This is a genomic window from Aeromonas bestiarum (assembly GCF_000819745.1).
GTDB lineage: Bacteria > Pseudomonadota > Gammaproteobacteria > Enterobacterales > Aeromonadaceae > Aeromonas > Aeromonas bestiarum.
Genome location: NZ_CDDA01000008.1, coordinates 69223 through 125362, shown reverse-complemented (window position 1 = coordinate 125362; position 56140 = coordinate 69223). Strand labels below are relative to the sequence as shown.

Genomic DNA, 56140 nt, shown 5'->3' with positions numbered 1-56140 from the left:
AGGAAGGGCCAGACCAGGGTCTGGTCATGGGGCTTGGCTCTCGCCTTGTTGCGCAGCTTGCGCTCCTTGCGGCTCGGTCGTCGACTTTTCATTGCACTGCTCCTCTGATGCCCCCGATCGGGACAATCTGTTCATGAATAATTCATGCCAACCATGTTAATCATAGTCGCAAGCTGCAATACAACGAGGGACAGGCAGCCTGCCATGCGCCTCGCTGAGCTTGCCAAAGCAGAGCATGCCCCACCCACTGATGAGAGTGAAAAGAGTCAAAATGAAAAAGATGCTGACCCTGTTTGCCGTGATCCTGGCCATTGGCCTGGGGGCACCCATTGCCGAAGCCAAGAAGTTTGGCGGCGGTAAATCCTTTGGCAAGAGCTACAAGACGGCTCCGGCCCAACCGGCGGCCAAGCCCGTCGACACCAAGAACCCGGCGGTCGGGGCTCAGGCCGCACCGAAGAAGGGTGGCATGATGGGCGGTCTGCTCGGCGGCCTGCTGGCTGGTGGCCTGTTCGCCTACCTGCTGGGTAGCGGCGCCTTCGAAGGTCTGCAAGGCATGGACATGCTGCTGATCGCCGCCCTGGCGCTGGGCGCCGTCTTCCTGTTCCGTGCCATGCGCAGGAGCAAGGCGGCCTCGCCCCAGCCACAGGCAGCCTACGCCGGCTATCAGCCGCCGTCGGCCGCCCCCCAGCAGTTCGAGCAGAGCAACAGTGCGCCGCAAGCGACCGGCTTTGCCGACAGCGACGTGCCCTTCCGTCTGCCGCCAGGTTTTGACATGAACGGTTTCCTGTCAGGTGCCCGTGATCACTACCGCACCCTGCAAGAATCCTGGAATAAAAACGATCTGGAAAAGGTACGCGAGTACGTGAGCCCCGAGCTGTTCGAGCAGCTCAAAGCCGAACGTGCCGAGCTGACCGGTGAACAGCATACCGAAGTCATGTATGTGGATACCCAGCTGGTACGTGCCGACTACGGCAGTGACTGGGCCCAGGTCAGCGTGCGCTTCAGCGGCCGCTACATGGATCGCCAGGAGCAGGTCGAGGAGGACATCAAGGAGGTGTGGCACCTCGAACGCAACCTGGCCAAGGACAATGCGCCCTGGCACATAGTCGGTATCGAGCAGCTGTAAGCACTCCCTTGTCTGCGATGACAACAGAGGCGGCCCCGGGCCGCCTCTGTTATTTTTGAGTCCCCATCTCCCCTCTCCGCCTCCCTCCCCCTGAACCTCCCTGCCATTGACACCCCGTGGTGGCTATGAGAATGGTGGCTGATTGTGTAGTATGACCGACCTTTTTTTGTTCAATTTCCGTTCACCGAGGCGTGGTCCATGGCTCTCTCTTTTCTGCGTCACAGCAACCTGCCTCGTCTGCTGGCCAGCCTGCTGTGCTGCGCCTCCTTGATCCTCGTCTCCCTCACCACCCTCTACTGGCAGACCTGGTCTCTGACTCGCCAGCAGGCACAGACCGCCGCCGAGCGCGCCATGGTGCAGATCGACAGCGCACTGCGCCACTCGACCCAGGCGGCAAGGGCCGCCCTGCCACTGGCGAGCCGGCCCTGTGCCGAGGTTGCCCGCGAGCTGCGGGTGCTGGTCGCCACCTCCCCCTATGTGCGCTCGGTCAACCTCTCCCGCCACGGCCGCCTCTACTGCTCCTCCATCTTCGACGAGATAGACCTGAGCGATGAGCTGCAAGACGGCCAGCACGAGCGGTTCAAGCTCAGCGCCGTCACCCGGCTCGGGCGCAAGCCCTCGCTGCTGTTCTATCACCTGAGTGAAGGGGATCATTCGGTGATGGTCGCCATCAACCCCTACCACCTGAGCAAGCCGTTGCAGTGGCGGCTCGCTGGTGCCCATAGCTGGGTGCAGATCGGCGAACAGTGGCTCGACCTCCAGGGCAAGATCCACGACGGCCAGCCCCCAAGATTGCGGGGATTCAACTATCGGCTCAACTCGACCGCGTTCGACTACAACCTCAACCAGGGATTCCCCTTGCATGCCGTGCTGGCCCTGACCCTGCAAAAGCAGGGATCCCTCATCATACTGATCCTGACGCTGGGCGGCCTGGCCGGCCTCGCCACCTACCGCTGGTGGAGCCATATCTCGACCCCGACCCTGGAACTCAAGCGCGCCATCATCAAGCAGGAGTTCATCCCCTATCTGCAACCCATCGTCTTCAGCAAGAGTGGCCAGCTGCATGGCTGCGAGGTGCTGATGCGCTGGCAACACCACCGCCAGGGGCTGATCCGGCCGGATCTCTTCATCCCGCTGGCGGAGGAGAGCGGCCTCATCATACTCATGACCCAGACCCTGATGCAGCAGGTGCGCCTGCAGTTCGCCCCCCACGCGGCTCAGCTGCCAACCCGCTTTCACTTCGGCTTCAACATCTGCGCCCAGCACTGCCAGGATCTCAGCCTGATCGATGACTGCCGCGTCTTCCTCGCCGCCTTCGCCGGCAATCCGATAACCCTGGTGCTGGAGCTGACCGAGCGGGAGCTGATCCCCCCCAGCCAGCTGACCGACCGGCTGTTTGGCGAGCTGCGGCAGATGGGGGTCAAGATAGGGCTGGACGACTTTGGCACCGGCCACTCCAGCCTCACCTATCTGCAGCAGTTTCACGTGGATTATCTCAAGATCGATCAGAGCTTCGTCGCCATGATAGGCACCAATGCCCTCTCCCGTCATATTCTTGACAGCACCATCAGCCTGGCCACCCGGCTGGGGCTGGAGACCATAGCCGAAGGGGTCGAGACCCAGGAGCAGGCGGACTTCCTGACCGAGCGCAACGTCAACTACCTGCAGGGCTATCTCTATGGCCGCCCGCTCACCCCGGCGCAGTTTCTGCGACTGCTGCCCGCCGTCACCACAGAGCCGGCGGCCCGGCCCGGCAGTGCCTGATCCCTAGTACTGCCAGCCGCAGATACGGCGATGTGAAACTTGTCATTAGTCTGTAGTCATGGCGTTGCGCAATCTCGCAAACGTTTGTTCGCTTTATTAATGTGCAGTAGCTCAAAGGAATCAGCTCTCTTTATTTCCAATTATTGCTTTTTGCCTAGAATCGCCACACTCCTGTCATGCAGGAACGATATACAGGACAATAACAACAAGAGGATTATTACCGATGAAGAAGACGCTACTGGCCGTCACCGTCTCTATTACCCTGTTCGGGCTGACCGCCTGCAATTCAGAAAACAGCAGCAAGGAACATATTCCGCTGGATTTGACCATTGCCCACATCAATGATACCCACGCCCACCTGGACCCGACCGAAAATGCGCTGGCCATCCAGCCCAACGGCCAGGAGCTGTTCAAGTTCAACGCCAAGCTGGGCGGCTATCCCCGCCTGAAGTTCAAGCTGGACGAGCTGCGCAGCCAGGCTGCCAATGAAGGCCGCAACTTCATGGTGCTCAACGGTGGCGATGCCTTCCAGGGCACCCTCTACTTCACCCAGTTCAAGGGGGAAGAGGAGTCTCGTCTGCTCTCCGACATGGGCATAGATGCCATGGTGCTGGGCAACCATGAATTCGATCTGGGCAACCAGGCTATTAAAGATTTCGTCTCACGGGTGAATTTCCCTGTATTGGCTTCCAATATGGTGAAATCCAGTAGCGCCACCCTGAAAGACAGTGAAAATATTCATGAATATGTCATTAAGGAAGTAAATGGCGAGAGCGTGGGTATTTTCGGGCTGGTGCTGGAAAATATGCATGACATCTCTTCACCGGATACCGATACCCAATTCCTGCCGATGATTGAGACCGCCCAGAAAATGGTCGACACCCTCAAGTCAAAAGGCGCCAACAAGATCATCATGGTCACCCATATCGGGCTGCAAAATGACCAGGCCGTCGCCAAGGCGGTCAACGGTATCGACCTGATCGTCGGCGGTCACTCCCAGACCTTCCTCGGCGACATCAACGAGATCAACAGCGTCGGCTACACGGCCCACAACCAGAACCCGGCCGACGACAACACCTATGCCCAGCTGATCAACAATCCGGACGGCGGCAAGACCTGTATCGTGCAGGCCGGCGAATGGGCCAAGGGCTATGGCCTGGTCAACGTCTCCCTGAGCAAGGAAGGCCAGATCACCAAGTGCGAGGGTCGCAACACCCTGATGACGGGCGACGACTTCACCAAGGAAGTGGCCAAGAAGAAGGTGCCCCTGACCGGCAGCGAGCAGACCAACGTGGTCGACTTCATCACCAAGTCACCCGTCATCGAAATCGTGCCGGAGAACACCGCCATGCGCGATGTGATCGACACAGAGTACAAGCCGGCCGTGGCCGAGCTCGAGGCCAAGATCATCGCCGAGGTGCCGACCAAGCTGCCCCACGTGCGCGTGCCGCTCACCCCGGATGGCGCGGGTCTGATCGATCCCCTGGTGGCCGAATCCCTGTACTGGAAGCTCAACAAGCTCAACACCAAGGTCGACTTCACCATCCAGAACGCCGGTGGTGTGCGTGCCGACGTGAACGCGGGCCCGCTCTCGGTCGGTTACGTGATGGGCACCTTGCTGCCGTTTGGCAACAAGATCGCCGCCTTCAACCTCAAGGGCAAGGACGTGCGCGCCACCCTGGAGTACGCCGTTGACTACTCCATCGGCCTGGAGACCGGGATCGGTGCCTCCAGCGGTGCCTTCCCCTACGTCGGCCACCTGAGCTACAGCTATGACGGCAAACTGGCCAAGGGGTCCCGCATCACCAAGCTGGAGCTGCTGGATGCCAACGGCCAGTGGCTGCCGCTGGACGACGAGAAGGTGTACCGGGTCGGTGCCAACACCTATATCGCCTCCGGCAAGGATGGCTACAACGGCCTGCTCAAGCGCGAAGAGCTGCCCAACAAGGGTGACTATGTCGACTCTGGCGTCGGTGAGAACGAGATGTTCATGGAGTACGCCGAGTCCCAGGGCACCCTCAATCCGCTGCCCTATGCGACCGTGACCTACAACAAGCCCTGATCCGGCTCACAACCTGCTACAACGGCGCCTGAGGGCGCCGTTTTTATGGCATACTCCCCGACAATCGATGCCGAGGAGACCCTTTGATGGCGAAGTACGACAAGATATCCCCCGAGACCCAGCAGGATGCGCTGAAGATCGCCCGCGCCAACCAGAAGCCGGGACAGACCAAGGAGCAGACCCAGCTGATCGCCCAGGGGATCCAGAAAGGCATAGACGAGTACAAGAAACAGATGAAGGCACGGGCCCGGGAGGCCAGTCGCCAGAAAAAGTTGCAGAGCAAGGCGAAGCAGCAACCACACGCCGAACAGGTAGAGGAGAGCGAGATCGAACTTGTCGAGGTCTCCCGCCAGCATCCCTTGCCCTGGATCCTTTTGCTGCTGAGCTGGCTGGGCTTTGCCGCCGCCTGGTTCTGGTTGCGCTGATCCCCCGATGACAAGGCGTTGCCAGGGGTTGCTTCCAAAGCTTGAACCCGCGCCACGGCGCCTCGCCGGCCAGGGCTGATCCCATACCGCTGCGGATCGTCATCGCACCGGCCCTGTACAATCACTGAACCCCGACCCCATTTACCCACCGTCTGGAGAACACCCGCCATGAACCCGGCTCCGCTCTATCTGCTGGCACCTCTGGTGCTGTTTATCGTGACTCTGGTGCTCTATCGCATCTCGCCGCTGCGGGCCGTCGCCGCCGGCAGCGCCCGCTGGTTTATCCTGCCCGCCTTCACCCTGTTTATCCTGCTGATCATCATCAACGGGGCAGCTGATCCAAGCCTGCGCAACCCGGCCTTTCACTGGCTGATGCCGGGGCTCGGCTTTGCGCTCAGCCTGTTTCCGGCCCTGCCCAAGGCACTGGTGCCGCGTCTGGCGATCAAGGAGGGGGCCTTTGCCGCCCTCGGCCTGATGCTGATGAGCCTGGCCATGGTCTACTGACCGGCTGGCCGCTGGTGCGAACATGACTCAAGGGGCACTCTGTGACGAGCGCCCCTTGTACAAACAATGGCCTGCAGGCATCTTGGTGGGAGGATAGCCAGCAAGGAGGCCAAATGGACAATCCGCCCGATTTCATGGCGCAGTGGGATTACAAGGATCCCGCCGCCAGCGCCCTGCGCTTTCATGCTCTGTTGCCCGAGGCGCGTGCCGCCGCCGACCTGCAACTCGAACTGGAGCTGCTCACCCAGATAGCCCGCACCCATTCGCTGCAACGCCAGTTTGCCGAGGCGCACCAGCTGCTCGACGAAATAGAGCCCCGCCTCACCGATGCCACCCCGCGAGCCCGCCTTCGCGCCCTGCTGGAGCGCGGCCGCACCTTCAACTCCGCCGGCGACAAGGCCAAGGCCAGAACCCTGTTCGAGCAAGCCTGGCAGCAGGGGCTCAAGAGCAAGGAGCTCTATCTCGCCATCGATGCGGCCCACATGGTGGCCATAGCCGCACCGCTGGAGGAGCAGAGCCGCTGGCACCAGCTGGCGATGGAGTTGGCGGAGCGCAGTGCCGATAAAAAAGTGCGCGGCTGGCTGCCCAGTCTCTACAACAATCAGGGCTGGACCCTGTTCGAACTGGGCCGCCTGGAAGAGGCCCGCCAGTGTCAGCAAAAATGCCTGGCCTGGCACGAGCAGCACCACAACCCGGCCAAGGCCTTCATCGCCCGCTGGAGCCTGGCGCGGCTGACCCGGGCACAGGGCTTGCACGAACAGGCGCTGGCCGAACTGACGCAGTTGCAGGCGGAGATGGTGGAGGCCGGCGAGCCGGAGGATGGCTATCTGTTCGAGGAGTTGGGGGAAAATGCACTGGTACTGGCTGACCCGGCCGCGGCCGAATACTTCGCCCGCGCCTGGTTTCTGCTGTCACAGGATCGCTGGCTCAAGGCTAACGAGGCAGAGCGACTGGCCAGGCTCAAGCAGTTGGCCAAGCTCTAGCAAACAGCCTCTAGCAAAGCAGCAGGGCGGCCAGTTGGCCGCCCCGAACACTTCACTCCCAGAGTGACGAATACCATATCGGCACCCATCTCAGACCAGGCTCGCCTCTTCCCAGCTCTGTTTCTTGCGATAGATGGTGGAAGGGCTGATCTCCAGCAGGGCCGCCGCCTTGGGGATATTGCCGTCACAGCTGGCGATGGCCTGCTATATGGTCTCCTTCTCCACCGGCGGCCCAATCGGAGCATTGACCATGCCCCGCCACTCAGACCAGGCTCGCCTCTTCCCAGCTCTGTTTCTTGCGATAGATGGTGGAGGGACTGATCTCCAGCAGGGCCGCCGCCTTGGGGATATTGCCGTCACAGCTGGCGATGGCCTGCTCTATGGTCTCCTTCTCCACCAGCCAGAGCGGGCGGATCGGCGTATTGAGCAAAGGTGCGGCGCTGCCGCTGGCCGAACTGACCGGCGCCATGGCTGCCGTCAGGCCCCTGCGGCCGCTGAGCGGCGGCGGCAATATGTCCGGGCTCACCAGCTCGCGATCGTTGAGCACCACTATGTTGCGCACCACGTTTTGCAGCTCGCGCACGTTGCCGGGCCAGGGGTAATCGAGCAACACCCGCGCCGCCTCGGCATCGAAATCCTTGAAGCGCTTGTTCTCTTCCCTGGCGTAGCTCTGCAGCAGGTTGCGGGCCAGCAGCAGTATATCCTCGCCCCGCTCGCGCAGCGGTGGCAGGCTGAGGGGGATCACGTGCAGACGGTAGTAAAGATCCTCGCGAAAACGCCCCGCCTTCACCTCCACCAGGGGATCCCGGTTGGTGGCGCAGACGAAGCGCACGTCCACCGTCTCCAGCTTGCCGCTGCCGACCCGCTGCAGAGTGCCGGTCTGGATGAAGCGCAGCAGCTTGCTCTGCAGGTCGAGATCCATCTCGCAGATCTCGTCCAGAAACAGGGTGCCACCGTCCGCCAGACTGGCCGCACCCTTGCGATCCCCCTGGGCACCGGTAAAGGAGCCCTTCACGTGACCGAAGATCTCGCTCTCCATCAGATCGTGGGGAATGGCGGCGCAGTTGAGCGCGATGAAGGGCTGTTCGCTGCGGGGGCTGCACTGGTGAATGGCCTCGGCGCACACTTCCTTGCCGGTGCCGCTCTCCCCCGTGATGAACACGGTCGCCTTGCTCGGCGCCGCGCTCTCTATGATGCGATAGACGGCCTGCATCGGCATGGAGGCGCCGATGAAACCGGCAAACGAGCTGCGCTCGAAGTTCTCCCGGTACTGGGCCACCAGCGAACTCAGCTGCTGGTGCTTGAGGGCATTGCGGGCGGTGGCACACAGCCGCTTGCCGTCGAACGGCTTGGTCAGGAAATCGAAGGCGCCGAGGCGCATCGCCTCCACCGCCACATCCACCGAGCCGTGGGCGGTGATCACCACTACCGAGCAGGGCAGTTGCTGCTCGGTGATCTGCTGCAGAATGTCCATGCCGGACATGTCGGGCAGTTCGAGGTCGAGCAGCACCACGGGCGGCGGGCTGGTCAGCAACTGCGCCAACGCCTGCTGACCACAATCGGCCAGCACTACCTCATAGCCATCCTGGGCCAGATACTGTTCATAGACCACCGCCAGACTGCGGGTATCTTCCACCAACAGGACTCGAGGTTTGCTTTCAGCCACGGGAGCCATCCTTGCAATTGATTTTGTTGTCTATTTCGGGTCTTGTACGCCATGTTAGCACAGTTGGCGACTCTCTCTTTTATCCCGCCATTCGCCGGGAGATACAAGTAAAAACGGCTCCCTAAGGAGCCGTTTTTTCAACGATGAGCGCTTACTTCTTGGCGTTGTCGCCATCGGCAGCCGGCTTCTCGATCGCCAGCAGCTCAACATCGAACACCAGCACGGCATTGGCCGGGATGGAGCCTGCACCGTGCTCGCCATAGGCCAGCTTGGACGGCAGGAAGAACTTGAACTTGGAACCCACCGGCATCAGCTGCACGCCTTCGGTCCAGCCCGGGATCACCTGGTTGAGCGGGAAGGTAGCCGGCTCGCCGCGATCGACCGAGCTGTCGAACTTGGTGCCGTCGGTCAGGGTGCCAGTGTAGTGAACCTTGACGATGTCAGTGGCCTTCGGCTTGGCGCCGGTACCCATCTTCTCGACCTGGTATTGCAGGCCGGATTCGGTGCTCTTCACGCCTTCTTTCTTGGCGTTGGCAGCCAGGTACTCTTCACCCTTCTTCTGGTTATCCACGGCATCCTTGTCAGCCTTGGCCTTGGTCAACTCGTTGATCTTGGCATCGTACTGCTGCAGAACCTTCTGGATTTCCTCGTCAGTCATCTTGGCTTCTTTGCCCAGACCGTCGGTCACACCCTTGAGGATGACGCCGTTGTCCAGTTTGATGCCGAGTTCCTGCTGACGTTCCAGGGTATTGGCGATATAACGACCCATGGAGAGGCCAATTGCATAGCCGGATTGCTCTTCAAAGCTCTTGGCATCAGCCTTGGGGGCCTCTGCCGGCTTGCTGGCTTCTGCCTTGACCTCTGCGGTATTCGCAGCAGTCTTCTCGTCTTTTTGGCAAGCAGTCAGACTCACGGCAACTGCCGCAGCCAACAGGGACACCTTCAGAAAATTGTTCATCAGTTTCTCCAAAACTCTAAATACCGCTCTCGGTTCCTTCGTGAAATGAGAGGTTTATCGTGATAAGCGCCTTATACTAACGCCGTGATCGCAGGTAACGAAAGCATGAGACAGGAAAAATGATAAAAAGTGCCATTTATCTCATCGGTATTTGCCTGATACTGACAGGTTGCGAACAGAGCTCACTGCCGGACCGGCAAGTCACCCTCGCCAATCAGGGACTGCTGAGCGCCGATCTCGCCAGCGACGGCAAGCAGGCCATCGTCTCCAGCCTGAGCCAGGGCACAGTGGTGTGGGACCTGGAACAGGGCAAGGAGCGCTGGCGCTGGCGCCAGTCCGACAATCAGGACAACTTCGTCATCATCACCCGCTTCTCGGCAGACAACAGCCATGCCGTGACCGCCACCCTGGATACCTTCGCCATCTGGCGTCTGCAAGATGGTCAATCCCAAGGCTACTACTCGCTTCCTGAATCCAGGCTGAGGGACATAGCCCTGTCGGCCGATGGCCGTCAGGTGCTGATCGGCCGCGAAGATGGCAAGGCGGAGCTGGTCGATACCCGCACCGGCCGCAGGCTGCAGTTCCTCGGTCACACCGAGCAGGTCAATACGGTGGATCTCTCCGCCAATGGCCGCTACGCCCTCACCGGCGGCAACGACTACAGCGCCTACCTTTGGGATACCCGTTCCGGCCAGGTGGTGTGGCGATTCAACCACGCCGGCCGGGTGGTGATGGCGAGGCTGGATCCCCAGGGCCGTTTCGCCTTCACCGCCGACAGCCGCCAGGCCAGCATCTGGGATCTGAAAACCGGCAAGGAGGTGAGTCGGCTGCAATTTGATCACCGCTTCGAGGTCTACACCACGGCGCGCTTTGCCAACGACGGCAACTGGCTCATCACGGGCGCCCCCTCCCGTCAGCTCTCCCTGTGGCGGGTGAGCGATGGCAGCCTGCTGCAAAGCTGGCGCGTCTCGCCCCATCCCAGAGTGAAACCACCGAGCGCAGTGGTCTACGGCGTGGCTTTGCGCGACAATAGCCACCTTGTCAGCGCCAGCTCCAGTGGCCTGGCCGAAATCTGGACTATCAAGTAAGGACCCAAAGGCCCATGAGTCAGCAACTTAACGATCGCCTCGAAACCCTGGAAAGCCGCCTCGCCTTCGCCGAATACACGGTGGAGCAGCTCAACGACGAGGTCACCACCCAGGGCCGCGAGCTGGATCGACTCAAGCATCAGATCCAGCTGCTGGTGGACAAGCTGCAGAGCGTGCAGCCGAGCCAGATCGCCAGCATGGCCGAAGAGACGCCGCCCCCGCACTACTGAGCCGCAACGCGGCCTCGCCACCCGGCCATAAAAAAACCCGCGCCAGGCGCGGGTTTTTTTATCGGGCTATGCCCAGGGCACAGATCAGTGCTGGTGACCCTTGCCACCGCAGCCGCCGCCACCGCAGCAACCGCCATGACCCTGCTCGTCGCCGTGGTCATGACCGTGATCGTGGCCATGGCCACCGCCGCAGCAACCGCCGTGCTCATGGTCGTGACCGTGGTCGTGGTCATGACCATGATCGTGACCGCAACCACCGGCACCGTGAACGTGGCCGTGAGCCAGCTCTTCGGCCGTGGCGGCACGCACGTCCTTGATCTCGACCTTGAAGCCCAGGGTCACGCCAGCCAGCGGATGGTTGCCATCCACCTTGACGAACGCTTCGGACACTTCGATGACGGTCACCGGGCGGTGGCCATCGTCAGTCTCGGCCACAAAAGTATCCCCTTCAGACACTTCCATGCCGTCAAACAGCTCGCCAGGTACTTCTTGCACCAGGCTTTCGTCGTATTCGCCATAGGCCTGGGTCGGTGCCAGCGTGACGTCGAACGCCTCGCCCACGCTACGGCCTTCCAGCTCGGCTTCGAGGCCGGAGACCAGATAACGGGTACCGTGCAGATACACCAGAGGCTCTTTACCGACAGTGGTGTCGATGACTTCACCGTGTTCGTCGGTGACTGTGTATTCCAGCGTAACCACGCTCAGGGGAGCTACTTTCATGTCAGGGATCCTGCGGATAGAAAAAAACGGGCCCAGAATACCTCAAAAAGGCGGCCAAGCATATGGCAGGCCCGGCTCAGTCGTGATGAAAAAGTCATCAATGTGAAGCGGCATGGGCCTGATCCACACCTCACTCCCGGGTATTGCGGCTGGACCCTCATTCGGGACGAAACACACCTATCACCTGTTTGGTCTCCCGGGTCGCCTTGTCCACCTCGGCCTGGCTCATTCGGGACGAAACACGCCTATCACCTGTTCCGTCTCCCGGGTCACCTTGTCCACCTCGGCCTGGGTCTGCACCTGGGTATCACCGCAGTCGACACAGGTCACCTTCTCGACTCCATGCTCCATATACAGCATCATGGTGTCCATTTTGCCGCACGCCGGACAAACCGCACCGGCAATGAAGCGTTTTTTACGTCTGGTTTCCATTCTTGTTACCTCCAGGCAGCATCATATCAGGGTTTTTACATGCATCACGCCATCGAATGCCAGCATTTTTCCTCTCCGTACCTGCAAGTCGGCGGCCGCAAACGCACGCCGGTGGGCCAGTTGCTGCGGATAACCCGGGGCGCGGCACTGCTGCGACTCGGCCAGCATGAATTGCTGCTGACGGCAGGCAACAGCTTCTGGCTCTGCGCCGATGCCCTCGCCGCCTTCAGTCCGCTGGCGGGCTGCCACCATGATCTGCTGACCTGCTCCCTGCGGGTTGCCCAGCCAGCCCAGGCGGGCTGGTTGCAACCGACCCCGCTGCTGGATGCCCTGTTCGACAGCCTGGCCCAGTGGCAGCGCCCCCGCGACTGGCAAGGGGCCTATGGTCATCGCCTGCAGGTGATGCTCGACGAGTTGCAGGCCTGCCCCCTGTCGCAACACGCGGATCAGCTGCTGCAAGGCGCCTGGCGCGCATTGATCGGCCAGCAAGCAGGCAGTGACGCCGCCTGGCAGGCCTGCCTCTCCCAGCGCGGGATCACGGATCCTGGCCTCGCGGCCGATGCCCTGAGCGCCCAGTGGCAGTTGCTGCAGGCGGTGCGCCTGCTCAAGAGCGGCAGCAAGCGGGCACAGGTGGTGAGCAAGCTCGGCTACCGGGACGAAGAGGCCCTCGCCCAGGCCTGTCAACGCTGGCTTGGCGCCAGCCTGGATGAACAGCAGCCCGCCTGACCCGGCGGCCGAAAACCGGACTGGCCAGGCGAAAAAATGGGGGAAATGAGTCCAGTTTTGCGGCAAACGGCCGCTAATAACGAGAGGGTCATTTCTCCTATAATCCTTTATGCTAGGGGCCTGAATTGACTGATACCGTTTTGACTCACAGGACATCTGCCATGAAAAGCAAAGCCAACCAATCCCAGGGCATGTTGCTGTTTCATCTCTCGGCCAAACAATCCTTCGCCATCGGCACCCTCAAGGTGAAGGAGATAGTGCCTTACACCCAGCTCACGGCCATGCCGCACTCGCACCCGACCGTGCTGGGCGCCGCCAGCATGCGGGGCACCACCATTCCGGTGATCGACATGGCCATGGCGGTGGGCTATCGCCCGATCAGCAAGGAGGAGATGCCGAACTGCTTCATCATCATCACCGACTGCCGCCGTACACTGGTGGGCTTTCTGGTGCGCGGCATCGACAAGATCACCGAGTGCAACTGGCGCGACATCGAATCCCCGCCCGCCGCGCTCGGCCATAACGTGTTCGTGACCGGGGTGACCCGGGTCAACGACCAGCTGATCCAGCTGCTGGACGTGGAGCTGATACTGTCGCGGGTCTACCCGGACGATCCCAGCCACCTCTACCCTGTGCTGACCGACGTGCAGCGTGAGCGGATCAAGCCGATGCGGATCCTGCTGGTGGACGACTCCTCCGTCGCCCGCCGCCAGCTGATGGCAGCGCTGGACTACATCAATATCCCCTACGAGGTGTGCACCAACGGCAAGGATGCGCTGGCCCTGATGCAGGCTCGCGCCAGCCAGAAGACCCCCATAGATATCCTGGTGAGCGATATCGAGATGCCGGGACTCGACGGCTACGAGCTGGCCTTCGAGGTACAGAGCGACGCGACGCTGGCGGGGGCCTACATCATATTGCACACCTCGCTCTCCAGCGAGATCAGCGTGGAGCGGGCCCACCAGGTGGGCGCCCACGAGGCGCTGACCAAGTTTGAGGCCAACGAACTGATCCAGGCCATGCTGCGCGGTGCCGAGCACCACGACAGCCTGCTGGCCTGACAAGCCGGCGAGAAGCCCCCTTCTCGCCGCACTTTTTGACTGCCCTGATGCCTGTTTCGGACCCCATCATGCTCATAGAGAGTCACTTCCACGCCCCCTGGTGGGCGCGCAATCCCCATCTGCAAACCATATTGCCAAAGTGGCTGCGACGGGCACCGGCCCGCTTCGTGGCCGAGCGCTTCGAGCTGGCGGACGGGGATTTCGTCGATCTTGCCTGGAGCGGCGACATCAGCCAGAACGCGCGGCCACTGATGGTGCTGTTTCACGGGCTGGAGGGGAGCATCCACTCCCACTATGCCAAGGGGTTGTTCGCCCATCTGCAACGACAGGGGGACGAGGCCGTGCTGATGCATTTTCGTGGCTGCAGCGGCGAGCCGAACCGCCTGCTGCAGGCTTATCACTCCGGCGCCATCGAGGATGCACAGGCGCTGATCGCCGAACTGGGCCGGCGCTTTCCTGGCAAGCCACTGATCGCCATCGGTTATTCGCTGGGGGGCAACATGCTGGTCAATCTGCTGGCGCGGGCCTGCCCCCGTGAGCTGCAGGCGGCCGTGGTGATCTCCGCACCGCTGCGGCTGGACAGCTGCGCCGATCGGGTCAATCAGGGCTTCTCCCGGGTGTATCAGAGCTATCTGCTGCGCACCATGCGCGACAACCTGCAAAGCAAGATCCGGCACCAGGCCGAGGCTGGCAAACGCTGGCAGCCACAGCAGGTGCAACAGATTGCCACCCTGCGCGACTTCGACGAGCAGGTCACGGCGCCGCTGCACGGCTTTGCCAGCGCCGACCACTACTACCAGCGCTGCTCCGGCCTGGGGCTGCTGGCCCGCATCCCCATTCCCACCCTGGTGATCCATGCCGCCGACGATCCCTTCATGACAGAGGCCGTGATCCCGCGGCCGGAGCAGCTCTCACCCATGGTGCGTTACGAGTTGAGCCGACGGGGCGGCCATGTGGGCTTCCTGCACGGCACGCCCTGGCGCCCCCGCTTCTGGCTGGAGGAGCGTATCAGCCAGTGGGTGAAGGAGCAGACTCAGGGGGCGAGCAGGTAGCCGTTGCGCCCCGTCTCCTTGACCCGATAAAGCGCCTCGTCGGCCCGCACCAGCATGTCGGCGACCGACTCCTGCCCCTGCCACAGGGCTATGCCCTGACTCACAGTCACGCAGGGAGAGACCTCCGACAGGGCATGGGGAATGGCGCGCACGGCCAGGGCCGCGGCGATTCGCCCGGCAATCTGTCCGGCGATCCCGTCGTCGGCGCCGGGCAGCAGGATCACGAACTCCTCCCCGCCATAGCGAGCCACCACATCGGCCGGCTGCCGCACCGCCTCCCGCAGGCAATCGGCGACCGCGATCAGGCAGTTGTCCCCCTGCAGATGACCGTAGTGGTCGTTGAAACGTTTGAAGAAATCCACATCCAGCAGCAGGATGGCAAACTCGCCATGCCGCTGCTGCGCCTCGGCCAGGATCTGCTCGCTGACCTTGGCAAAGTGACGCCGGTTGGCCAAGCCGGTCAGGGGATCCTGCTTGGCCATGCCATCGAGCTGACGGGCCAGCGCCAGGTTCTCATGCTCGCGAGACACAGCCAGCACGAACCAGCCGTTCAGCATGCGGCGCCCCGTCTCCAGCATGATGATGAGACAGCCTACCGCCAGCCAGTGCACCGCAGGGAAAGGAACCTTGACGAACAAGGCCTCCAGCAACAAGAAAAGCAGGGGAGGCACACTGAAACAGTAAAACAGCCTCACCTCGCAATAGAGGGCCACCAGCGCCGTCATCAGCAGCAGGCTGATGAGATCGAAGGCCAGACTGAAACCTCCCCTCAGCTCGATCAGGGCGATGGCGTAGCCGAGCAGCGCCCAGGCTATCCCCCACAGCAGGGCGCCAGCCCGCAGACAGGGCGGCCAGACGGTCAGGGGTTGATGGGACAGCCAGCGCCAGAACAGCGGAAACAGCAGGCAGACCAGGGTCATCAGGATAACCTGCACCTCGTAACTCCAGGGCAGCACCCGGGCGATCACCAGATGGGCATCGCGATAGACATAGAAGCGGGCAAGCAGGAACAGGATCGCCAGCTGGTTGACGGCCCAGAACCAGTGCAACCCCTTGCTCAGGGCCAGGCGGCGTGACTCGCACAGGTGCTGATCTAAGTGGGTGGAGAGGCGGCGTTGTTCATCAGACAGCATGTGCACACCCGCTGACAGCCCCATAAATCCCTTGCGCTTGCTGGCAACAGATAGACAATATCCACTCTCTGGTAACTGAAGATGAACCCATGATTATCCCCTGGCAAGACTTGGACTCCGATACCCTCAACAGCCTGCTCGAGCACTTCGTACTGCGGGAAGGCACCGAGTACGGTGAGCATGATGTCAGTCTGGCTGACAAGGTCGACGATGTCAGACAACAGTTGCAACAAGGCCTGGCCGTGATCGTCTACAGCGAGCTGCACGAGAGCGTGAACATAGTGTCAAAGGCCACCCTCAGCAGCGCACCGGTGGACGATATACCGGAATAGCCCTGCCATTTCCATCCCAATCTGGGTCTTGCCAGCACGACCCGCAGGATGGCACCACGAACCCGACAGTTCCCGCCCAGGAGCCGCGCATTTTCCAGATATAAAAATGGCCCGCCGAATCATCGGAGGGCCATTTGGGGCAAAATATGTGCCTGGGCGGCGGAAGTTATTCAGCGATCTCGGTTCTATTTTGAATGAATAGAGAGCCGGCCTTGATCACACCAAATAAAAATAGATGTCGTTCACGCTGATATAAATGAGTGTTCATGCTTCCCGACTGGGCGGGAAAGTCCATAGCGGAAATATAATTAAGAAAAAGAGAATCTCATCACAATATTGCCGCAATATGACAAGACAATTCCCCCATATCAACACAAGGTTCATGTCCATCTATGGCTGGCCCGGCACCACCAGCCCCCATATTTTCAATCGATGGCAAGCAGAGTCCTGATGATAGGCAAATCACAGGTGTGCGATGTAATGGCGGGCGCTCATGTCGGCGCGCCCATCCCTTATTTCGTTACCGACTCGCCGCGACCAATGCCGTAGTAATGAAAACCATGCTCCTTCATGCGGCCCGGATCAAACAGGTTGCGACCATCCACGATCAGCGGCCATGTCAGCGCCTGCTTGATGGCGACGAAGTTGGGGGCCTTAAAGTGGTTCCACTCGGTGCAGATCACCAGGGCATCCGCACCGAACAGGGCGGCCTCCTTGGTGCCCATCAGCCGCAGCTTGTCACAGTTGCCATAGAGGTGCTGGGCCTCCTGCATGGCCTCGGGATCATAGGCCTGCACGGTCGCCCCGGCTTGCCAGAGCGCCTCCATCAGGGCCCGGCTCGGCGCCTCGCGCATGTCATCGGTATTGGGCTTGAACGCCAGCCCCCACAGGGCGATTGTCTTGCCGGACAGGGTCTCCCCTTCGGATCGGAAGAACTCTGACAGCAGCTGAAAAAGCCGCGATTTTTGCTGCTCATTGACCCGTTCCACCGCCCGGATCAGCGGCGTGTCGTATTGCAGCTCCTGGGCCGTTGCCAGCAAGGCTTTGACATCCTTGGGAAAACAGGAGCCACCATAGCCACAACCAGGGTAGATGAACTGATAGCCGATACGCTGATCCGAGCCTATGCCCTGGCGCACCATCTCGATGTCGGCGCCGACCCGCTCGGCCAATCCGGCCATCTCGTTGATGAAGCTGATTTTGGTAGCCAGCATGCAGTTGGCGGCGTACTTGGTCAGCTCGGCGCTGCGCACATCCATGAACAGAATGCGGTCATGGTTGCGGTTGAACGGCTCGTAAAGCTCGCGCATCAGCTGGCGGGAGGCCTCGTTGGCGGTGCCCACCACGATGCGATCCGGCCGCAGGCAATCCTGGATGGCGGAGCCCTCCTTCAGAAACTCGGGGTTGGAAACCACATCGAAGGCAAAGGAAACATCCCGCTGCTGCAAGATGGCATGCACCCTGTCCGTCACCTTGTCGGCTGTGCCCACCGGCACGGTCGACTTGTTGACTATGACGACTGGGGTATCGCGATGCAGGGCTATGGTTTCGGCCACCGTCAGCACATGACTGAGGTCGGCGGAACCATCTTCCCCCGGCGGCGTACCGACCGCCAGAAATTGCACCTCGCCGTGTTTGACGGCCTGCACGGCATTCGTGGTAAACACCAGGGCACCGCTCTTGATATTGCGCTGCAGCAGGGCTTCCAGCCCGGGTTCATAGATGGGCACCTGGCCATCCATCAGGGCTGCCACCTTCTGTTCATCGACATCGACACAGATAACCTGGTGGCCGACATCGGCCAGTACTGTGGCCTGGACCAAGCCCACGTAGCCACTTCCAAATACAGTAATATTCATATTGATACAACCAAAATGTCAGGGATGATGTAATTTGGAAAAACAAGAATCTGGGGGTTATAAATATTTACCACACTAATTAAGATGACAGCATGAGTTAATTGTTACCAGCTGTTTCTGGCCCATTGCAGGCCCGCTTTTATATACGATATGTTGAGCATCATTTTTAGGGCTGCCCCGCCTGCTGGGCACTGATTAATATTCATCGTTGGATCGCTTATGCAAGATTTTCTGCCATTTTCGAGGCCCGCCATCGGCGATGCCGAGATAAGTGCTGTCTGTGAGGTGCTGAAATCGGGCTGGATCACCACGGGCCAGAAGAATCACGAGCTGGAGCAGCAATTCTGTGACACATTCGGCTGCCAGCAGGCGGTCGCACTCTGCTCTGCCACCGCCGGCATGCACGTCACCCTGATGGCGCTGGGGATAGGCCCGGGGGATGAGGTGATCACCCCCTCCCAGACCTGGGTCTCCACCATCAACATCATCACCCTGCTCGGCGCCGAGCCCGTCTTCGTCGACGTGGACAGGGACACATTGATGACCAGCGCCGAACTGATAGCGCCGCTCATCACGTCCAAGACCCGGGCCATCATACCGGTCCACTACGCCGGTGCCCCCGTCGATCTGGACCCTATCCTCGACCTGGCACGCCAGCACGGCATCCCCGTCATCGAAGATGCGGCCCACGCGGTCGGCACCCGCTACCGGGAGCGCTGGATTGGCGCCACCGGCACCGCCATCTTCTCCTTCCATGCCATCAAGAACCTGACCTGCGCCGAAGGGGGCATGCTGGTGACCGATGACAAGGCGCTGGCGGACAAGGCACGCATGCTGAAGTTTCACGGGCTGGGGGTGGATGCCTTCGATCGCATGAGCCTGGGCCGCAAGCCGCAGGCGGAAGTGATCACCCCGGGCTTCAAGTACAACCTGGCCGACATCAACGCCGCCATCGCCCTGGTGCAGCTGGCGCGCCTGCCCGAGCTCAATGCCAGGCGGGCCGAGCTGGTGACCCGCTATCAGGAAAAACTGGCCGGCCTGCCGCTGATGCCGCTCGCCGTGCCCGCCTATTCCCATCTGCACGCCTGGCACCTGTTCATGGTGCGGGTCGACCCCGAGCGCTGTGGTCTGGATCGGGATCGGCTGATGCAGGCGCTGCAGGAGCGCGGCATAGGCACAGGGCTGCACTTTAGGGCCGCCCATACCCAGAAATACTACCGCGAGCGCTACCCGACGCTCAGCCTGCCTCATACCGAGTGGAACTCATCGCGCCTGTGCACCCTGCCACTCTTCCCGGACATGACGCTGGCCGACGTTGACCGTGTGGTCGCGGCACTCATCGACATATTGGAGTAACGACACGTGAACAACACAGACATCAAGCTGGTTTCGGTGATCATCCCCGTCTACAACGAGGAGGCCAGCCTGCCCGTGCTGCTGAGCCGGGTCACGGCCGCCTGCGAACTCCTGCCCCAGGATTACGAGGTGATCCTCATCGATGACGGCAGCCACGACGGCTCCACCGAGATCATCAGCGAGGCCGCAGCCAAAGACGGCAGCAAGCTGGTCGGGGTGCTGCTCAATCGCAACTATGGTCAACATGCCGCCATCATGGCCGGCTTCGAGACCGCCAAGGGGGATCTGGTGATCACCCTGGATGCGGATCTGCAGAACCCGCCGGAGGAGATCCCCCGTCTGGTGGAGGCCGCCATGCAGGGTTATGACGTGGTGGGCACAGTGCGTCGCAACCGCCAGGACTCCTGGTTCCGCAAGACCGCCTCCCGCCTCATCAACAAATCGGTGCAAAGAGCCACCGGCGTGCACATGAGCGACTACGGCTGCATGCTGCGGGCCTACCGCCGCCACATCATAGACGCCATGCTCTGCTGCCAGGAGCGCAGCACCTTCATCCCCATCCTGGCCAACAGCTTCGCCCGCCGCACCATAGAACTGGAAGTCGGTCATGCCGAGCGGGCCCACGGCGAATCCAAATACGGCCTGATGCACCTCATCAACCTGATGTATGACCTGGTCACCTGCATGACCACCACCCCCCTGCGGCTGCTCAGCATAGTCGGCAGCGTGGTGGCGGGCATAGGTTTCACCTTCTCCATCCTGCTGATCCTGATGCGCTTCGTGATGGGCGCAGACTGGGCCGCCGATGGCGTCTTCACCCTCTTTGCCATTCTCTTCACCTTCGTCGGCGTACAGCTGCTGGGCATGGGGCTGCTGGGGGAATACATAGGCCGCATGTACACAGACGTGCGCGCCCGTCCCCGCTACTTCATCCATCAGGTCGTGCGTACCGCCTCCACTCCTTCGCAACAGGAAGCTGAATAATGAAAGTTGTCGTCTTTGCTTATCACGATATCGGTTGTACCGGTATCGAGGCCCTGCTCGAGGCAGGCTACGAGATCCAGGCCGTCTTCACCCACGCCGACGATCCCGGCGAGAACCGCTTCTTCGGCTCGGTCGCCCAGCTCTGCGCCGAGCACGATCTGCCGGTCTACTCCCCCGAGGATGTCAACCATCCGCTCTGGGTCGAGCGCATCAAGGAGCTGGCGCCCCAGGCCCTCTTCTCCTTCTACTATCGCAACATGCTCAAGCAGGCGATCCTGGACATTCCGACCGTCGGTGCCTTCAACCTGCACGGCTCCCTGCTGCCCGCCTACCGCGGCCGCGCGCCCATCAACTGGTGTCTGGTCAACGGCGAGACCGAAACCGGCATCACGCTGCACCAGATGACGGCGCGGCCAGATGCCGGCGCCATCGTCGCCCAGCAGGCCGTCGAGATAAAAGACGCCGACACTGCGCTGACCCTGCACGGCAAGGTGCGCCTCGCCGCCAGGACCTTGCTGGAGGCCGAGCTGCCGAAACTGCGCGCCGGCGACATCTCGCTCACCCCGCAGGATGAGAGCAAGGCCAGCTACTATGGCCGCCGCACCCCGGCCGATGGCGAGCTGCACTGGGATAACCCGGCCCGGGCGCTCTACAACCTGGTGCGCGCCGTCACCCAGCCCTATCCGGGCGCCTTCAGCTTCGCCGGTGATCGCAAGCTGACGGTGTGGAAGGCAAATCATCTCGAGCAGACCAGCGACAAGCTGCCCGGCACTATCCTCAGCCAGGATCCGCTGCGCATCGCCTGCGGTGAAGGGGTGCTGGAAATCGTGGCCGGCCAGGCGGAAGGCGGCCTCTATGTGCGTGGCGCCCAGCTCGCCCGTGAGCTGGGTCTGGTGGCCGGCATGCGGCTCGGCCCCAAGGCCAGCAATGCCCTGCGCAAGGAGCGCCTGACCCGGGTGTTGATCCTCGGGGTCAACGGCTTCATCGGCAACCACCTGACCGAGCGCCTGCTCAAGGATGGCCGCTACGAGGTCTATGGGCTGGATATAGGCGCCAGCGCACTGGAGCGCTTCATCGGCCACCCCAACTTCCATTTCGTGGAAGGGGACATCAGCATCCACACCGAGTGGATCGAGTATCACATCAAGAAGTGCGACGTGATCCTGCCGCTGGTGGCCATCGCCACCCCCATCGAGTACACCCGCAACCCGCTGCGCGTGTTCGAGCTCGATTTTGAAGAGAACCTCAAGATCGTTCGCTACTGCGTGAAGTACAACAAGCGCATCATATTCCCCTCCACCTCCGAGGTGTACGGGATGTGCGACGATCACAGCTTCGATGAAGACGAATCCCGCCTCATCGTCGGCCCCATCAACAAGCAGCGATGGATCTACTCCGTCTCCAAGCAGCTGCTGGATCGGGTGATCTGGGCCTATGGCAAGAAAGAGGGGCTCAGCTTCACCCTGTTCCGTCCCTTCAACTGGATGGGCCCGCGCCTCGACAGCCTGGACTCCGCCCGCATCGGCAGCTCCCGCGCCATCACCCAGCTGATCCTGAACCTGGTGGACGGCACCCCGATCCAGCTGGTGGATGGCGGCGCCCAGAAGCGCTGCTTCACCGACATAGAGGACGGCATCGAGGCCCTGTTCCGCATCATAGAGAACAAGGGCAACCGCTGTGATGGCCAGATCATCAACATCGGCAGCCCGGACAATGAGGCCAGCATCCAGCAGATGGCCGAGGTGCTGCTCACCAAGTTCGAGGCACACCCGCTGCGCCACCACTTCCCGCCGTTTGCCGGCTTCAAGATGGTGGAGAGCAAGTCCTTCTACGGCGATGGCTATCAGGATGTCTCCCACCGTCGTCCGAGCATCAAGAATGCCCGCCGCCTGATCGACTGGGAACCGACCATCGAAATGGAAGAGACCATAGGCAAGACCCTGGACTTCTTCCTGCAAGGGGCGGTCACCACGGGAGTCGAGCATGATTGATGTGGGTCTGCGGATCGACGTTGATACCTTCAGGGGGACCCGTGACGGGGTTCCCCGCTTGCTGCAACTGCTCGACAAGCATCAGGTCAAGGCCAGCTTCTTCTTCTCGGTCGGCCCCGACAACATGGGGCGCCACCTGTGGCGCCTGCTCAAACCCCGCTTTTTGCTGAAGATGCTGCGCTCCAACGCAGCATCCCTCTATGGGCTGGACATACTGCTGGCCGGCACCGCCTGGCCCGGCAAGTCCATCGGCAAACAGCTGGGCTCCCTGATGCGCGACACCGACAGCGCCCGCCACGAGGTGGGGCTGCACGCCTGGGATCACCACGGCTGGCAGGCCAACACAGGGCGCTGGGGCGAGGCCGAACTGATCCGCCAGACCCGGCTCGGGGTGGATGCGCTCAACCAGATCCTGGGACGGGAGGTGGACTGCTCCGCCGCCGCCGGCTGGCGGGCAGACCCGCTCACCACCCAGGCCAAGGAACATTTCGGCTTTCGCTACAACAGCGACTGTCGCGGCAGCGGCCTGTTTCGGCCCCTGCTGCAGGACGGGCGGCTCGGTACGCCGCAGATCCCGGTCAATCTGCCCACCTTCGATGAAGTGGTCGGCCCCGAGGTGACGGCGTCGCAGTTCAACGCTTTCATCCTGGGCAGGCTCTGCACGCCGCCGCAGGTGGCGCCTCACGTCTACACCATTCACGCCGAGGTGGAAGGGATCGTGATGGCGGATCAGTTCGATGCCCTGCTGAGCGAAGCCAGGGAGCGCGGCATCCGCTTTGTTCCGCTGGGGGATCTGTTACCATCCGACTCCGGTCAGCTGGGCGCCGGGCGGCTGGTACGCGGCACCCTGCCAGGGCGAGAGGGCTGGCTTGGCTGCAAGGCAGACGCATAGACCAGACACAACAAGTCAGGCCACCAGAAAAAGTGGCAGGCTGAACCATGACGCAGCACATCGGGCCCCTGAGGGCGGCATGATGAACCATTGCGCTCACCACACAATGCTACAGAGGATGTCATGACGTTGACCAAGTGGGCCCTGCCCCTGTTCTTTCTCTTCTTTTACCTGCTGCCGCTCGACCAGCGGCCGCTATGGAGCCCCGACGAGAACCGCTACGCCGAGATAAGCCGGGAGATGGTGAGCACAGGAGACTGGGTCGTGCCCCACTTCCTGGGCTTGCGCTACTTCGAGAAGCCCATCGCCGGCTACTGGTTCAACAGCATCAGCCAGCAGCTGTTCGGTGACACCAACTTCGCCGTGCGCTTCGCCTCGGCCGCCGCCACCGGTCTGAGCGCCGTGCTGATCTTCTGGTTCGCGCTGCAGCTGTGGCAGTGCCGGCGCAAGGCCTTCCTCGCCAGCCTCATCTATCTGTCGCTGTTGATCGTCTACGGCATAGGCACCTACAGCGTGCTCGATGCCATGGTCACCCTCTGGCTCAACGCGGCCATGGTCAGCTTCTACATCATCCGCAAGGAGGGATCGCTGCGCAGCCGGATCGGCGGCTATCTGCTGTTCGGCCTAGCCTGCGGCATGGGCTTTCTCACCAAGGGCTTCATCGCCCTGGCGGTACCCGTCATCGTCATAGTGCCCTACGTCCTCTATCAGCGCCGTCTGCTCGAGCTGGTGCGCTTCGGGCCGCTGGCCATACTAAGCGCGGTCCTGCTGACCGCCCCCTGGGCCATCGCCGTGCACCTGCGCGAACCCGACTACTGGCACTACTTCTTCTGGATTGAACACATACAGCGCTTCGCGGCGGACAACGCCCAGCACAAGGCGCCGTTCTGGTACTACCTGCCCATGGGGCTGCTCGGCACCCTGCCCTGGCTCGCCCTGCTGCCCGGCGCCCTGCGCAAAGGCTGGCAGGATCGCAAGATAAGCCCCGAGACCCTCTATCTGCTGGCCTGGGTGGTGTTGCCGTTCCTCTTTTTCAGCCTCGCCAAGGGCAAGCTGATTACCTACATTCTGCCCTGCTTCGCCCCGCTGGCCATGCTGATGGCCGCCAGCGCCATGGACAAGCTCAAGGAGGGGAAAGTGCAGGCATTGCGGCTCAATGCCTGGCTGAACGGCCTGTTCGGCCTCGTCTGCCTGGCGGTGCTCGCCGTGCTGGCCTTCTCCCCCAGCCATGCCGTCTACGGCGAAGAGGATCATGGGACGCTGGCGGTGGCCATGGTCATCTTTGCAGGCTGGGCCCTGCTCGGTTTCGTCCAGTTGAAGGATGTCAGCCGCCGCTGGACCCTGAGCGCGCTCTGCCCCATGGTGCTGGCCATAGGCCTGCCCTGGGCACTGCCGCAATCCCTGATCGACTCCAAGCTGCCGGAGAGCTTCATCGAGGCCAACCAGGCCGTGCTGATGCAGTCCACCACCCTGCTGGCCAACGATGTGGGGCTGGCGTCCTCCCTCGCCTGGGAAACCCGGCGCAGCGAGATCACCCTGTTCGACAGCAAGGGAGAGGTGCATTACGGTCTGGGCTACCCGGATGCCAAGGGGCGCTACGTGGCGCGCGCCGACTTCCCTGCCTTGCTGGCAGAGGCGCGCAAAAAAGGTCAGGTGGCCCTGTTGATGAAGACGGATCGGGACGGCAACACGGGCCCCGTGCCCCCCGCTGACGAGACGATCGTGAGTCATCGGCTGACCCTGCTGATCTATCACGGGGCCCAGTGATGGACATACTGCTGCTCCTGCTGGTGTGCCTGCTGACCTGCGGCGGCCAGATGCTGCAAAAGCAGGCGGTCATCAGCTGGCAGCGTCAGCCCTGCAGCCACTGGCAGAAGCTGTTGTCACCCTGGCTGATCGCCAGCGTGGCGGCCCTCGGCAGCGGCATGCTGCTCTGGATCTACCTGCTGCAGCGGCTGCCGCTGAGCATGGCCTACCCCATGCTCAGCATCAATCTGGTGCTGGTGCTGATAGGCTCGCGGCTGTTCTTTCACGAGCAGATCACCTATCACAACTGGCTGGGGGCTGGCGCCATCATCATTGGCGCCCTCTTGCTGGGAGGCTTGCTATGAGTGGGGTTGGCAAAGCACCTGAGGTGACGGGGAAGCCCGCGCTCAAGGGGTATCTCTATGTGCTCGGCAGCATACTGCTGGTGACCCTGGCCCAGCTCGGCATGAAGTGGGGGGTGATCCAGTTGCCCGTCTGGCAGGCGGATCTCGCCGTCATGCTAGCCCACCCGCTGCCGCTGCTGGTCATCCTCGCCGGGGTGGGCTGCTATGCCCTGTCGCTGCTCTGCTGGCTGGCGGCGCTGCACTCCACCCCGCTCAACATCGCCTATCCCCTGCTCAGCACCAGCTATGCGCTGGTCTATCTGCTGGCGGTCAGCATACCGAGCTTTGCCGAATCGCTGGAGCCGGGCAAGGCGGTGGGGGTGATCTTCATCCTGCTGGGGGCCGTGCTGGTGGGAATAAAACCGGCGAGCAAGCAAGGCGCCAGCTAGCCCCGGCTATACGAAACGACGGCGCGCCTGCGCCATCTCAATAAGGGCTGCATCGTCAGCCCTTTTTTTGTGGCGCGACTCCCCCTGCGCTCCCCCTTCATCACTGAGTACCCGGTGACAAGTGTCACGCCAGGCTGCCTGTTGCAAGACAGTACCGACAAGCGGCGCACTTGACCGCACTCGGAACATGCCTTTATAACGGAACTCCCAAGGAAGAGAGAATTCTATGTCGGCCAAGCATCCCATCATTGCGGTTACCGGTTCGTCCGGCGCCGGCACCTCCACCTCCACCAACGCCTTTCGCTCCATGTTTCATCAGCTGGGGTACAAAGCGGCGGTGGTAGAAGGGGACAGTTTTCATCGCTACACCCGACCGGAAATGGACGTAGCGATCCGCAAGGCGCGCGAACAGGGGCGCCACATCAGCTATTTCGGCCCCGAGGCCAACGACTTCGGCCTGCTGGAGAGCTTCTTTCAGGAGTACGGCCAGAACGGCAGCGGCCAGTATCGGCGCTACCTGCACAGCTTCGACGAGGCGGTGCCCTTCAACCAGATGCCGGGCACCTTCACCCCTTGGCAAAACCTGTCAGCCGACACAGACCTGCTGTTCTATGAGGGGCTGCACGGCGGCGTGGTCACCGAGGATCACAACGTGGCCCGCCACGTGGACTTTCTCATCGGCGTGGTACCCATCGTCAACCTGGAGTGGATCCAGAAGCTCATTCGCGACACCTCGGAGCGCGGTCACTCACGCGAGGCGGTGACCGATTCGATCGTCCGCTCCATGGACGACTACATCAACTTCATCACACCGCAGTTTTCCCGCACCCACATCAACTTCCAGCGGGTGCCGACGGTGGATACCTCGAACCCCTTCAGTGCCAAGGTGATCCCGAGTCTGGACGAGAGTATGCTGGTGATACGGTTTCGTGGCATCAAGCAGGTGGACTTCCCCTACCTGCTGTCGATGATAGATGGCGCCTTCATGTCACGGATGAACACCATAGTGGTCCCGGGTGGCAAGATGGGCTTCGCGATGGAGCTGATCCTGCGCCCGCTGATCCAGCAACTGCTCGAAACCGGCAAGATCACCTGAGCCAAGGAGTTTATGATGCGGTTAGCGTTTCTCTCTGTGGTATTGGCCGCCCTGCTGGGCGGTTGCAGCAGCGGCCCCGCCGCCCCGACCGTCGAGTCGGGCACCATGGTGGTGCGACCGGCGGCCAGCTGGCCGTTCGGGGCGACGCCGCGCTACGCACTGGCCGAGCAGTTCCAGTATGCGGGTGACAGTGCTGAGGGCTGGCTGGAGCCGGTGCAGCAGGCGGTCAACCAGGAGCTGGGCAGCAAGGGCTGGCAAAGCGTGCCTCTCGCCGAGGCCGATGTCTGGGTCGCCATCGGCGTCGCGGGCAGCAAGGATCTGAGCGATGGCGAGATCTTCGCCCGCCTCGGCATGACGCCCGGGCTGCAGGCCAAGGCCGGCGATCGCAAGGGCACCCTGGCCATAGTGCTGCTCGACCGGCGCACCCAGCAGGCGGTGTGGAGCAGCGCCATCTCCCTCGCCAGCGACGTGGCCATCCCGGAGGCGTCACGCCGCCAGCTGAGCCAGCAACTGGCCAGCCAGATGCTGAACGCCCTGCCGACCCGCTGATACGACGCCCTTCCCCATAAAACAAAACGGCCTGCGCGAGCAGGCCGTTGCGATCACACCATGACGATCACTTGCGCTGACAGGTCAGCAGGGTCACCCCTTTTTGCGTGAGGAGAGCCTGCTTCTCCTGATTCCAGAAGGTGGTGACACCGTCGGAATACTTGGCACCGGATTCCGCTTCCACCCGGCCCAGCTTGTGATACACGCCGGCATAGGGGAACTGCACCATGTCGGCCTGGGCATCATAGGTCACGGCCAACAACTCTTCCCCGCACTGGTACTGGCTGTACTGGTACTGGGTCGGTTGCGGCATGCTGCAGGCCGCCAGCCCCAGCAGGGGAAGTAACACGATCATGTTTTTCATTGCACTTTCCTTATGTCATGGTGTTATTCAATCGGAAGAGTCACGGCTATCAGGCTTCAAGAATTTGATAACTATGGGTAATTTCTACCGCTTTTTCCAACATCAGGGAAACGGAACAGTACTTTTCCATCGACAGATCCACGGCGCGGGCCACCTGTTTCTCCGCCAGCCCCTTGCCGGTCACGACGAAGTTGAGGTGGATCTTCTCGAATACCCGCGGCACCGACTCCACTCGCTGCCCTTCCAGCTCCACATGGCAAGCGGCCACGGATTGACGCGCCTTCTCCAGGATGGAGACCACGTCGATCGAGCTGCAACCACCCACCGCCAGCAGGATCATCTCCATCGGGCTGGCACCTTCGCCGGGGTTGGCGCCGTCCAGGGTCACCTGATGACCGGACTCACTCTCGCCGACAAACTTCATGCCTTCCACCCAGCTGACCTTGGCTTTCATCTCACATTTCCTCTTAATGACGACAGATCTGACTGACATAGCATACCCCAGACGGAGCTATAGCGGCACATGTCAGCCATTTTCGCGAACTTGCAGGCGAACTAGATCAAAATCAACATCTGATGCCGCCATCTTCCCTAAAATGGGCGGGATAGCGCAGCAGGCAACAAGGGGATCTGGCAAAAGCCCTCAAAGCCTTGTCAGCACAGACAAAGGCTCTTATCCTACTGCGACTAATACAAGGAATGGCAAGGTTGGCAGCTTGCCCGGACGCACGAGTCCATAAAAAGACACTACAGAGGAATTCTCATGGTCATTGGCAAACCGCAAAGCGATCCCACCCTGGAATGGTTCTTGTCGCACTGCCACATTCATAAGTATCCCGCCAAGAGCACCCTGATCCATGCGGGTGAGAAAGCGGAAACCCTCTACTACATCGTCAAGGGCACTGTGGCCGTCTTGATCAAGGACGATGAAGGCAAGGAGATGATCCTCTCCTATCTGAACCAGGGCGACTTCCTGGGCGAGATGGGCATGTTCGAGGAGAGCGAGAATCCGGAGCGTTCCGCCTGGGTGCGCGCCAAGGGCTCCTGTGAAGTAGCCGAGATCTCCTACAAGAAGTTCCGTCAGCTGATCCAGGTCAATCCGGAAATCCTGATGCGTCTCTCCGGTCAGATGGCGACTCGACTGCAGCACACCAGTCAGAAAGTCGGCAACCTGGCCTTCCTGGACGTCACCGGCCGGATCGCCCAGACCCTGCTCAATCTGGCCAAACAGCCGGATGCCATGACCCACCCGGATGGCATGCAGATCAAGATCACCCGTCAGGAGATAGGCCAGATCGTTGGCTGCTCCCGCGAAACCGTAGGCCGGATCCTCAAGATGCTCGAAGAGCAGGAGCTGATCTCCGCCCACGGCAAGACCATAGTGGTGTTTGGCACCCGCTGACAGGGTTCCCTGACGGCTCAGCACAGGGCCGTTGGATAAAAAAGGCTGCCACGGCAGCCTTTTCTGATCGTCTCCCCTATAATCCTGCACGCCCTTCCCCGGCCTCAACCAAGCGAGTGTGTATGCATCTTCAATGTCCCCTTTGCCGCAGTCCCCTGCATCTTCACGAAGCATCCCGCGGGGTCTATTGCGACAACAAGCACCATTTCGATCCGGCTCCGGAAGGCTATCTGGATCTCATTCCCGGCAAGAAGAACCCCAAGGACAGTGACAGCCGCGCCCTGATGCGCGCCAAGCGCAACTTCCTGGAACAGGGTCACCAGGCGCCGCTGGTGGATGCCATGGCGGCCCTGCTCGCCCCGCTCGGCCCCCGCGAGCTGATCCACCTGGGTTGCGGCGAAGGCTACTACTGCCGCGCCCTGGCCGAGCGCCTGCCGGGCTGGCAATTTGCCGGCGTCGACATCGCCAAGAACACCATCTTCGCCGCCAACAAGGCGCAGCCGGAAGCTCAGTTCGTCATCGCCGATCCGGCCCGCGCCCCTATCCTGCCGGGTACTGCCCAGGTGCTGCTGGTCAACGACCTCAAGGTCAAGACAGAGCAGCTGGTCAGCTGGCTGGCACCGGGTGGTTACCTGCTCTACCTGCAACCGGGCCCGCGCCACCAGTGGCAGCTGAGGGTCAGCCTCAACCCTGTGAGCATGGAACACCCCCTCAGCTGGCCCACCCTCGGCGGCCTCACCCCCCTGGGTCAGGAGCGTTGCCAGTTCGCCATGACCATGGATCAGTCCCTGCGCAGCTTCATCCTGGAAACCAGCCGCCTCGGCTGGCGCGCCAGCGGGGAACAGCGCCACGCCTTTACCCAGCAGGGACCGGACGAGCTGGAACAGGATCTGCTGCTGAGCCTGTGGCAAAAGCCGCTCTGATGGCGCATCCTCCCATGAAAAAAGGCCCTGACGGGCCTTTTTTATTGAACGAATACAGACGTCACAGCTTGATCCAGGCATCCCCCCAGGCCGTGCCCTTGCCGGGCTCATAGGCCCAGGCAGCGCCCGCGCACCAGCCGGTGTAGGGGTGCGGCTTGCACTGGTAGTTGCCCCCCAGATTGCTCACCTTGTCCCCTGCCTTGTAGGCCGTACCTGCTTTGTAGGGCGGGTTGCCATCGGGCGGCGTGGTGCCGCCGCTACCCTTGATCAGGATCTCGTGGGTCGCACTGCGGCTGAGCCCCTTCTCGTCGGTCACCTTGAGCACGAAGCCGTAGCGGGTGTCGCTGACCGGGGTAGCCGGCAGGGTGGCACTCAGGGTGGACTGGCTCAGATCCGAGGCGCTGGCCCCGGCGGGCAGGGTCCAGGCGTAGCCGAGCGCCTTGCCTTCCGGATCGCTCGACCCCTGGCCGGAGAGCAGCACGGTCGCACCGCCCAGCGCCTCGCTCGGGCCACTGATATTGGCCACCGGCGGCAGGTTGGTGCCACCGCCGTTGTCCTCGATCACCACCTCGGGGAAGAAGTGCTGCACGCACTGGCTGTAGTCCCGCGCCTTGAAGGCGCTGAAGCGGGTCTGGTAGCCCACCAGCTTGCAGGCGTAGCTCTTGCCGCCATTGGGGTTGCCCGGCACATAGCTCCAGTCATTCTCCCAATAGATGGGCAGGGCGCCGGCACCCGCCTCGTCAAAGTACTTCATGTTCTTGCAACCGAGCACCTCGTCTGCCGGCACAGGCACCCCCAGATACTGGGCCTGGGCCTGGTAGTAGGTGATGCGGTTCTGGGACTGGGCGTGCTCGGCCGCGCCGCCGCACTCCACCCCGCCGTTGATGATCTGGGTGGTCACCCCGAAGCCAGGCACCAGGCCGTTCTGCCGGTCGTGGGCATTGGGCTGCCAGGTGTCGTCGATCACGTGCAGCATGGAGGGCTTGGGCGGCTGTGGATAGACGAAGAAGAAGACGGCGCTGGCGAGGTTGAGCCAGGTGTCCGCCACTTTCTCCGGGTTGTCCAGCAGGGTGCGCACTGTGCCGAACATGGCCTCTGAGAAGGGACCGTAGTTGTAGTTGTACGACAGCTGCTTGGCGCCACGGCCGAAGTAGCTCTTGAACTCGCCGTTCTCGAACTTGCCGCACGGCCACTGCTGGCCCTGCCACACATCCGGCCGACACTCGGCGTTGTAACCGCCGCGCATCTGCTCGGTCCAGCCCATCTCCCGCACCCACACCAGGCCCTGGCGCCACTCGGGCTCGGGTCGCCAGCTCTCGTGGCCGCCGGTTTCCTGGGCGAAGTGGGCGAACATGGTGGCCAGCGACTTGCGGCAGATGGCCTCGGCGTTGCGCCCGTCGCTGTAGTCGCCGCAGAAGGCCGGGAACTTGGCCACCGCCTGCAGGAAGCCGCGATAGGTGTATTCCGGGGCCCGCAGCGGGAACAGGAAGTTGAACTGCGACTCGCTGATCAACCCCTCGACCCGCTTGACGTTGGCGGGATTGAGCGGCAGCCCTGGGGCCACCGCCTCGACCACGGCGTTGTCGCGAGTCGCGATGGAGGCCTTGACTGCCGCCATGGACGGGAAGTCGGTGAGCGCCTGCTCCCTAGCGTCCAGCTCGCTCTGGCTCAGGTAGACGGGCGAGCCTTCGGTCGCGCCGCTGCCCCCCTCCACCGGAGGCGTAATGCCAGCGCCACCATCGGGCGGGGTCGCCTCGCCGTCACCCATCAGGGCCCATGGAGAGTCCCACTCGTTGGCGACCTGCAGCCCCGGGCTCTGGCCCGGATTGGCGTACCACTTGGCTTCATAGATCTTGCCGTTGAAACTGACCTGGCTGCCGCCACTGTATCCCTGATTGATGTCATACAGGGCGGCGGCCCACAGCTGACCGCTCAGACAGAGTCCGGCCAGCAGGCTGGCCACAGAGGACTTTCTTATCATCATCTTTACCTCTTGCTAGATAAAAGGCGGGGCTTGGCCCCCGCCAGTGGCACCTCGCGTTGCGCGAGGAAAAAACGTCTCAGCGCGCCGCCAGCGGCATGCCGTTGACCGTGTAGCCGAGCCCGGCCGGTGCCGGCGCGAGCTGGGCCTCGTTCTGCTGCTGGTTGCGGCACAGCAGGCTGGCACTGCGCGGCTCGCTGGCGGTGGGCACGTTGACGTGGAACTTGTTCATCACGTTGGCGCTCAGGCGGTGATTGGCGAGCCGGAAGCGCAGCAGGCCATCACGGGTCTCCACCTGCAGCTGGCAATCACTGTTACCAAGCCGCTCGCCGTCATCGCCATAGGCAAAGCCGTAGGCGCCGTGCAGCGCCGGATAGAGGTAGCTCGGCAGTTGGCCCTGCGGATCGTAATAACCGACCAGGGTCGTCACCGGCACCCCGAAGGCCACGGGTTTGCGATCCACCGCCAAGTCCGCCGGCGGCCCCTCGTTCCAGCGGCTGCCGTCCGAGCGGTAGCTCTTCTTGAAGCCGCGCGAGACGGTGACCTGCTGGCCATTGACGAAGAGGGTGCTGTTGTAGCCGGCGTCGTGATCTATGCTGACGACGCGGCCGCGATTGACCGCCGAGGCAAGCGGCAACTGGATGTTGCGGGTCCAGTTGCCATCCCACATGGCCACCTTGACCAGATCGTACTCGGCCAGCAGGGCCGCCAGCCTCGCCTCGCCCAGATCGCTCACAGGTGCCGTGATCTGCTCGGAGAGATCGACCCTGTGCCGGTAAGGCTCCATCCTGGCCTGGCTCTCGTTCCACTTGCTGAAACCCGTGGGCGAGCCGGCATCGAACACAGCCTTGCTCTCGAGGAAGCGCTGGATGATGGCCGCCGAGTTGGGGGTGTAGAGGGTGAAGCGGTTGAAGCCGGAGAGCGGCGCCCCGCCGGCCATGGCATCCAGGCCAAACGTGCGGTCATGGAAGGGGGCCTGGCATTGTCCCTCCAGGCAGGTGCTCTGGCCGCTGCGGGTCGCGAAGAAGTTGGGGATGAAGCGATTCTTGTCGCCATCCCAGCCCCAGGTGGCATTGATCTGGTCGGCGCTGCGATGCACAGAGCCGGCAAAGCCGCCCACGTAATGGCCGAGGCCGTAGTTGTGACCCACCTCGTGGCTGAACTCGTTGCCAAGAGAATCGTCGAGCGTGACTATGCCGCCCCCGCCGGAGCCGCCATGTACCTTCACCCCATTGGCGTACTTGCCACGGCTGTTGTGGGCGGCCAGCTGGGCCACCACATAGGGATGGCTGCTCTCCCCCTCACCGGCCGTGCTGTTGATGCCGTAGTTGGCATTGTCGATGCCAAGGGAGATGAGCTCCTTGCCGATGCGCTGACGCATGGTGCCGTCGTGCCAGCCCCCTTCGCTCGGATCAAAGTCGGTAAGCAGGGTGCCATCCGGCAGCATCACCTCGGGCAGCGACAGGGGGGCATATTGACTCACGATGAGACGGCTGGCAGGTATGGTCTGGAAGTACTCCCGATGCGCCTCGGGATCCTTGGCAAAGGCAAACTGGTTGCGCGGGCTGGTCAGCATGCCGATGTCTATGGTGTGGATCAGCAGCTCCCCCGGTGCCCCCACCTTGAGGCCCGTCAGCTCGCCGTGGAGCTGGTTATGACTGAACCACAAGCTGAGTCCAGGTACTATCCATTTGGAGGGCAATACCCCGCTCCAGGCATCGCTGGCGTAGGTGATGCCGTTATTTTCCAGCTCACCGTCACGAATCCACTGACCGCGCACAAATTTGAACTGCTGACTCTGACCGCGGGAGAGTGTCACCTGACGGCCACTGAACGTGACAGTCGAGTCGTAGCCGGCATTGGAAGCGAGGCGCACCATCTTGCCTTCCAGCGTCGCATCCGTCGGCAAATAAACGTTGCGCACCCAGCGCCCGTCTGCGGTCTGGATGGACACAAGCGCATGGAGTCGCAACTTGCTCAGCAGGAAGGCGCCGGCCGGATCACCCAGCTTTGCCAGTTCGCTGCTGCTGCTGATGACGCCCGTGGTGCCGGGGCCTGGGGTGAAATCGACCCCCTCTTCGGGGGAACCCTCCAGGTAGTAAGCGGTTTTGGGTAGTTTAGAAGGTGGGTTGAGTCCCATTGAGCCGAGCAACTTACCCGTCCCATCATAGGCCATCACCACCATGGGAGCTGTGCTGTCGGCTTGCATCGGCCTGACCAGCAACAGGCTCTTGCGCAGGGCGGTGAGATGGGGCTGATTGTCCCCCTCACGAGGATGGGCGGGCAGGATCTGGCTCTGGGCAAACTGCACCCTGGCGGCCAGCGAACCTTGCAGATCGTTCTGTGGCTGGGTGCCGTCGAAGATCAGGGCAGGGACAGCCTGAGTAGCGGCCAGCAGAGAACCGCTTGCCAGCACTGCGGTGATCAGGCTGGCAATACGGGTAGTGTGTATGGTCATCATGACGCTCGCTGTTGTTGTGGGAAAAAGAAGGGGCATGCAAGCATGCCCCGGTTGGTTCACAGAAAGGCTAGTTGACAAAGAAGTTAATTACAGCTGGCGGCGCCTGCATCCTGCCAGACGTCGTGCTTGCCGGGCTCATTGCCGCGGGTCCAGTACTGGGCCTTCCACTTGCGACCGTTGTGGGTGGTCAGGTCACCGGCGTTGTAGGCCACACCGGCATCCCAGCCCAGCTGCACCTGGCTTGTCAGCTTCCACTGATCGGCGGTGCGGCTCGGTTCATTGCCCTGAGTCCAGTACTTGGCCTGCCACACCAGCTGGTTGTGGCTCACCTTCTCGCCACCGTTGTAGGTGGTCGCGGCCTTCCAGGCCGGCCAGTTGGCGGCATCGGGATCCGTGGCACCACAGTCGCCACCACCGCTGACCGGGGTCACGGTGAGACGGGTCTTGCCCTGGGCATCCAGCGCACCGTCGGTCACTGTGACAGTGAGGTCATAACCGGTCTCCACGGTTACGGCGGGGCCAGTCACCACCAGGGTCTTGCTGTTCTGACCGCTGGCGGTGAGCCCGGCCGGCACGCTCCACTGATAGCTCAGGGTGTCACCATTGGGGTCGGTGGCGCTGGCGGTGATGCTCACCTGCTTGCCGGCCTGGACCGAGACCTTGTCCTGCACCGTCACCACAGGCGGCAGGTTGGGTTGCGGCGCCTTGTTGGTCACCACCACCTGATCCTTGGCGCTGAGGTTGTGGTCATCGGTCACGGTCAGCTCGAACACCAGATTCACATCCTGGCTGACCGCATCGACACTCACCTTGGCCTTGGCCTGGTTGGCATCGCTCAGGGTCGCCTTGGGACCGGAGATCTGGGCCCAGCTGTAGTTCAGTACGGCCCCTTCCGGATCGCGGGAAGAGGAACCATCCAGCACCAGCTCGGCCGGCCCCGTCACCGCGAGATCATTGCCGGCGTTGGCCACCGGCGGCTTGTTGACCGGCGGTGTTGTGCCTTCGCCGTTGCCCAGCCCCTCGTGTATCGCATTGAGGATGTCGCCGTTGTCGGCGTCGATTTCCCAGGCGAACATGCCGCCGAGCTGGTTGGCCAGTACGTACTGCCCCTTGGCCTTGACCGAGCGATCGTCATCGAAGGTGATGAGCTCGCCGGTGGAGGCCTTGAACACATAGGGCGCCTCGGCCACCTCGTCGTAGCTGTACTGCCAGTCACCGGCCATCTTGCCCTTGGCGATGCCGCGGTAGTCGATGACCCCCTTCTCCCAGATCCCTTCCGCTTCGCTGCCCGCGATGGGGCCTGTGGCGGTGCCGGTGAAGGGGTTGTTGCCCTGATAACCGCTGACGCCGGTCCAGCCACGGCCATACATGGCCGCGCCCACCACGACTTTGCCCGGATCCACGCCCTGACCCAGCAGCGCCTTGACCCCCTTGTCGGTGGTGTACTTGGTGTTGGGATCCCAGCTCGCCTCATAGAGCGCTGTCTGGTGGCCCAGCCCGGTATTGGTCCAGGCGCCGTTGAAGTCGTAGCTCATCAGGAAGATGTGATTCATGTATTGCTGGGCGGCGCGATAGTCCACCTTGGCAATCTTGTCACCGCCGGCGCTGATGGCGGAGGTGAGCTCGTAGGTGCGGCCAGTCTCTGCGCTCAGCTCGTCGAGCATGGCGCGCAGCTCCTTCATCAGGAGCACATAGGTCTCGCCATCGGAGGCGCTGCCGAGGTTGGGGTTGGCCCCCAGACCGCCCGGGAACTCCCAGTCGATGTCCACCCCGTCGAAGAATTTCCAGGTCTGCAGGTACTCCTTCACCGAGGCGACGAAGGTGTCGCGCTTGGTCTTGTCACCGAAGAAGAAGAAGGGGTCGGAGAGGGTCCAGCCGCCGATGGAGGGGAGAATTTTCAGGTCCGGATAGGCCTTCTTGAGCGCCATCAGGTTGCCGAAGTTGCCCTTGTAGGGCTCGTCATAGGCGGTGAGATTGCCCTGCCCCATCTGGATGGCGGCCCAGGGATCGTGGATGGAGACCTTGAAGTCCTCGCGCCCGGCGCAGGAGCGTTGCAGCGCCTCGAAACTGCCCGCGATCTCTTTCAGGCTGTCATTGATGCCATTGCCCCCGCAGATAGGAGTAAAGCCGTAGAGTATGTGGGTCAGGTTCTGGGCCGGGACCTTGTCCACGGTGAACTTGCGACCATAGACGCCCCACTCCACATAGTAGGCCCCCACCACCTTGCCGGACTTGTTGGCGTAAGGCTTGTTGTTCTCCTGCAGCGGCGCCTTGAGCGGCACCAGGTGGCTGCCGTCGGTATCGGCCACCAGGATCTCTTTCTTGTCGGAGAGGGTGCAACCATCGGCGTTGCACAGGGCCACCTGCATCTGGTAGCGGCCACCCTTGGTCACCTTGAAGTTGGCTGTGCCGGCGGCGGAGGCGGCACCTGACCACACCTCCTTGCCATCGAGCAGCACCTTGGCGGTCTGGCCGACATCACCGGACCAGAGGTTCCAGCTCACGCTGACCGGCGCGCCATCGGCGTGTACCTTGACCAGCTTGTTGTAGGAGGTAGCGGCTTGATCCACTTCGACGATGGCGAACTTGGTTTCGCCCCAGCCTATGGTGGGTTTGCCGGGGGCGGCAGCAAAGGCGGAGGAGGCACACAGACCCCCGACCAACAACGCCAGTACTGAGGGTTTTGGACTTAACATAGTTGAATATCCTTATTTCGTTCTTGGAATAAATAACGAAAAAGGCAACGCCAACCTGACAGGTAACGCAGACAACATCGCGCCATGGCTTGGCCCATGGACGAAACAACCTGTGGTGGCCCCGCTATCTTAGGTACTGCTGACCCTTAGACCGGAAGCTTTGCGTCCCGGACTTTCGTCCGGTTTGCCTTTTGCACAACTTGATTTGCGACAAAAAATAATCGCGACCTGACTATAAGGGAGTCAAAGGAGGGAGAGCAAACCCCAGATAGGTTATTAATAAACCACTTTTTATCTAAAAAGAGCCTCAAACGAGAAGAAAAGGCACCTTATCGTGTCAGAAAGTGCCGATCTTGCCGCCTGAGAGGCCGAGATTAAAAATCAGATGAATTACTTGTTTCGTGATCATCATCAAGTTTGGCCGGCTGCAATATGCTGTTCATCAGCGCTCGCAACTTGAGCGGCTTGACCGGTTTGCTGATGTAGCCGTAGCCGTGCTCGCGGATCTGCGCCTGCAACTCGCTCTTGCGATCCGCACTGATGATGATGCCGCCTATGTCGTTGCCATGGGCGAGGCGCAGCATGTGCAGCGCCTGCAAGCCTGTCTTGCCGTCATCCAGGTGGTAATCGGACAGCACCAGCTGCGGCAGGAAGCCGCCGGCGATGAGATCTTCCGCCTGAGCCTGACTCTGGGCACAGACCACCTCGCAACCCCAGCGCCCCAGCAGGGAGTGCATGGCGATCAGGATGTCGCTCTCGTTGTCGATGCAGAGCACCCGCACGCCCTCCAGCTGGCTGTCCCGCAGGGCGGGGGCCGCCACCTGCGTGGTTGCGACAGGACGGGTCGCCAGATTGAGGGTGATGGCAAACACGGACCCCGCTCCCGGCCAGCTGCGCAGGGTCAGGTTGTGGCCCAGCACCAGGGCGATGCCACGGGCGATGGCGAGCCCCAGCCCCAACCCCTGCTCCTTGGCGGTGCGGGAGTGATCGAGGCGGGAGAATTCGTCGAAGATGGCCTCCTGCTTGTCGGCCGGTATGCCGGGACCGTTGTCCCACACCTCGATGCGCACCTTGTCCCCCAGCCGACGGCAACCGAGCAGCACACGGCCGCCCGGATTGTAGCGAAACGCATTGGTGAGGAAGTTTTGCAGCACCCGCCGCAACAGGCGCACGTCGCTGTACACGGCCAGCTTGCTCTCCACCACAGAGAACTGTATGCCCCCCGCCTGGGCCAGCACCCCGAACTCCGCCTTGAGGTTGTCGAACACGTCGTGCAGGGCGAAATCGAGCTTTTTAGCCTTGAACTTGCCCGCCTCGAGCCGCGATATGTCGAGCAGATCCGTGATGAGATCCTCGGTCGCCCCCAGCGCATCGTCGATGTGACGGGCGATGCGGGCCGTCTCATCCCGGGGCGGCAGCATCTCCAGCAGGGAAGAGGTAAACAGCTTGGCGGCGTTGAGCGGCTGGGTCAGATCGTGGCTCACCGCCGCCAGGAAACGGCTCTTGGAGTGGTTGGCCCGCTCCACCTGCTGGTTCACCAGCAGCAGCTGGCGGTTCAGCTCGGAGAGCTCGTGGGTGCGTTCGGCCACCCGTGCCTCCAGGTGTTCGTTGGCCTCACGTAGCACCCGCTCGGCGTCGCGAAACGGGGTGATGTCGGTAAAGGTCATCACGAAACCACCGGCCGGCATGGGGTTGCCCTGCATCTCTATCACCCGGCCATCGGGGCGCTCCCGCGCCGAGATGTGGGGACTGCCGCGCAGCATGAAGGCAACCCGCCGCGCCACATGGGCCTCGATATCGCCCGGGCCGCACAACCCCTGCTCGGCGTTGTAGCGGATGATCTCCTCGATGGAGCGCCCCATCTGGATGAGGCCGGGCGGGTAGTGGAACAGCTCTATGTAGCGCCGGTTCCAGGCCACCAGCTTGAGCTCCCTGTCCACCACGGAAATCCCCTGCCCCATGTGCTCTATGGCCCCCTGCAGCAGGCCGCGGTTGAAGCGAAACACGTCCGAGGCCTCGTCCACTATGGTGGCTATCTCTTCGAGCTGCATGTTGCGCCCCTGCAGGGCCGAGGCCAGCACCAGCCGGGCGGACGAGGTGCCGAACACCCCGGCCAGCAGCCGCTCTGTGTGGGCGATGAGCTCGGCCGAGGCCTGCATCTGGGGCGCCAGGGTGCCGCCCCGCTCGCCGGCGAAGCGGCCGAAGGCGCGCTTGACCCGGCTCGAGCCGACGAAGCGGGCCGCCAGCATCTCCAGCTCCTTGACCGAGACCCGCGCCTGATAGAGGGCCGTGGTGTCGCGGCTCGGCTTGCCGACGAAGTTGGCCGCCTGCAGTCGCTCGCTCACCGCCGCCCGCGACAGCAGGGAGCCCGCCACATAGCCGAGCAGGTTGAGCAAGAGGCTCAGGAAGATGCACCAGGCCCCCAGGCTCAGATCGCGCACCGCGGGCCAGTCGGGTGGCGCCAGCAGGGCTTCCAGCGGCGAACCGGCCAGCAGGCCGCTCTCCGCCAGCAGGGTCGCAAACCAGAGGCTGACCCCGAGGGCGAGGCCGAGATAGACCCCCTTGCGATTGCCGTGCCGCCAGTAGAGACCGAGCAGCAGGGCTGGCGCGAACTGGGCCACGGCGCCGAACGACAGATAGCCGATGCGCGACAGGCTGGTGAGATCCCCGAGCCAGAGGTAGAGCCCCCAGGCCGCCAGCAGGATCAACAGGATGGCGCCCCGGCGCACCTGCAGCAGCAGGCGCACCAGCCGCTCGTCCCGCCCCTGCTGCCAGAAGCGGCGCAGCAGCACAGGCAGCACCAGATCGTTGCTGACCATGATGGCCAGGGCAATGGTGCAGACGATCACCATGCCGGTGGCCGCCGAGGTGCCGCCGAGAAACGCCAGCATCGCCATGCCGTCGAAACCGAGCGACATGGGCAGGCTGATCACATAGGTATCCGAGGCCATGCCGGCCCCCACCCACTGCTTGCCCGCCAGCGCCAGCGGCCAGATGAAGAGCCCCATCACGAACAGGTAGAGCGGGAACAGCCAGCGCGCCCAGTGCAGATCCTGGCCCTGGTTGTTCTCCACCACGGTCACGTGGAACTGGCGCGGCAGGCAGATGACGGCGCACATGGCGACCAGGGTGTAGATGGCGAGCTCCAGCAGACCGCCCGGCGTCACCGCCACCACGGCATCGAGAAAATCGCTGGCCACCAGGGTGCGGGCCTGGCTCGGCTTGCTCAGGATCAGCCAGAGCGCGAAGCCCCCCACAGTCACGAAGGCGAGCAGCTTGACCACGGATTCGAAGGCGATGGCCACCACCATGCCTCTGTGGTGCTCGGTGGCATCCAGGTTGCGGGTGCCGAACAGTATGCTGAACAGCGCCAGCAGCAGGGCCACGCCGAGAGCCAGCCCGGCGGTATTGCCGGTGGGGCCGGCAGGCACAGAGTTGGCCATCAGCAGATCCAGCCCGGTGACGATGGCTTTCAGTTGCAACACCAGGTACGGCAGTATGCCCATGATGGCGATCAGCGCGATCACCATGGCGAGGCGCTGGGACTTGCCGTAGCGGGCGGCGATGAAGTCGGCGATGGAGGTGATGTGCTCGCGCTTGGCCACCAGAATGAGGCGGGCCAGCAGTCGCCAGCCAAACAGGAACACCAGCATGGGGCCCAGGTAGATGGGCACCGGCGACCAGGGGGATTCGCTGGCCTGACCGACTGTGCCGAAAAAGGTCCAGGAGGTGCAGTAGACCGCCAGCGACAGGCTGTAGAGCAGGGGTTGCCCCTTGAGGCGGCGGCGCTTGTTCTTGTCTGCCACGTAAGCGATCAGAAACAGCAGCCCCAGATAGGCGAGCGACAACCCGATCAGCAGCCATCCCTGGTGCATCTGTAACCTCTTGTCCATGTTGAATATTTAAGCGCGGCAGCTGCCAGTCTAGAGAGGTGCCCGGAAAATGTCATCTCCTTCTTCTGCATCACGCCTTATCGTTTTTCAATAAAAAACCCCTTGACTGAATATCGAAAAACGATAAACATTGGCGTCAGGTTATCGATAAACAGTAAGCAAATACCGCACTGTGCGGCCCATGGCATCTATCACGAGGTAGTTAGGATGAAATACAACAAGCTCGAACGCATGAGCAGCCTGATCGAATGGATCCTGCTGTTCGCCCTGCTGGCCACCCCGATCATGACGGTGCTGGGCACCTGGTCCCATCTGCTCGGTGGCAGCGACTACCTGCAGGACGAGCTGATCAGTGCGCTGGCTCAGGAGGGTGACAAGGTGCTCAACGGCGTGCCGCTGACCGTGGGGGAGGCTACCGCCGTCCAACAGGCCGTCCCCACCCCCTCGCTCAGCGACTATCCGCTTGACCTTGGCACGCGCCTGCAGGCTACCCTGGTCATGCTGCTGCCGGATCTGGTGTTCATGCTGATCCTGTGGCAACTGCACCAGCTGTTTCGCGGCTATCGGCACGCCATGCTGTTCACCTTCAGCCAGATCCGCCGCTACCGGTTGATCGGCCTGCTGCTGTGCGCCAGCTTCGTCACCAAGATCATCACGACCCCGCTGCTGGACACAGTGCTCACCCTGCCAGGCCCCGAGCTGCACGGCACTATCAACATAGGCTCATCGGACTTCCAGTTGCTGCTGGCCGGCTTGATTGTCTCGGCACTGGCTCTGGTGATGCGCGAGGCCAAACAGCTGGCCGATGAACAACAACTGACGGTGTGAGGATCCCATGCCCATCATAATCCGGCTCGATGCTCTGCTGGCCGAGCGCAAGATGACAGCCCGTGAACTGGCCCAGCGGGTCGACATCACAGAGGCCAACCTCTCCATTCTCAAGAACGGCCACGCCAAGGCGGTCCGCTTCTCCACCCTGGAAGCCATCTGCCGCGAGCTGGGCTGCCAGCCGGGCGACCTGCTGGGCTATGAGCAGGAGCGCTAACCCGCAGGAATACCGCCATGACCCTTGATACCGTCATCCAGAGTCTGTTGCTGCTCCCCTTGTGGGGAGCGGCCGCCGGGGGCATCCCTGGCCCAAGCTACCAGCTCGTGGCCGGCGCCAGGCCTGACACCCTGCTGGTTCGCTTCACCCCGGAAGGGACGCAGCCGTTCACCCTGCTGCCCGCCCGTACCCTGAGTGGCACAGCACAGCGGGCGCTGCCTACCCTCACCTGTCTGGAGAGCGGCGCCAGAGTCACGCCGGATCAGCCCATCAAGTGCCGCGAGCTGAGCTGGCAGATAACGCTCAAGCCCGTGCCGGCAACCGGGGCCGATGCCTCGGCACAGCAGAACCTCTACTTTCCGCAAGGCGGCTGGCTGGTCACCGAATGGGGCGATTTTCCACGCCAACAGGGCGCAGAACCGGGCCGGGTCTGTCTGCCGGATGGCCGGTGCAGTCCCCTGCCCGGCATGAAGGAACCGCCGCTGATCCTGCCCTTCGCCCTGCCCGCGACACCCCGGTTGCAGCAGGGATCCCGTCTGCAAATTCATCATGATCGGATGGCCGACGCACTGGACATCCCACAGTTGCAAAAGCAGCTGGAGGCCATTGTCGATTACCTCGCCTTCCAGCTCGATGCCCCGCCCGCGCGCCAACCCTGGCAGCTGGTGTGGCTGGCGCGCGACATCAGTACCCACTCGCTGGGGGACGCCGCCGGGGCCGGGGCGGCTGTCGCCAACTATCCGGTCAGCGACAACCAGCCCACTGCCGATGCCCCACTGCGTCTGCTGCGCACCAGTGCCCACGAGGCGGTGCACATGCTCGACACTCGCTCCAGACCGACCTGGGTCGCCGAGAGCCTGGCAGAGTACCTTGCCATCAAGTCGCTGCGCCGCTTCCGCCTGCACAGCACCACGGCCGCCGACGAGCTGGCGCAGCATGGTGCCCGCTTGCCCCATGCCGATGCAGGTCTCTATCGGGCCAATGATGCGGTCAAGGTGGGGGATCTCTCCTACTATCCCCTCTTCTACCTCAAGGGGAGCGCCTTCTGGGAGGCGCTGGAGCTGGCCCTGCAACCTCATCACCGCACCCTGTCGGCACTCTTGCCACGCCTCTCCTGGCAAGAGGACGGCCGCTTCGATGCCTCCTCCAGCGCACTGCTGGCGGGCACCTTGGGCAATGAGGTCTGGCAATCCCTGATCCGCCGCTATCTGAGCGAGCAGGAGTGACGCAAGTACCATGAAAAAAGGGGAGCATATGCTCCCCTTTTCTCCGGCTGGCGCCTTCATCTTCCATCCGGCTCAGGCTGACGCCACCTAGCCAGTGCGCAGCCGCAGGAAGAAGACGGGCACCACCACCAGCACCATGATGAAGAAGATGCCGCCACCCAGCGGCTCGAACAGCAGGCCGCACAGGGTCATCAGGGCGGCCACCGTCATGCCGAGACCGAGCGCCGCATAGAGCGCCTGGGTGGGGATCAACTGCTCGGCCGGCAGCTGACGGGTCATGAAGCGCACGGCGCCGAGGTGGCTGACACAGAAGGTGACCGCATGGAGCAGCTGGCCCGCCACCAGCACCAGGATCTCGGTGGAGGCACCGAGCAGGATCCAGCGCACCACGCACCCGATCGCCCCCACCAGAAACAGGGTCTGGGCGCCGAACCGGTTGAGGAAGCGCTTGTCGGCGGCGAACATGCCGATCTCCGCCACCACCCCCAGCGCCCACAGATAGCCTATGGTGGTGCCGCTGTAACCCGCCGCCTTCCAGTGCATGGCGCTGAAACCGTAGTAGGCGGCATGGCTGCCCTGCAGCAGGGCCGAGATCAGCAGGAAGCGGCGCACCGAGGGGGACTTGAGGGTATCGAGCAAGGAGGCTTTCGCCCGCTCCCCCTGAATGTCCCGCGGCGCCGGATGCAGCGGCAGCCAGCTGAGCAGCAACATCAGCACCAGCCCTGCCACCATGGTGTGCAGCACCCAGTCGCTGCCAAAATTGCCCACCAGAGCCCCCACCAGGGTCGACGCGACTATGAAGGCAAAGGAGCCGCACAGCCGCACCTTGCCGTAGTCGAGGTGTGCCTGCACCACCATGCGGGTGGCAAGCGCCTCCCCCACCGGCATCAGGGTCGGGTAGATGAAGTTCGCCACCAGGGTCAGCCCCACCAGCCACCAGAGGCTGTGACTCAGATAAAAGCCGAGGAAGGCCAGCAGGCTCAGCAGACAGAGCAGCCGGGTAACGGGCAGCAGGTGCCCGGCTCCCTTGATCTGCCCCATAACCAAGAGGTTGCCGGCAAAGCGGATCGCCATCCCGGCCCCCAGCAGCAGACCTATCATCTCGGCGCTCACGCCTATGCCCTCCAGCCAGAGCGACCAGAACGGCAGGTAGGCGCCATAGACGAAGTAGAAGGCGCCAAAGAACAGGGCTAACCAGGAGAAGGCGGGCATAGATCCTCGACAACGAGCAGAAGGGGCACAAATGATAACCGATTTTAGGACGGGGATCCTGCGAGCCAGGCGCAAGCCGAAATGAAAAACATCAATAAAATTGAACTATTGCCGCAAGGCCGGTGTCTATTGAGTAACACCTCCTCCTGGTTAGTGTTGCAATCCTTCCACCCGCTTCTGGCGGGTTTCTTTTTGGCTGCCATTTAGCTGGCATGGGCCGGTTTCACCCCACGAAAAAGGGGCCTGACGGCCCCCTGCTCAATGTACTGCCGTGCTGTGGGATCAGAAGATGTACTTGACCCGTGCGCTCAGGTTGCGGCCCGGCTCTGTCTGGTTGCTGGTGTTGGCGCTGGCACTCTGGCCTGTGATGTTCTCGTAGCTGACGTACTCCTTGTCAAACAGGTTGAAGACGCCGACGTTGAGCTGCAGATCCTGCATCGGTTTGAACTGGGCATAGATGTCCACCACGCCCCAGCCAGCGCTCTTGATGTTGTCGTTGCCCTTGGCATCCTTGCCCACCTTGCTCATGTCGTCGGCAAAGCGCAGCGCCGTGTTGATGTTCCAGTTGGACTGCTCCAGTCGCATCCCCAAGGCCCCCTTGAGCGGGCTCAGACTGTTGATGTAGTTGCCGTCGCCATCCTTGCCCTCGATGTAGGCCAGGTTGCCCCAGACGTTGACCAGATCATTGAGCCAGTAATCCGCCTTGGCCTCGGCCCCCTTGGTGGTCGCCTTGTCCAGATTCTGGTACTGATACAGCGCGGTTCGGCCCTCGGTGCCGATCTCGGTCAACTCGATGAAGTCATCGAACTTGTTGTAGAAGGTCGCCACTTCATAGCTGAAACCGCCGGCGCTGCCGCGCACCCCCAGATCGATGCCGTCGCTGCTCTCGGGCTTGAGGTTCGGGTTCGGCTCGATGCGATAACCGTATGCCTGATGGTTCAGGGTGGAGAAGGCGTTGTCATACATGGGCGCCTTGAAGCCGTGGCTGTACTGGGCGAACAGGTTGGCCGCCTCGTGCGCCTTGAACACCAGTCCCAGCTTGGGCGAGAACTCCCCTTCGGAGAACTGCTTGAGCTTCTCACCCGTGTAGGCGGGATCCTCATCCGGCGTCATCTGGTAATAGTCGTAACGGGCACCCGGGGTCAGCACCCAGCGCTCGCCAAGCTTGATTTCGTCGAAGGCCCACAGGGCACCGTGCTCGCTGGTGGTGGAAGGGAAGCTCAACTCGTTGTAGCCGACGAAGTCCCCCGGCACGGTCGGCGCCTTGAAGCGGGTCCGCTCGTTGTCGGTATGCTCATACTCCAGGCCCCAGGCCAGACGCTGACTGGCCAGCGCCTTGCTGAATTTCACCTGGGCGCCCAGGCTCTTCTGTTCGAAGCCGTTGCTGTCTAGCGAGTTCTTGGTCACATAGGGGTTGGTCGGCTTGACCGGGTACTTGGACGAGGCGTACTGATCCAGGGTCTGCTTGGTGCGGGCGTAGTAGATCTTGCTGTCGATGCGATCGACCCAGGGCGCGTTCAGGGCGATGCCGTGATCCAGCACCAGCGAGAGGTTGTCCGTGTCCTTGTCGGTGATCGGCTGATTGAAGACGGAGGCGGCCTTGGTGAGATCGACGGCATCCGGATCCTGCCCTTCGCTGAAGTAGTCGACGGTCAGCTTGAGGAACTGATCCTCGCTCAGGTTCCACTTGCTCTTGAACAGCACGGCCTGGCTGGCGATGTCGAATTCGTTCTTGTCGCCGTCGTAGTTCTGGGTCACACCGCCGTCACGCCAGGTGTAGCGCAGCAGGTTCTCGAACTCGCCGCTGCGCAGGGCGCCGGTGAAGCCGGCCATCTTCTGGTGACTGCTGGAGGCATAGCCGGTGGTAGCGTCCAGATAGCTGTCGCGGCCCTTCAGGAAGTCGCCGGCATCCTTGGTGGTGATGGCGATGACGCCCCCCAGCGCATCTGAGCCATAGGCTGCCGAGGCAGGCCCCTTGGCCACCTCGATCTGCTTGATCATGTCGGTGTCGAAATAGCTCTGGCCCACGCCGCCGTTCTTGTAGGCGTCGTTCTGGCGCACGCCATCACGCACTATCTTGACCCGGTTCTCACCCATGCCGCGGATGATGAAGGTCTGGGCATCGCCGGCGCCGCCGAGGGCGGTGACGCCCGGCTCGTAACGGAACAGGTCGGCGACGTTGCTCACCACCTGCTCTTCAATCTGTTCGGCCGTGATCACCGAGATGGGGCCGGAGACATCCTCCAGTTTTTGCTCCATCCGTGAGCCGCTGACGACCATGACTTCATCTGCTTTCTTGTCCGCCGCGAAGACCGGGGAAGCGAGACCGGCTGCTACGGCAAGGGCAACCAGCGATAGGGTGTTGTTATGGGCCACTGCAAATCCTTATTGAGAACTGTTATCAAACAGCTGGCATATTACTCAGCCCACAACAAAGATCAATAATAAACGGAATCATTCTCATTTTCTTTTGTCGTGATTAGGTTCTACACTATTCCCCTCTGTTTTCCGGCCCGCCATGCTGCCATTGTATGGCTCTGGCTCTGCTTCGTTGTGAGATACCATGACTCGATTACTGCCCCTGTTCACCCTTCCCCTGCTGCTGGCCGCCTGCACGACAGTGCCCGATAACGATGCCGGCACCCTCTACCACTATCGGCTCAGCGCGGGCCAGACCGATGCCGGCCAAGGTGAACTGACGCTGACCCAGGCGGTGGCCAGGGTGGCGGACGCCGACATAGTGCTGGTGGGCGAGCTGCATACCCATCCGGCCGTGCACCTGCTGCAGGCCCGCCTGCTGGCGGGGCTGGCCAATACCTCCCGGGCCGATGGCCGCGGGCTGGCACTCTCCATGGAGCAGTTCAGCCGTGCCGATCAAGCCGTGGTGGATGCCTATCTGGCCGGACGCATAGGTGAGGCGGCCCTCATTCGCGATGGCAACGCCTGGCCCAACTACCAGAGCGACTATCGCCCGCTGGTGGAGTTCGCCAAACAGCACCATCTGCCTGTCATCGCAGCCAACGCCCCCAAACCGCTGGTAAGCTGTGTCGGTCAGGAAGGGTCCGCCTGGCTGGACAAGCTGCCCGCCAGTCGTCGCAGCCAGCTCGCCCGCGAACTCACGCTCACCGATGATCCTTATCGCCAGAAATTCATGGCCTCGCTCCACCACGGTGATGCCGATGGCAACGCCCGCCGCTTCGCCGCCCAGACCAGCTGGGACGACACCATGGCCGAGAGCATGGTGGACTACCTGCGCAGCCACCCGGGCCAACGTATCATGCACATCGCCGGCAACTTCCACGTCGAGGGAGGGTTGGGGCTAGCCAGCCGCATCGCCAGCCGCAACCCGGCACTCAAGGTGGCACTGGTCGTGCCAGAGACAGAACCGCAGAGCGATGCGCACGCCCCCACCGGGCGGACCGCCGACATCCGGGTGCGGATCAGCCCCCTGCCAGAACGCTGGCTAAATGCCGATGAAATGAAGCAAGATATGGGCGCACTGCATCAATCCCGAAGCCGTGACTGCAGCCAGTGGCTGCAACCCTGAAAATTGCCTAAGGATTTCATATGGATGTGTTACTGGTCATCGACATGCAACAGGGGTTGTTTACCGACCCCCGCCATCAGGACGCGCAGGTCATCGCCAACATCAACCGCTTGGCAGACAACGTGCGGGCCAATCAGGGGCGTGTCATCTATGTGCAACACGACGCACCGGGTTCTGAACTGGAACCCGGCAGTGCAGGCTGGCAGCTTCACGCCGATCTCACCCCGGGCCGCGGCGACAGCCGGGTACGCAAGACCGCCTGTGACAGCTTCCTCGATACCGAGCTCGGCTTCCTGCTGGCGGAGCAGGCGGTGGACAGGCTGCTGATCAGCGGCTGTGCCACCGATTTTTGCGTCGACACCACGCTGCGCAGTGCCGCAGCCCAGGGGTTTGACGTGTTTGCGGTGACGGATGCCCACACCACGGCGGATCGCCCTCACCTGAGCGCTGAGAAAATCATCGAGCACCACCACTGGATGTGGCAGCATCTGAGCCTGCCAAAGGGCAGAACCGTGACCCTGCTCACCACGGATCAGCTGCTCGAGGCCATCCAGCCCGAGCTGGCGTGTTAATCTGCCTCTCTTGAAGTGATCACCCGATTGGAGTCTTGTGTGCGTCTACTGTCTGCCGTTGCATTCATGCTGTTGTTACCGGCAATCACTGCCTGCTCCGGTTTGCCGGGGCAGCAGCCGGATGGCCCGGCCCCCCTGTTTCGAACCCATATCAACGAAGAGGGGAGCAAGCGCTTCACCTTCGAAGCCGCGCCGCTCGACACCCTGCCCACCCGGCTGCAGGAGAACGACGGCAGTCGCCTCAGCCGCAGCAAGAGTCTGCTGGAACGGCGTGATGCGCTGCAGGATGCACAGTTGACCCAGACCCTGGCCGAGCGGAAGTATTGCCGCGATGGCTATATCGTCCTCAGCCAGACCTCCTGGAAGATCCGGGGCGAATGCAACGAGACCGCCAATCAGGCCGATCGGGATGCCTTCCCCAACAAGGCCTCCTGGCAGGACTAGCGCTCAGGGGTGACACGCAATAAAAAAACGGGCAGCCCAGGCTGCCCGTTTTTTTATGCGATTGGTCGCCGTCAGACTGGCGCATCGGCTGGACTGGTCAGCTCGGCACCGTTGTCGACCCGCTTGTGCCCTTCCACCAGGTGGACGAAGTCCACCAGCTCGTCACCTGAGACCCGAAACGCCTGACCGAAGCCCTTGACGAACAACCCCTGCTCGGGCTTGAGGCGGAACAGCACGAAATCCTTGAGGTTGGAGAGCCCCTTGACGATGTCGCCGAAGCGCCCTTCCAGCGCGGCGATCGCCTGCCCCCAGCGCACGTCGTCGCGGGCCACCACTTCGGCCAGCGCGTCGAAGGTGAGCCGCTTGCGGGCAAACAGCTCGCGGGCACCGGTTTCATCCTCGATCAGCATCAGCGACACCTTGGGCACCTGTTGCAGGTTGCGGGCGTGGCGGGCGATTTCAGAGATGAGCACATAGTAGCCATCCTCCTGCAGCACGAAGGGGGCATAGCTGGCATTGGGGTTGCCTTCACTGTCCACCGTCGCCAGCTGCAGGGTGCGGCAACCGTCGCGAAACTCGCGGATCTCCGGTTGCAGGCGATTCTGCAGACGCTCCTGACGTTCACTCATGCTTTGACTTCCTCTTGATACTGGTGGCGCAGGGCCATGAAGCGTTCCACCTGGGCTGGCAGCAGCTGGCGCTGCTCGTCACGTCCCAGATAGACCTTGAAAATACAGCGGCCGCTGTGGCCGAAGAACTGGAAGGAGTGCCCCTCCTTGCCCATGAACAGCTTGCTGACCAGCGCCATGCCGACCACGTTGTCGAGCTTGAGGTGACCGTGCATCTCGCCGTCGCGCCCCATCAGGTTGTAGTAGCCACGGGCGCTCTTGCCCTTGGGAAACGGCGCCTTCACCTCGAAGATGGATCCATCGGATTCGACGATGGTGGTCACCTGACCCCAATCCGCCAGATCCGCCAGCAGGGCTTCGGCCCGCTCGCCGGGCACCAGGGTCACCAGCTCGGCAGGCAGGTGGCGTACCACCTCCCACTCGCTGACCGCCAGCTGGCTGGCAATGGTGGAAGGATGGGCGCTGGGGTCTTGTTCCAGCAGCTCATGAATGCGTTGTGCAATGCTCATAGGTTCTCCCTTGGGATGCGTGCTGCATCCCTCTCCTGTCATGGCGAATACTCTAATAAAGCACCAGAGCCAATGCAATTGATAATCGCTTTCATTCTCAGTGCATTTTTTTCACCGGCTTGATATTCTCGGCGGCAACCCAACTTCATTCACCCTTCGGAGGTTAGCATGGGCCGTCGTTTTGCCCTCGCACTCAGCCTGCTCGGCTGTTCAGCCCTTTCCCTGTCTGCTGCCGCACAGGAACGTATCGTCAGCATAGGCCCGGCCACCACAGAGCTCATTCTGGCACTGGGCGGTGAACAGAGCCTGATCGCCACCGACATCAGCAGCACAGAACCGAAAAATCTGCCCAGGGTCGGTTATCACCGCGCCCTCGCCGCCGAGGGGATCCTCAGTCTGGCGCCGACCCGGCTGATCGGCAGCGACGAGATGGGGCCGCCGCCGGCACTGGAGCAGTTGCGCCGCGCCGGAGTCGAGGTGGACGTGCTGCCGACCGCACCGACCCTCGCCAACCTCAACCAGCGCATCGATACCCTGGCCGGCCTGCTCAATGACCCGGCCGCCGGCATGCGATTGAAAGCCGAGATCCAGGCCCAGACAGCGCAACTGGCGGCACAGGCGAAGCAGAACAAGCCGCTCAAGGTGGTCTTCCTGCTGCTGCACAAGGGGCAACCCACCAGCATAGCCGGCGGCAATACCACCGCCAGCGCCCTGCTCACCCTGGCGGGCGGCGTCAATCCGGTGGCCCAGCTGAGCGACTACAAGCCCGTCTCCACCGAATCCCTGATCGAGCTGCAACCGGATCTGGTGCTGGTGAGCGGCCGCGACTGGCAGCAGTATCAGGATCCGGAAGCCGTGCTGAGCCAGGTGCCCGCGCTCACCGCCACCCCGGCGGGTAAAAACCGGGCCATCCACGCCATCGACGGCCACGCCCTGCAAGGGGGCCTCAGCCTCACCTCGTTGCACCAGGCAAACCAGATCGCCAAGTGGATCAAGCTGGGTTCATGATGCGCCTGCCTCTGCCCTGGCTTTTCGCGCTCACCGGCGGAGCGCTGGCGCTGCTGCTGGTCGGGTCGCTGGCGACCGGCCCCATGGCGCTCTCCCTCGGCGAGAGCCTGCGTGCCCTGGTCGCCGGGCAGGAGAGCGGGATTGCGGCCCACAAGCTCTTGATCGTGCAGGAGATCCGCCTGCCACGTACCCTGCTCTGCATCGCTGTGGGAGGCATACTCGGCCTCTGTGGCGCCGTCATGCAGGGACTGTTTCGCAATCCGCTGGCCGACCCCGGCATCATAGGGGTCTCCGGCGGGGCTGCGCTCGGCGCCGCGCTGGCCATAGTGCTGCTGGCGCCCCTCGGCCAGCAGTGGCAAAGCCTGCTCGGCATAGGTCTGCTGCCGCTGCTCGCCTTCCTCGGCGGGGCGCTCACCACCACGCTGGTATATTTGCTCGGCACCCGGGAAGGGGGTACCTCCGTCACCGTCATGCTGCTGGCGGGGGTGGCCATCACGGCACTGTCCGGCGCCGTGATAGGGCTGCTCACCTACCTGGCCGACGACCAGATGCTGCGCAACCTGAGTCTGTGGCAGATGGGCACCCTGGCGGCGGGCAAGCCGGTGGACGTGGCGCTGGCGCTGGCCACCCTGGTCACCTTGCTACTGTTGTTCATACGCGATGCCAATCCCCTCAACGCCCTGTTGCTGGGGGAAGGGGAGGCCCGTCATCTGGGGGTCAATGTGCAATCCCTCAAGCGGCGCCTGATCCTGCTCACCGCCGCCGGGGTTGGCGTGGCCGTCGCCGTGGCGGGCATGATCGGCTTCGTCGGTCTGGTGGTGCCCCATCTGGTGCGGCTGCTGGCCGGCCCCAACCATGTCAGGCTGCTGCCGCTCTCTGCCCTGCTCGGCGCCGCCCTGCTGCTGGGCGCCGACATGCTGGCCCGCACCCTGCTGGCACCGGCCGAGCTGCCGGTGGGCATCATCACAGCCCTGCTGGGCGCTCCCTTCTTCATCTGGCTGCTGCTCAAGGGCCGCCGGACGCTTTAACCGGAGGTCTATCTTGCCTGCATCAACGCCCCTGCTGCGCTGTCACCAGCTCAGCCTCACCCGTGGTGGCCGCCTCATCCTGGACAGGCTCGACCTCAGCCTGCAGGCCGGCACGCTCACCGCCCTGCTCGGCCCAAACGGCGCAGGCAAGAGCTCGCTGCTCAAGTGCCTGACCGGCGAGCTGGAACACGAGGGGGAGATAAGCCTGTTTGGCCGGGAGCGGCAAGCCTGGGCCAGCATAGCGCTGGCACACAGCGTCGGCGTGCTGCCGCAGAGCTCGTCCCTCAACTTTCCGTTTCTGTGCGAAGAGGTGGTGGCCATGGGGCGCCTGCCCCACAGCGAACCAGCCAGTCGGCGTGACGAGATTGTGCGGGCCGCCATGACCCATGCCGGGGTTGAGCACCTGGCTAGCCGCCTCTATCCCGGCCTCTCCGGGGGGGAGCGGCAGCGGGTGCAGTTCGCCCGGGTGCTGGCCCAGATCTGGCAGGCACCGGACGATCCCCAGCAGCCGCGCCTGCTACTGCTGGACGAGCCCACCTCGGCGCTCGACCTCAAGTACCAGCACCAGCTGCTCACCATGGCCCGCGCCCTGGCCGCCCGCAACACAGCCGTGCTGGTGGTGCTGCACGATCTCAATCTGGCGGCGCGTTACGCCGATCGGCTGGTGATGCTGGAGCAGGGCAGGCTGATGGCCGATGGCACCCCGGCCGAGGTGCTGACCCCGGCCCTGATCGATCGCCTGTATGACTACCCGGCCCAGGTGATCCACCATCCAGAAACCGGTCTGCCCATGGTGGTATGACGCCAGGCTCATCACCTTCCCGGTAGCACGACTACCCGATTCGGGTACTCCACCATCCAGAAACCGGTCTACCCATGGTGGTATGAGAGGAGTCGGGATCCTGGATAGCAAAAGAGCGCCATCAGGCGCTCTTTTTGATTGTGAGAGAAGTTCTGGCTCAGGCTATCTGATAGCGGCCCGGCTTGTGGTTGAGTGTCAACACCAGGTTACAGATGATGGCCGCCACCACGGAGAGCGCCAGGATCCAGGGCTGCACCACGAAGCAGGAGGCGATGACTATGGTGCAATCAAGCCCCATTTGCAGCTTGCCGGCGCGGATGCCGAAGCGGTCCTGGATAAACAGCGCCAGTATGTTGAAGCCACCCAGACTGGATTTGTGGCGGAACATGATGAGCAGCCCCATGCCGATCAGGGTGCCGCCGATCAGGGCCGCATAGACGGGTTCTATCTTGCCTATCTGCAGCACGGCGTTGAGGTGATCCGTCATGAAGGAGACGGCGGCCACAGAGACGAAGGTGTTGAGGGTGAAGCGCGGCCCCATCCTGAGCCAGGCCAGGGCGTAAAACGGCAGGTTCATGCCGAAGAACAAGAGGCCGAAGCTCAGCCCCGTCACCTGTTGCAGCAGCAGCGCCAGCCCGGCGGTGCCGCCGGTGAGCAGGCCGACCTGATGAAACAGGAAGATGCCGAGGGAAACGAAACCGGCTGCGGTCAGCAGGGCGAGTACATCTTCATAGAGGGGATGCGCAGAACGGGCTGAGCGCGCAGAGCCTGGGGTGTTGTCCATAACCTGTATCCAATAGCGAAGTGAAAAGAGTGTCTTGTGTCCGTCGTGGCGGACGCGAGCCCTGTCCGCAGGGCTTCGTTATGGGTTCCAGTCTATTTTTTGCGACCAGGATCACAATAGCCACGGGGAACGCCCCGTTTTGGTGCCTGTCATTCTCCATTGACAGTCAGTGCACCAAGATGCAGCATGCCGCGCCTGACGAGCCAGCCCTCGTCCACCATGGCGCCGCCTCCATGTGGCGCCGGGGCCCGCGCTCTGGTACAAAGCGCCCAGCCCTTTTTCAGCCCCCACTCAGGACCACAGGCCCCCATGATCAGCACAGGACAACACGTATGAAATATCTGGTGACAGGCGCCGCCGGCTTTATCGGCTTTCACGTCGCCAGACGGCTGTGCGAGGCGGGCCATCAGGTGGTGGGGCTGGACAACCTCAACGACTACTACGAGGTGAGCCTGAAGCGGGCCAGACTGTCACGGCTGGTCTCCTTCCCCCATTTTCGCTTCGAACAGCGGGAGCTGGCGGATCGGGACGGCATGGCGACCCTGTTTGCCGAGAGCGGGTTCGAGCGGGTGATCCACCTGGGGGCCCAGGCGGGGGTGCGCCATTCACTGGAGAACCCGTTTGCCTATGCCGACAGCAACCTCACCGGCATGCTGACCGTGCTGGAAGGCTGCCGCCAGCACGGCATAAACCATCTGATCTACGCCTCCTCCAGCTCCGTCTATGGCCTGAGCGATCAGATGCCCTTCTCCACCGAACAACCGGCGGATCACCCCGTATCCCTCTATGCCGCCACCAAGAAGAGCGGCGAGCTGATGGCCCACGCCTACTCGGCGCTCTACGGCCTGCCCACCACAGGGCTGCGCTTTTTCACCGTCTACGGCCCCTGGGGTCGCCCCGACATGGCCATCGCCAAGTTCACCCGCGCCATCCTGGCCGGCGAGCCCATCGACGTGTACAACCAGGGCCTGCTCAGCCGCGACTTTACCTACATAGACGACATAGTGGACGGCATACTCGCCGTCGCCGAGCTGCCGCCGCGCGCCAATCCGCACTGGCACGCCAGCCAGGACAGCCAGGCCGAAAGTGCCGCCCCCTACCGCCTCCTCAACATAGGCAACGGCCAGCCGGTGCGGCTGCTCGACTTCATCGAGGCGCTGGAGCAGGCGCTGGACAGGCCCGCCATCAAGCGGATGCTGCCCATGCAGGCCGGCGACATGCACGCCACCTGGGCCGACAGCGAGCCCCTGCACACCCTCACGGGCACCCGCCCCGCCACCCCGCTCAGGCAGGGCGTCGCCGAGTTCGTACGCTGGTATCTGGCCTACCACCAGATCGCCGATTGATCCCGCTCAGGGCCTGCCAGGCCGCATCGCCCGTGATCCGCCACTTCATCGATACCATGAGCGAGCAGATGAACCTGGCGCCCGATGAGTGATGAATGAATCAGATCGCCCTGTCTCGCCCGACGCATCAGGATGCGCGCGGTGACCACCACATATGGACACAGACACGCGCAGGCACGGCGCGGTATACTGCCGGGCGTGGCGTCATACGGGAACAGCTTCCGGGCCATGCCAGATCACCATGATGAGAAGGAGTCACCTCATGATCCGAACCCTGCTGTTGCTGGGCGCCGCCCTCGCCGCCTGTGCATTGCAACAGAGCCATACCTTGCTGCCCCTGCTCAGCCTGCTGGCCCTGCTCTCGGTCTGGGTGGCGAGTGAAATCGGTCTGATGTACCGCCAGCTGCCCGCCGCCAGCGAAGATGAGCAGACGCATCATCTCGACGTCTAGCTGCAACGCCACTGACAACCTCTGCTCCCAACCCTTTGCTCGGCCAGTGCCGCCCGGAATAGCCATGACCCAGATCCGCCCCCTGTTATCCCTCCTGATACTGCTCACAGGCCTGCATGTCGTCCCCGCCCAGGCTCAATCCCCCTGCCCGGCGGGAACGGACTGCGCAACCCATGCCGCTGCCAATGACAGCAATATGGAGGGTGAGAACGGGACCGATGGAACCGACGGAACCAATGGAACTGACGGAGCAAATGGAACCGATGGGACCGATGGAGCCGATGGAGCC

The 56140-nt window shown here is 62.5% G+C and carries 51 protein-coding genes, 2 pseudogenes and 1 riboswitch; of the genes and pseudogenes, 34 read left to right on the top strand and 19 right to left on the bottom strand.

The window, feature by feature from the left end; translation table 11 throughout:
- The first annotated feature begins 271 nt into the window (after positions 1-271).
- The 6 genes from BN1118_RS04205 (at position 272) to BN1118_RS04180 (ending at position 6864) form a co-directional block, all read left to right on the top strand.
- Positions 272-1126: a Tim44 domain-containing protein gene (locus BN1118_RS04205; RefSeq protein ID WP_042867014.1), complete on the top strand. Its 855-nt coding sequence runs from the start codon at positions 272-274 to the stop codon at positions 1124-1126.
- A 198-nt stretch (positions 1127-1324) separates the two neighbouring features.
- Positions 1325-2890 carry an EAL domain-containing protein gene (locus BN1118_RS04200; RefSeq protein ID WP_043554689.1) on the top strand — a complete coding sequence of 522 codons (1566 nt, stop codon included), beginning with the start codon at positions 1325-1327 and terminating at the stop codon, positions 2888-2890.
- 223 nt (positions 2891-3113) lie between these two features.
- Positions 3114-4952, top strand: a complete 1839-nt coding sequence (locus tag BN1118_RS04195) for a bifunctional metallophosphatase/5'-nucleotidase (RefSeq protein ID WP_043554688.1) — start codon at positions 3114-3116, stop codon at positions 4950-4952.
- Between the two features lie 86 nt (positions 4953-5038).
- Entirely contained in the window at positions 5039-5377 is a 339-nt protein-coding gene (locus BN1118_RS04190; RefSeq protein WP_043554687.1) for a DUF2956 domain-containing protein, read from the top strand.
- A 168-nt stretch (positions 5378-5545) separates the two neighbouring features.
- A complete protein-coding gene (locus BN1118_RS04185; RefSeq protein WP_042035006.1) occupies positions 5546-5881 on the top strand; it encodes a hypothetical protein in 336 nt (111 codons plus the stop codon).
- 113 nt (positions 5882-5994) lie between these two features.
- Complete coding sequence (locus BN1118_RS04180; protein ID WP_043554686.1) at positions 5995-6864, top strand: tetratricopeptide repeat protein; 870 nt, start codon at positions 5995-5997, stop codon at positions 6862-6864.
- Between the two features lie 90 nt (positions 6865-6954).
- On the opposite strand, the pseudogene BN1118_RS20975 reads toward BN1118_RS04180, so the two are convergent.
- The 3 genes and pseudogenes from BN1118_RS20975 to fkpA form a co-directional block, all read right to left on the bottom strand.
- Positions 6955-7116 (bottom strand): annotated as a pseudogene (locus BN1118_RS20975) (helix-turn-helix domain-containing protein); the annotation flags it as partial.
- Between the two features lie 10 nt (positions 7117-7126).
- Positions 7127-8530: a sigma-54-dependent transcriptional regulator gene (locus BN1118_RS04175; protein ID WP_043554685.1), complete on the bottom strand. Its 1404-nt coding sequence runs from the start codon at positions 8528-8530 to the stop codon at positions 7127-7129.
- Between the two features lie 151 nt (positions 8531-8681).
- The gene (gene fkpA / locus BN1118_RS04170) at positions 8682-9488 is read right to left on the bottom strand and encodes an FKBP-type peptidyl-prolyl cis-trans isomerase (protein ID WP_043554684.1); all 807 of its coding nucleotides are present in this window, start codon (positions 9486-9488) and stop codon (positions 8682-8684) included.
- A gap of 119 nt (positions 9489-9607) precedes the next feature.
- Between fkpA and BN1118_RS04165 the strand changes: the two genes are divergently transcribed.
- Both BN1118_RS04165 and BN1118_RS04160 read left to right on the top strand, forming a co-directional pair.
- Positions 9608-10576: a WD40 repeat domain-containing protein gene (locus BN1118_RS04165; protein WP_043135080.1), complete on the top strand. Its 969-nt coding sequence runs from the start codon at positions 9608-9610 to the stop codon at positions 10574-10576.
- A 14-nt stretch (positions 10577-10590) separates the two neighbouring features.
- Positions 10591-10806: a SlyX family protein gene (locus tag BN1118_RS04160; RefSeq protein ID WP_011704936.1), complete on the top strand. Its 216-nt coding sequence runs from the start codon at positions 10591-10593 to the stop codon at positions 10804-10806.
- Positions 10807-10890: 84 nt separating this feature from the next.
- On the opposite strand, the gene BN1118_RS04155 is transcribed toward BN1118_RS04160, so the two are convergent.
- Both BN1118_RS04155 and BN1118_RS04150 read right to left on the bottom strand, forming a co-directional pair.
- On the bottom strand, positions 10891-11526 hold the full coding sequence (locus BN1118_RS04155; protein ID WP_043554683.1) for an FKBP-type peptidyl-prolyl cis-trans isomerase: 636 nt from the start codon (positions 11524-11526) through the stop codon (positions 10891-10893).
- Between the two features lie 225 nt (positions 11527-11751).
- Positions 11752-11958: a YheV family putative zinc ribbon protein gene (locus tag BN1118_RS04150; RefSeq protein ID WP_042035019.1), complete on the bottom strand. Its 207-nt coding sequence runs from the start codon at positions 11956-11958 to the stop codon at positions 11752-11754.
- A 39-nt stretch (positions 11959-11997) separates the two neighbouring features.
- Here BN1118_RS04150 and BN1118_RS04145 point away from each other — a divergent pair, with 39 nt between their 5' ends.
- The 3 genes from BN1118_RS04145 (at position 11998) to BN1118_RS04135 (ending at position 14797) form a co-directional block, all read left to right on the top strand.
- The gene (locus BN1118_RS04145; RefSeq protein ID WP_043554682.1) at positions 11998-12684 is read left to right on the top strand and encodes a hypothetical protein; all 687 of its coding nucleotides are present in this window, start codon (positions 11998-12000) and stop codon (positions 12682-12684) included.
- Between the two features lie 161 nt (positions 12685-12845).
- On the top strand, positions 12846-13745 hold the full coding sequence (locus BN1118_RS04140; protein ID WP_042870112.1) for a chemotaxis protein: 900 nt from the start codon (positions 12846-12848) through the stop codon (positions 13743-13745).
- 68 nt (positions 13746-13813) lie between these two features.
- Positions 13814-14797, top strand: coding sequence for a hydrolase (locus BN1118_RS04135; protein WP_043554681.1), 984 nt, complete (start codon positions 13814-13816; stop codon positions 14795-14797).
- Here BN1118_RS04135 and BN1118_RS04130 read toward each other — a convergent pair.
- The gene (locus BN1118_RS04130; protein WP_043554680.1) at positions 14779-15930 is read right to left on the bottom strand and encodes a sensor domain-containing diguanylate cyclase; all 1152 of its coding nucleotides are present in this window, start codon (positions 15928-15930) and stop codon (positions 14779-14781) included. The genes BN1118_RS04135 and BN1118_RS04130 overlap by 19 nt on opposite strands.
- Before the next feature lie 89 nt (positions 15931-16019).
- On the opposite strand from BN1118_RS04130, the gene BN1118_RS04125 reads away from it, so the two are divergent.
- Complete coding sequence (locus BN1118_RS04125; RefSeq protein WP_042870108.1) at positions 16020-16262, top strand: YheU family protein; 243 nt, start codon at positions 16020-16022, stop codon at positions 16260-16262.
- A 512-nt stretch (positions 16263-16774) separates the two neighbouring features.
- Here BN1118_RS04125 and BN1118_RS04120 read toward each other — a convergent pair.
- Positions 16775-18121, bottom strand: a complete 1347-nt coding sequence (locus BN1118_RS04120; RefSeq protein WP_043554679.1) for a UDP-glucose dehydrogenase family protein — start codon at positions 18119-18121, stop codon at positions 16775-16777.
- A gap of 219 nt (positions 18122-18340) precedes the next feature.
- On the opposite strand from BN1118_RS04120, the gene arnB reads away from it, so the two are divergent.
- The 9 genes from arnB (at position 18341) to BN1118_RS04075 (ending at position 27528) form a co-directional block, all read left to right on the top strand.
- Positions 18341-19477, top strand: a complete 1137-nt coding sequence (gene arnB / locus BN1118_RS04115; RefSeq protein ID WP_043554678.1) for a UDP-4-amino-4-deoxy-L-arabinose aminotransferase — start codon at positions 18341-18343, stop codon at positions 19475-19477.
- A gap of 6 nt (positions 19478-19483) precedes the next feature.
- On the top strand, positions 19484-20461 hold the full coding sequence (arnC, locus tag BN1118_RS04110; RefSeq protein WP_043135086.1) for an undecaprenyl-phosphate 4-deoxy-4-formamido-L-arabinose transferase: 978 nt from the start codon (positions 19484-19486) through the stop codon (positions 20459-20461).
- The gene (gene arnA / locus BN1118_RS04105; RefSeq protein ID WP_043554677.1) at positions 20461-22452 is read left to right on the top strand and encodes a bifunctional UDP-4-amino-4-deoxy-L-arabinose formyltransferase/UDP-glucuronic acid oxidase ArnA; all 1992 of its coding nucleotides are present in this window, start codon (positions 20461-20463) and stop codon (positions 22450-22452) included. The genes arnC and arnA overlap by 1 nt, the downstream gene beginning before the upstream one ends.
- Positions 22445-23344 carry a 4-deoxy-4-formamido-L-arabinose-phosphoundecaprenol deformylase gene (gene arnD, locus BN1118_RS04100; protein ID WP_043554676.1) on the top strand — a complete coding sequence of 300 codons (900 nt, stop codon included), beginning with the start codon at positions 22445-22447 and terminating at the stop codon, positions 23342-23344. The genes arnA and arnD overlap by 8 nt, the downstream gene beginning before the upstream one ends.
- Positions 23345-23467: 123 nt before the next feature.
- The gene (gene arnT / locus BN1118_RS04095) at positions 23468-25111 is read left to right on the top strand and encodes a lipid IV(A) 4-amino-4-deoxy-L-arabinosyltransferase (RefSeq protein WP_043554675.1); all 1644 of its coding nucleotides are present in this window, start codon (positions 23468-23470) and stop codon (positions 25109-25111) included.
- Entirely contained in the window at positions 25111-25455 is a 345-nt protein-coding gene (locus BN1118_RS04090; RefSeq protein WP_043135091.1) for an EamA family transporter, read from the top strand. The genes arnT and BN1118_RS04090 overlap by 1 nt, the downstream gene beginning before the upstream one ends.
- Positions 25452-25883 (top strand): 4-amino-4-deoxy-L-arabinose-phosphoundecaprenol flippase subunit ArnF, encoded by a 432-nt coding sequence (gene arnF, locus BN1118_RS04085; RefSeq protein WP_052449154.1) that lies wholly within the window; start codon positions 25452-25454, stop codon positions 25881-25883. Before BN1118_RS04090 ends, arnF begins: the two co-directional genes overlap by 4 nt.
- A gap of 226 nt (positions 25884-26109) precedes the next feature.
- On the top strand, positions 26110-26979 hold the full coding sequence (locus BN1118_RS04080) for a phosphoribulokinase (protein ID WP_042870090.1): 870 nt from the start codon (positions 26110-26112) through the stop codon (positions 26977-26979).
- Between the two features lie 15 nt (positions 26980-26994).
- Positions 26995-27528 carry a DUF4136 domain-containing protein gene (locus BN1118_RS04075; RefSeq protein WP_043135095.1) on the top strand — a complete coding sequence of 178 codons (534 nt, stop codon included), beginning with the start codon at positions 26995-26997 and terminating at the stop codon, positions 27526-27528.
- A 67-nt stretch (positions 27529-27595) separates the two neighbouring features.
- Here the strand turns inward: BN1118_RS04075 and BN1118_RS04070 are convergent, their stop codons facing one another.
- Together BN1118_RS04070 and BN1118_RS04065 are read right to left on the bottom strand one after the other, a co-directional pair.
- Positions 27596-27892, bottom strand: a complete 297-nt coding sequence (locus BN1118_RS04070) for an MliC family protein (protein WP_042870087.1) — start codon at positions 27890-27892, stop codon at positions 27596-27598.
- Positions 27893-27941: 49 nt separating this feature from the next.
- Positions 27942-28346, bottom strand: coding sequence for an OsmC family protein (locus BN1118_RS04065; RefSeq protein WP_043554674.1), 405 nt, complete (start codon positions 28344-28346; stop codon positions 27942-27944).
- Between the two features lie 309 nt (positions 28347-28655).
- Here BN1118_RS04065 and crp point away from each other — a divergent pair, with 309 nt between their 5' ends.
- Complete coding sequence (gene crp, locus BN1118_RS04060) at positions 28656-29294, top strand: cAMP-activated global transcriptional regulator CRP (protein WP_042870085.1); 639 nt, start codon at positions 28656-28658, stop codon at positions 29292-29294.
- A gap of 122 nt (positions 29295-29416) precedes the next feature.
- Positions 29417-30217, top strand: coding sequence for a putative RNA methyltransferase (locus BN1118_RS04055; RefSeq protein WP_043554673.1), 801 nt, complete (start codon positions 29417-29419; stop codon positions 30215-30217).
- Between the two features lie 61 nt (positions 30218-30278).
- Here BN1118_RS04055 and BN1118_RS04050 read toward each other — a convergent pair whose 3' ends face one another.
- From BN1118_RS04050 to BN1118_RS04035, 4 genes are all read right to left on the bottom strand, one after another.
- Positions 30279-32201 (bottom strand): glycoside hydrolase family 19 protein, encoded by a 1923-nt coding sequence (locus BN1118_RS04050; RefSeq protein ID WP_167336101.1) that lies wholly within the window; start codon positions 32199-32201, stop codon positions 30279-30281.
- Positions 32202-32277: 76 nt separating this feature from the next.
- On the bottom strand, positions 32278-34656 hold the full coding sequence (locus tag BN1118_RS04045; RefSeq protein ID WP_043554870.1) for a M66 family metalloprotease: 2379 nt from the start codon (positions 34654-34656) through the stop codon (positions 32278-32280).
- Between the two features lie 86 nt (positions 34657-34742).
- On the bottom strand, positions 34743-37355 hold the full coding sequence (locus tag BN1118_RS04040) for a glycosyl hydrolase family 18 protein (RefSeq protein ID WP_043554672.1): 2613 nt from the start codon (positions 37353-37355) through the stop codon (positions 34743-34745).
- A 111-nt stretch (positions 37356-37466) separates the two neighbouring features.
- Positions 37467-37554: riboswitch (cyclic di-GMP riboswitch) on the bottom strand.
- Between the two features lie 175 nt (positions 37555-37729).
- On the bottom strand, positions 37730-41230 hold the full coding sequence (locus BN1118_RS04035; RefSeq protein WP_043554671.1) for a hybrid sensor histidine kinase/response regulator: 3501 nt from the start codon (positions 41228-41230) through the stop codon (positions 37730-37732).
- 225 nt (positions 41231-41455) lie between these two features.
- Here BN1118_RS04035 and BN1118_RS04030 point away from each other — a divergent pair, with 225 nt between their 5' ends.
- From BN1118_RS04030 to BN1118_RS04020, 3 genes are read left to right on the top strand one after another with little or no spacing between them, the layout of a single operon-like run.
- On the top strand, positions 41456-42076 hold the full coding sequence (locus BN1118_RS04030; protein WP_043554670.1) for a DUF2975 domain-containing protein: 621 nt from the start codon (positions 41456-41458) through the stop codon (positions 42074-42076).
- Between the two features lie 7 nt (positions 42077-42083).
- Positions 42084-42293 (top strand): helix-turn-helix domain-containing protein, encoded by a 210-nt coding sequence (locus BN1118_RS04025; RefSeq protein ID WP_005311752.1) that lies wholly within the window; start codon positions 42084-42086, stop codon positions 42291-42293.
- Positions 42294-42310: 17 nt separating this feature from the next.
- Positions 42311-43519, top strand: coding sequence for a hypothetical protein (locus tag BN1118_RS04020; protein WP_043554669.1), 1209 nt, complete (start codon positions 42311-42313; stop codon positions 43517-43519).
- 87 nt (positions 43520-43606) lie between these two features.
- Here the strand turns inward: BN1118_RS04020 and BN1118_RS04015 are convergent, their stop codons facing one another.
- Together BN1118_RS04015 and BN1118_RS04010 are read right to left on the bottom strand one after the other, a co-directional pair.
- Complete coding sequence (locus BN1118_RS04015; RefSeq protein ID WP_043554668.1) at positions 43607-44731, bottom strand: 3-phenylpropionate MFS transporter; 1125 nt, start codon at positions 44729-44731, stop codon at positions 43607-43609.
- A gap of 282 nt (positions 44732-45013) precedes the next feature.
- Positions 45014-47107: a TonB-dependent hemoglobin/transferrin/lactoferrin family receptor gene (locus BN1118_RS04010; protein ID WP_043554667.1), complete on the bottom strand. Its 2094-nt coding sequence runs from the start codon at positions 47105-47107 to the stop codon at positions 45014-45016.
- 187 nt (positions 47108-47294) lie between these two features.
- Between BN1118_RS04010 and BN1118_RS04005 the strand changes: the two genes are divergently transcribed.
- Genes BN1118_RS04005 through BN1118_RS03995 form a run of 3 tightly spaced genes read left to right on the top strand, consistent with a single transcriptional unit; the run spans position 47295 to position 49294 of the window.
- The gene (locus BN1118_RS04005) at positions 47295-48278 is read left to right on the top strand and encodes a ChaN family lipoprotein (protein ID WP_043554666.1); all 984 of its coding nucleotides are present in this window, start codon (positions 47295-47297) and stop codon (positions 48276-48278) included.
- Positions 48279-48298: 20 nt separating this feature from the next.
- On the top strand, positions 48299-48850 hold the full coding sequence (locus tag BN1118_RS04000) for a cysteine hydrolase family protein (protein ID WP_043554665.1): 552 nt from the start codon (positions 48299-48301) through the stop codon (positions 48848-48850).
- A gap of 39 nt (positions 48851-48889) precedes the next feature.
- Entirely contained in the window at positions 48890-49294 is a 405-nt protein-coding gene (locus BN1118_RS03995) for a hypothetical protein (RefSeq protein WP_042870059.1), read from the top strand.
- Positions 49295-49365: 71 nt separating this feature from the next.
- Here BN1118_RS03995 and hutZ read toward each other — a convergent pair whose 3' ends face one another.
- Entirely contained in the window at positions 49366-49923 is a 558-nt protein-coding gene (gene hutZ / locus BN1118_RS03990) for a heme utilization protein HutZ (protein WP_043554664.1), read from the bottom strand.
- Entirely contained in the window at positions 49920-50432 is a 513-nt protein-coding gene (gene hutX / locus BN1118_RS03985; protein WP_043554663.1) for a heme utilization cystosolic carrier protein HutX, read from the bottom strand. Before hutX ends, hutZ begins: the two co-directional genes overlap by 4 nt.
- A gap of 168 nt (positions 50433-50600) precedes the next feature.
- On the opposite strand from hutX, the gene BN1118_RS03980 reads away from it, so the two are divergent.
- Genes BN1118_RS03980 through BN1118_RS03970 form a run of 3 tightly spaced genes read left to right on the top strand, consistent with a single transcriptional unit; the run spans position 50601 to position 53270 of the window.
- On the top strand, positions 50601-51440 hold the full coding sequence (locus BN1118_RS03980) for a heme/hemin ABC transporter substrate-binding protein (RefSeq protein WP_043554662.1): 840 nt from the start codon (positions 50601-50603) through the stop codon (positions 51438-51440).
- Positions 51437-52468 carry a FecCD family ABC transporter permease gene (locus tag BN1118_RS03975; protein WP_043554661.1) on the top strand — a complete coding sequence of 344 codons (1032 nt, stop codon included), beginning with the start codon at positions 51437-51439 and terminating at the stop codon, positions 52466-52468. The genes BN1118_RS03980 and BN1118_RS03975 overlap by 4 nt, the downstream gene beginning before the upstream one ends.
- A 13-nt stretch (positions 52469-52481) precedes the next feature.
- Positions 52482-53270, top strand: coding sequence for a heme ABC transporter ATP-binding protein (locus tag BN1118_RS03970; RefSeq protein WP_043554660.1), 789 nt, complete (start codon positions 52482-52484; stop codon positions 53268-53270).
- Between the two features lie 157 nt (positions 53271-53427).
- Here BN1118_RS03970 and BN1118_RS03965 read toward each other — a convergent pair whose 3' ends face one another.
- On the bottom strand, positions 53428-54054 hold the full coding sequence (locus BN1118_RS03965) for a YitT family protein (RefSeq protein ID WP_005311722.1): 627 nt from the start codon (positions 54052-54054) through the stop codon (positions 53428-53430).
- A 332-nt stretch (positions 54055-54386) separates the two neighbouring features.
- Here BN1118_RS03965 and BN1118_RS03960 point away from each other — a divergent pair, with 332 nt between their 5' ends.
- A complete protein-coding gene (locus BN1118_RS03960) occupies positions 54387-55400 on the top strand; it encodes an NAD-dependent epimerase (protein WP_043554659.1) in 1014 nt (337 codons plus the stop codon).
- Between the two features lie 262 nt (positions 55401-55662).
- Positions 55663-55851: a hypothetical protein gene (locus BN1118_RS03955; protein ID WP_043554658.1), complete on the top strand. Its 189-nt coding sequence runs from the start codon at positions 55663-55665 to the stop codon at positions 55849-55851.
- A gap of 85 nt (positions 55852-55936) precedes the next feature.
- Here BN1118_RS03955 and BN1118_RS22120 read toward each other — a convergent pair.
- Positions 55937-56140 (bottom strand): annotated as a pseudogene (locus BN1118_RS22120) (hypothetical protein); the annotation flags it as partial.

Coding starts and splice junctions, on each gene's coding strand:
- hutX (WP_043554663.1), bottom strand. CDS start 50,432: ATGAGCATTGCACAACGCATTCATGAGCTGCTGGAACAAGACCCCAGC.
- BN1118_RS04080 (WP_042870090.1), top strand. CDS start 26,110: ATGTCGGCCAAGCATCCCATCATTGCGGTTACCGGTTCGTCCGGCGCC.
- BN1118_RS04130 (WP_043554680.1), bottom strand. CDS start 15,930: ATGCTGTCTGATGAACAACGCCGCCTCTCCACCCACTTAGATCAGCAC.
- BN1118_RS04040 (WP_043554672.1), bottom strand. CDS start 37,355: ATGTTAAGTCCAAAACCCTCAGTACTGGCGTTGTTGGTCGGGGGTCTG.
- BN1118_RS04140 (WP_042870112.1), top strand. CDS start 12,846: ATGAAAAGCAAAGCCAACCAATCCCAGGGCATGTTGCTGTTTCATCTC.
- BN1118_RS04145 (WP_043554682.1), top strand. CDS start 11,998: ATGCATCACGCCATCGAATGCCAGCATTTTTCCTCTCCGTACCTGCAA.
- BN1118_RS03965 (WP_005311722.1), bottom strand. CDS start 54,054: ATGGACAACACCCCAGGCTCTGCGCGCTCAGCCCGTTCTGCGCATCCC.
- BN1118_RS03980 (WP_043554662.1), top strand. CDS start 50,601: ATGGGCCGTCGTTTTGCCCTCGCACTCAGCCTGCTCGGCTGTTCAGCC.
- BN1118_RS04065 (WP_043554674.1), bottom strand. CDS start 28,346: ATGAAAGCCAAGGTCAGCTGGGTGGAAGGCATGAAGTTTGTCGGCGAG.
- BN1118_RS03960 (WP_043554659.1), top strand. CDS start 54,387: ATGAAATATCTGGTGACAGGCGCCGCCGGCTTTATCGGCTTTCACGTC.
- BN1118_RS04050 (WP_167336101.1), bottom strand. CDS start 32,201: ATGATGATAAGAAAGTCCTCTGTGGCCAGCCTGCTGGCCGGACTCTGT.
- BN1118_RS04055 (WP_043554673.1), top strand. CDS start 29,417: ATGCATCTTCAATGTCCCCTTTGCCGCAGTCCCCTGCATCTTCACGAA.
- BN1118_RS04195 (WP_043554688.1), top strand. CDS start 3,114: ATGAAGAAGACGCTACTGGCCGTCACCGTCTCTATTACCCTGTTCGGG.
- BN1118_RS04160 (WP_011704936.1), top strand. CDS start 10,591: ATGAGTCAGCAACTTAACGATCGCCTCGAAACCCTGGAAAGCCGCCTC.
- BN1118_RS04180 (WP_043554686.1), top strand. CDS start 5,995: ATGGACAATCCGCCCGATTTCATGGCGCAGTGGGATTACAAGGATCCC.
- BN1118_RS04030 (WP_043554670.1), top strand. CDS start 41,456: ATGAAATACAACAAGCTCGAACGCATGAGCAGCCTGATCGAATGGATC.
- BN1118_RS04000 (WP_043554665.1), top strand. CDS start 48,299: ATGGATGTGTTACTGGTCATCGACATGCAACAGGGGTTGTTTACCGAC.
- BN1118_RS04120 (WP_043554679.1), bottom strand. CDS start 18,121: ATGAATATTACTGTATTTGGAAGTGGCTACGTGGGCTTGGTCCAGGCC.
- BN1118_RS04155 (WP_043554683.1), bottom strand. CDS start 11,526: ATGAAAGTAGCTCCCCTGAGCGTGGTTACGCTGGAATACACAGTCACC.
- BN1118_RS04135 (WP_043554681.1), top strand. CDS start 13,814: ATGCTCATAGAGAGTCACTTCCACGCCCCCTGGTGGGCGCGCAATCCC.
- BN1118_RS04190 (WP_043554687.1), top strand. CDS start 5,039: ATGGCGAAGTACGACAAGATATCCCCCGAGACCCAGCAGGATGCGCTG.
- BN1118_RS04200 (WP_043554689.1), top strand. CDS start 1,325: ATGGCTCTCTCTTTTCTGCGTCACAGCAACCTGCCTCGTCTGCTGGCC.
- BN1118_RS04045 (WP_043554870.1), bottom strand. CDS start 34,656: ATGACCATACACACTACCCGTATTGCCAGCCTGATCACCGCAGTGCTG.
- BN1118_RS04005 (WP_043554666.1), top strand. CDS start 47,295: ATGACTCGATTACTGCCCCTGTTCACCCTTCCCCTGCTGCTGGCCGCC.
- arnD (WP_043554676.1), top strand. CDS start 22,445: ATGATTGATGTGGGTCTGCGGATCGACGTTGATACCTTCAGGGGGACC.
- BN1118_RS04205 (WP_042867014.1), top strand. CDS start 272: ATGAAAAAGATGCTGACCCTGTTTGCCGTGATCCTGGCCATTGGCCTG.
- fkpA (WP_043554684.1), bottom strand. CDS start 9,488: ATGAACAATTTTCTGAAGGTGTCCCTGTTGGCTGCGGCAGTTGCCGTG.
- BN1118_RS03955 (WP_043554658.1), top strand. CDS start 55,663: ATGATCCGAACCCTGCTGTTGCTGGGCGCCGCCCTCGCCGCCTGTGCA.
- arnB (WP_043554678.1), top strand. CDS start 18,341: ATGCAAGATTTTCTGCCATTTTCGAGGCCCGCCATCGGCGATGCCGAG.
- hutZ (WP_043554664.1), bottom strand. CDS start 49,923: ATGAGTGAACGTCAGGAGCGTCTGCAGAATCGCCTGCAACCGGAGATC.
- BN1118_RS04035 (WP_043554671.1), bottom strand. CDS start 41,230: ATGCACCAGGGATGGCTGCTGATCGGGTTGTCGCTCGCCTATCTGGGG.
- BN1118_RS04070 (WP_042870087.1), bottom strand. CDS start 27,892: ATGAAAAACATGATCGTGTTACTTCCCCTGCTGGGGCTGGCGGCCTGC.
- BN1118_RS04075 (WP_043135095.1), top strand. CDS start 26,995: ATGCGGTTAGCGTTTCTCTCTGTGGTATTGGCCGCCCTGCTGGGCGGT.
- BN1118_RS04025 (WP_005311752.1), top strand. CDS start 42,084: ATGCCCATCATAATCCGGCTCGATGCTCTGCTGGCCGAGCGCAAGATG.
- BN1118_RS04150 (WP_042035019.1), bottom strand. CDS start 11,958: ATGGAAACCAGACGTAAAAAACGCTTCATTGCCGGTGCGGTTTGTCCG.
- BN1118_RS04020 (WP_043554669.1), top strand. CDS start 42,311: ATGACCCTTGATACCGTCATCCAGAGTCTGTTGCTGCTCCCCTTGTGG.
- arnF (WP_052449154.1), top strand. CDS start 25,452: ATGAGTGGGGTTGGCAAAGCACCTGAGGTGACGGGGAAGCCCGCGCTC.
- arnT (WP_043554675.1), top strand. CDS start 23,468: ATGACGTTGACCAAGTGGGCCCTGCCCCTGTTCTTTCTCTTCTTTTAC.
- crp (WP_042870085.1), top strand. CDS start 28,656: ATGGTCATTGGCAAACCGCAAAGCGATCCCACCCTGGAATGGTTCTTG.
- BN1118_RS04090 (WP_043135091.1), top strand. CDS start 25,111: ATGGACATACTGCTGCTCCTGCTGGTGTGCCTGCTGACCTGCGGCGGC.
- BN1118_RS03975 (WP_043554661.1), top strand. CDS start 51,437: ATGATGCGCCTGCCTCTGCCCTGGCTTTTCGCGCTCACCGGCGGAGCG.
- BN1118_RS04185 (WP_042035006.1), top strand. CDS start 5,546: ATGAACCCGGCTCCGCTCTATCTGCTGGCACCTCTGGTGCTGTTTATC.
- arnA (WP_043554677.1), top strand. CDS start 20,461: ATGAAAGTTGTCGTCTTTGCTTATCACGATATCGGTTGTACCGGTATC.
- BN1118_RS04015 (WP_043554668.1), bottom strand. CDS start 44,731: ATGCCCGCCTTCTCCTGGTTAGCCCTGTTCTTTGGCGCCTTCTACTTC.
- BN1118_RS04165 (WP_043135080.1), top strand. CDS start 9,608: ATGATAAAAAGTGCCATTTATCTCATCGGTATTTGCCTGATACTGACA.
- BN1118_RS04125 (WP_042870108.1), top strand. CDS start 16,020: ATGATTATCCCCTGGCAAGACTTGGACTCCGATACCCTCAACAGCCTG.